The organism is Enterobacter cloacae complex sp. 2024EL-00227 (genome assembly GCF_043945315.1).
In the GTDB taxonomy this organism is placed as follows: Bacteria; Pseudomonadota; Gammaproteobacteria; order Enterobacterales; family Enterobacteriaceae; genus Enterobacter; species Enterobacter roggenkampii.
The window spans coordinates 1-57,671 of sequence record NZ_JBIMQP010000013.1; the positions used below are offsets into that span (position 1 = coordinate 1).

Annotated in this window: 51 protein-coding genes and 1 rRNA gene (1 of these 52 running past the window's edge); 38 read left to right on the forward strand and 14 right to left on the reverse strand. The window is 56.0% G+C overall.

Translation table 11 applies throughout. From position 1 onward, the window contains the following. The first annotated feature begins 6 nt into the window (after nucleotides 1-6). From rrf to aceK, 5 genes are all read left to right on the forward strand, one after another. Nucleotides 7-122: ribosomal RNA gene (gene rrf / locus ACHH0Z_RS19680) — 5S ribosomal RNA — on the forward strand. A 181-nt stretch (nucleotides 123-303) separates the two neighbouring features. Continuing rightward, nucleotides 304-1,233 (forward strand): homoserine O-succinyltransferase, encoded by a 930-nt coding sequence (gene metA, locus ACHH0Z_RS19685; protein ID WP_008503405.1) that lies wholly within the window; start codon nucleotides 304-306, stop codon nucleotides 1,231-1,233. A 270-nt stretch (nucleotides 1,234-1,503) separates the two neighbouring features. Next, nucleotides 1,504-3,105, forward strand: coding sequence for a malate synthase A (aceB, locus tag ACHH0Z_RS19690; protein WP_021242714.1), 1,602 nt, complete (start codon nucleotides 1,504-1,506; stop codon nucleotides 3,103-3,105). A 31-nt stretch (nucleotides 3,106-3,136) separates the two neighbouring features. Continuing rightward, nucleotides 3,137-4,441: an isocitrate lyase gene (gene aceA, locus ACHH0Z_RS19695; RefSeq protein WP_008503407.1), complete on the forward strand. Its 1,305-nt coding sequence runs from the start codon at nucleotides 3,137-3,139 to the stop codon at nucleotides 4,439-4,441. 51 nt (nucleotides 4,442-4,492) lie between these two features. Further along, nucleotides 4,493-6,229 carry a bifunctional isocitrate dehydrogenase kinase/phosphatase gene (gene aceK, locus ACHH0Z_RS19700; protein ID WP_045407208.1) on the forward strand — a complete coding sequence of 579 codons (1,737 nt, stop codon included), beginning with the start codon at nucleotides 4,493-4,495 and terminating at the stop codon, nucleotides 6,227-6,229. A gap of 37 nt (nucleotides 6,230-6,266) precedes the next feature. Here aceK and iclR read toward each other — a convergent pair whose 3' ends face one another. After that, complete coding sequence (iclR, locus tag ACHH0Z_RS19705) at nucleotides 6,267-7,097, reverse strand: glyoxylate bypass operon transcriptional repressor IclR (RefSeq protein ID WP_023293555.1); 831 nt, start codon at nucleotides 7,095-7,097, stop codon at nucleotides 6,267-6,269. A 193-nt stretch (nucleotides 7,098-7,290) separates the two neighbouring features. Here iclR and metH point away from each other — a divergent pair, with 193 nt between their 5' ends. The 3 genes from metH to ACHH0Z_RS19720 all read left to right on the forward strand — a co-directional run bounded on the left by metH (nucleotide 7,291) and on the right by ACHH0Z_RS19720 (nucleotide 14,456). After that, nucleotides 7,291-10,974 (forward strand): methionine synthase, encoded by a 3,684-nt coding sequence (metH, locus tag ACHH0Z_RS19710; protein WP_045407210.1) that lies wholly within the window; start codon nucleotides 7,291-7,293, stop codon nucleotides 10,972-10,974. Nucleotides 10,975-11,191: 217 nt separating this feature from the next. Beyond that, nucleotides 11,192-12,823 carry a Na/Pi cotransporter family protein gene (locus ACHH0Z_RS19715; RefSeq protein ID WP_008503411.1) on the forward strand — a complete coding sequence of 544 codons (1,632 nt, stop codon included), beginning with the start codon at nucleotides 11,192-11,194 and terminating at the stop codon, nucleotides 12,821-12,823. Between the two features lie 157 nt (nucleotides 12,824-12,980). Then, the gene (locus tag ACHH0Z_RS19720) at nucleotides 12,981-14,456 is read left to right on the forward strand and encodes a DUF2971 domain-containing protein (protein WP_045407213.1); all 1,476 of its coding nucleotides are present in this window, start codon (nucleotides 12,981-12,983) and stop codon (nucleotides 14,454-14,456) included. On the opposite strand, the gene ACHH0Z_RS19725 is transcribed toward ACHH0Z_RS19720, so the two are convergent. Beyond that, complete coding sequence (locus ACHH0Z_RS19725) at nucleotides 14,457-14,627, reverse strand: hypothetical protein (protein ID WP_032654605.1); 171 nt, start codon at nucleotides 14,625-14,627, stop codon at nucleotides 14,457-14,459. It abuts the gene before it with no gap. Nucleotides 14,628-14,756: 129 nt separating this feature from the next. Between ACHH0Z_RS19725 and ACHH0Z_RS19730 the strand changes: the two genes are divergently transcribed. From ACHH0Z_RS19730 to rluF, 4 genes are all read left to right on the forward strand, one after another. Beyond that, a complete protein-coding gene (locus ACHH0Z_RS19730) occupies nucleotides 14,757-15,119 on the forward strand; it encodes a hypothetical protein (RefSeq protein WP_032654609.1) in 363 nt (120 codons plus the stop codon). A gap of 144 nt (nucleotides 15,120-15,263) precedes the next feature. Continuing rightward, entirely contained in the window at nucleotides 15,264-15,614 is a 351-nt protein-coding gene (locus ACHH0Z_RS19735) for a type II toxin-antitoxin system RelE/ParE family toxin (RefSeq protein WP_045407217.1), read from the forward strand. Nucleotides 15,615-15,616: 2 nt separating this feature from the next. Beyond that, on the forward strand, nucleotides 15,617-15,955 hold the full coding sequence (locus ACHH0Z_RS19740; protein WP_032655712.1) for a helix-turn-helix domain-containing protein: 339 nt from the start codon (nucleotides 15,617-15,619) through the stop codon (nucleotides 15,953-15,955). A gap of 53 nt (nucleotides 15,956-16,008) precedes the next feature. Next, nucleotides 16,009-16,881, forward strand: coding sequence for a 23S rRNA pseudouridine(2604) synthase RluF (rluF, locus tag ACHH0Z_RS19745; RefSeq protein WP_008503414.1), 873 nt, complete (start codon nucleotides 16,009-16,011; stop codon nucleotides 16,879-16,881). Here the strand turns inward: rluF and ACHH0Z_RS19750 are convergent, their stop codons facing one another. From ACHH0Z_RS19750 to rtcR, 3 genes are all read right to left on the reverse strand, one after another. Next, the gene (locus tag ACHH0Z_RS19750) at nucleotides 16,882-17,154 is read right to left on the reverse strand and encodes a DUF3811 domain-containing protein (RefSeq protein WP_014830263.1); all 273 of its coding nucleotides are present in this window, start codon (nucleotides 17,152-17,154) and stop codon (nucleotides 16,882-16,884) included. Nucleotides 17,155-17,204: 50 nt separating this feature from the next. Next, entirely contained in the window at nucleotides 17,205-18,149 is a 945-nt protein-coding gene (gene panS, locus ACHH0Z_RS19755; protein WP_023293551.1) for a ketopantoate/pantoate/pantothenate transporter PanS, read from the reverse strand. Nucleotides 18,150-18,254: 105 nt separating this feature from the next. After that, entirely contained in the window at nucleotides 18,255-19,829 is a 1,575-nt protein-coding gene (gene rtcR / locus ACHH0Z_RS19760) for an RNA repair transcriptional activator RtcR (protein WP_045407221.1), read from the reverse strand. A 441-nt stretch (nucleotides 19,830-20,270) separates the two neighbouring features. Here rtcR and ACHH0Z_RS19765 point away from each other — a divergent pair, with 441 nt between their 5' ends. From ACHH0Z_RS19765 to ACHH0Z_RS19775, 3 genes are read left to right on the forward strand one after another with little or no spacing between them, the layout of a single operon-like run. Beyond that, nucleotides 20,271-21,398 carry a slipin family protein gene (locus ACHH0Z_RS19765; protein WP_021242723.1) on the forward strand — a complete coding sequence of 376 codons (1,128 nt, stop codon included), beginning with the start codon at nucleotides 20,271-20,273 and terminating at the stop codon, nucleotides 21,396-21,398. A 4-nt stretch (nucleotides 21,399-21,402) separates the two neighbouring features. Then, nucleotides 21,403-22,629 (forward strand): RtcB family protein, encoded by a 1,227-nt coding sequence (locus tag ACHH0Z_RS19770; RefSeq protein WP_021242724.1) that lies wholly within the window; start codon nucleotides 21,403-21,405, stop codon nucleotides 22,627-22,629. Nucleotides 22,630-22,633: 4 nt separating this feature from the next. Then, a complete protein-coding gene (locus ACHH0Z_RS19775) occupies nucleotides 22,634-23,422 on the forward strand; it encodes a nucleotidyltransferase domain-containing protein (protein WP_045407225.1) in 789 nt (262 codons plus the stop codon). Between the two features lie 41 nt (nucleotides 23,423-23,463). Here ACHH0Z_RS19775 and lysC read toward each other — a convergent pair whose 3' ends face one another. Continuing rightward, a complete protein-coding gene (gene lysC, locus ACHH0Z_RS19780) occupies nucleotides 23,464-24,813 on the reverse strand; it encodes a lysine-sensitive aspartokinase 3 (protein WP_008503421.1) in 1,350 nt (449 codons plus the stop codon). A 374-nt stretch (nucleotides 24,814-25,187) separates the two neighbouring features. Between lysC and pgi the strand changes: the two genes are divergently transcribed. The 6 genes from pgi (at nucleotide 25,188) to psiE (ending at nucleotide 31,552) form a co-directional block, all read left to right on the forward strand. Continuing rightward, complete coding sequence (gene pgi, locus ACHH0Z_RS19785; protein WP_045407228.1) at nucleotides 25,188-26,837, forward strand: glucose-6-phosphate isomerase; 1,650 nt, start codon at nucleotides 25,188-25,190, stop codon at nucleotides 26,835-26,837. A 367-nt stretch (nucleotides 26,838-27,204) separates the two neighbouring features. Beyond that, a complete protein-coding gene (yjbE, locus tag ACHH0Z_RS19790) occupies nucleotides 27,205-27,447 on the forward strand; it encodes an exopolysaccharide production protein YjbE (protein WP_008503423.1) in 243 nt (80 codons plus the stop codon). A gap of 63 nt (nucleotides 27,448-27,510) precedes the next feature. Next, on the forward strand, nucleotides 27,511-28,149 hold the full coding sequence (locus ACHH0Z_RS19795) for a YjbF family lipoprotein (RefSeq protein WP_023345253.1): 639 nt from the start codon (nucleotides 27,511-27,513) through the stop codon (nucleotides 28,147-28,149). Continuing rightward, nucleotides 28,146-28,883, forward strand: coding sequence for a capsule biosynthesis GfcC D2 domain-containing protein (locus ACHH0Z_RS19800; RefSeq protein ID WP_023345254.1), 738 nt, complete (start codon nucleotides 28,146-28,148; stop codon nucleotides 28,881-28,883). Before ACHH0Z_RS19795 ends, ACHH0Z_RS19800 begins: the two co-directional genes overlap by 4 nt. Beyond that, the gene (locus ACHH0Z_RS19805) at nucleotides 28,883-30,979 is read left to right on the forward strand and encodes a YjbH domain-containing protein (protein ID WP_008503426.1); all 2,097 of its coding nucleotides are present in this window, start codon (nucleotides 28,883-28,885) and stop codon (nucleotides 30,977-30,979) included. The genes ACHH0Z_RS19800 and ACHH0Z_RS19805 overlap by 1 nt, the downstream gene beginning before the upstream one ends. A 162-nt stretch (nucleotides 30,980-31,141) precedes the next feature. After that, entirely contained in the window at nucleotides 31,142-31,552 is a 411-nt protein-coding gene (gene psiE, locus ACHH0Z_RS19810) for a phosphate-starvation-inducible protein PsiE (protein ID WP_021242727.1), read from the forward strand. Nucleotides 31,553-31,649: 97 nt separating this feature from the next. Here the strand turns inward: psiE and malG are convergent, their stop codons facing one another. From malG to malE, 3 genes are all read right to left on the reverse strand, one after another. Then, on the reverse strand, nucleotides 31,650-32,540 hold the full coding sequence (gene malG / locus ACHH0Z_RS19815) for a maltose ABC transporter permease MalG (RefSeq protein ID WP_008500077.1): 891 nt from the start codon (nucleotides 32,538-32,540) through the stop codon (nucleotides 31,650-31,652). 14 nt (nucleotides 32,541-32,554) lie between these two features. Further along, a complete protein-coding gene (malF, locus tag ACHH0Z_RS19820) occupies nucleotides 32,555-34,099 on the reverse strand; it encodes a maltose ABC transporter permease MalF (protein WP_045407231.1) in 1,545 nt (514 codons plus the stop codon). Between the two features lie 121 nt (nucleotides 34,100-34,220). Further along, nucleotides 34,221-35,411, reverse strand: coding sequence for a maltose/maltodextrin ABC transporter substrate-binding protein MalE (malE, locus tag ACHH0Z_RS19825; RefSeq protein ID WP_008500079.1), 1,191 nt, complete (start codon nucleotides 35,409-35,411; stop codon nucleotides 34,221-34,223). Nucleotides 35,412-35,781: 370 nt separating this feature from the next. Here malE and malK point away from each other — a divergent pair, with 370 nt between their 5' ends. The 5 genes from malK (at nucleotide 35,782) to ubiA (ending at nucleotide 40,914) form a co-directional block, all read left to right on the forward strand. After that, on the forward strand, nucleotides 35,782-36,891 hold the full coding sequence (gene malK / locus ACHH0Z_RS19830) for a maltose/maltodextrin ABC transporter ATP-binding protein MalK (protein ID WP_008500080.1): 1,110 nt from the start codon (nucleotides 35,782-35,784) through the stop codon (nucleotides 36,889-36,891). A 71-nt stretch (nucleotides 36,892-36,962) separates the two neighbouring features. Next, entirely contained in the window at nucleotides 36,963-38,288 is a 1,326-nt protein-coding gene (locus tag ACHH0Z_RS19835; protein ID WP_008500081.1) for a maltoporin, read from the forward strand. Between the two features lie 112 nt (nucleotides 38,289-38,400). Further along, on the forward strand, nucleotides 38,401-39,354 hold the full coding sequence (gene malM / locus ACHH0Z_RS19840) for a maltose operon protein MalM (protein ID WP_025912217.1): 954 nt from the start codon (nucleotides 38,401-38,403) through the stop codon (nucleotides 39,352-39,354). Between the two features lie 180 nt (nucleotides 39,355-39,534). Beyond that, entirely contained in the window at nucleotides 39,535-40,032 is a 498-nt protein-coding gene (gene ubiC, locus ACHH0Z_RS19845; RefSeq protein WP_021242729.1) for a chorismate lyase, read from the forward strand. A gap of 12 nt (nucleotides 40,033-40,044) precedes the next feature. Next, nucleotides 40,045-40,914, forward strand: a complete 870-nt coding sequence (gene ubiA / locus ACHH0Z_RS19850; RefSeq protein WP_045407236.1) for a 4-hydroxybenzoate octaprenyltransferase — start codon at nucleotides 40,045-40,047, stop codon at nucleotides 40,912-40,914. 89 nt (nucleotides 40,915-41,003) lie between these two features. On the opposite strand, the gene zntA is transcribed toward ubiA, so the two are convergent. Both zntA and ACHH0Z_RS19860 read right to left on the reverse strand, forming a co-directional pair. Next, nucleotides 41,004-43,175 carry a Zn(II)/Cd(II)/Pb(II) translocating P-type ATPase ZntA gene (gene zntA / locus ACHH0Z_RS19855; RefSeq protein WP_045407238.1) on the reverse strand — a complete coding sequence of 724 codons (2,172 nt, stop codon included), beginning with the start codon at nucleotides 43,173-43,175 and terminating at the stop codon, nucleotides 41,004-41,006. Nucleotides 43,176-43,251: 76 nt separating this feature from the next. After that, nucleotides 43,252-43,878, reverse strand: coding sequence for a lysoplasmalogenase (locus tag ACHH0Z_RS19860; RefSeq protein ID WP_008500086.1), 627 nt, complete (start codon nucleotides 43,876-43,878; stop codon nucleotides 43,252-43,254). A 129-nt stretch (nucleotides 43,879-44,007) separates the two neighbouring features. Here ACHH0Z_RS19860 and ACHH0Z_RS19865 point away from each other — a divergent pair, with 129 nt between their 5' ends. Next, a complete protein-coding gene (locus ACHH0Z_RS19865; RefSeq protein WP_008500087.1) occupies nucleotides 44,008-44,367 on the forward strand; it encodes a DUF2500 domain-containing protein in 360 nt (119 codons plus the stop codon). Between the two features lie 82 nt (nucleotides 44,368-44,449). Here ACHH0Z_RS19865 and ACHH0Z_RS19870 read toward each other — a convergent pair whose 3' ends face one another. Next, nucleotides 44,450-44,731 (reverse strand): DUF1145 family protein, encoded by a 282-nt coding sequence (locus tag ACHH0Z_RS19870; protein ID WP_008500088.1) that lies wholly within the window; start codon nucleotides 44,729-44,731, stop codon nucleotides 44,450-44,452. Beyond that, nucleotides 44,715-45,317: a 16S rRNA (guanine(966)-N(2))-methyltransferase gene (rsmD, locus tag ACHH0Z_RS19875; RefSeq protein WP_008500089.1), complete on the reverse strand. Its 603-nt coding sequence runs from the start codon at nucleotides 45,315-45,317 to the stop codon at nucleotides 44,715-44,717. Before rsmD ends, ACHH0Z_RS19870 begins: the two co-directional genes overlap by 17 nt. Nucleotides 45,318-45,444: 127 nt before the next feature. Here rsmD and ftsY point away from each other — a divergent pair, with 127 nt between their 5' ends. The 6 genes from ftsY to livJ all read left to right on the forward strand — a co-directional run bounded on the left by ftsY (nucleotide 45,445) and on the right by livJ (nucleotide 52,430). Further along, entirely contained in the window at nucleotides 45,445-46,905 is a 1,461-nt protein-coding gene (ftsY, locus tag ACHH0Z_RS19880) for a signal recognition particle-docking protein FtsY (RefSeq protein ID WP_039266986.1), read from the forward strand. A gap of 2 nt (nucleotides 46,906-46,907) precedes the next feature. Continuing rightward, on the forward strand, nucleotides 46,908-47,579 hold the full coding sequence (gene ftsE, locus ACHH0Z_RS19885; RefSeq protein WP_008500091.1) for a cell division ATP-binding protein FtsE: 672 nt from the start codon (nucleotides 46,908-46,910) through the stop codon (nucleotides 47,577-47,579). Next, entirely contained in the window at nucleotides 47,566-48,621 is a 1,056-nt protein-coding gene (ftsX, locus tag ACHH0Z_RS19890; RefSeq protein ID WP_023326488.1) for a permease-like cell division protein FtsX, read from the forward strand. The genes ftsE and ftsX overlap by 14 nt, the downstream gene beginning before the upstream one ends. Before the next feature lie 251 nt (nucleotides 48,622-48,872). Further along, complete coding sequence (gene rpoH / locus ACHH0Z_RS19895; protein WP_008500093.1) at nucleotides 48,873-49,730, forward strand: RNA polymerase sigma factor RpoH; 858 nt, start codon at nucleotides 48,873-48,875, stop codon at nucleotides 49,728-49,730. Between the two features lie 136 nt (nucleotides 49,731-49,866). After that, a complete protein-coding gene (locus ACHH0Z_RS19900; protein WP_023326489.1) occupies nucleotides 49,867-51,132 on the forward strand; it encodes a 4-aminobutyrate--2-oxoglutarate transaminase in 1,266 nt (421 codons plus the stop codon). 197 nt (nucleotides 51,133-51,329) lie between these two features. Further along, nucleotides 51,330-52,430 carry a branched chain amino acid ABC transporter substrate-binding protein LivJ gene (gene livJ, locus ACHH0Z_RS19905; protein ID WP_021242735.1) on the forward strand — a complete coding sequence of 367 codons (1,101 nt, stop codon included), beginning with the start codon at nucleotides 51,330-51,332 and terminating at the stop codon, nucleotides 52,428-52,430. A 177-nt stretch (nucleotides 52,431-52,607) separates the two neighbouring features. On the opposite strand, the gene panM is transcribed toward livJ, so the two are convergent. Next, on the reverse strand, nucleotides 52,608-52,991 hold the full coding sequence (gene panM, locus ACHH0Z_RS19910; protein WP_008500097.1) for an aspartate 1-decarboxylase autocleavage activator PanM: 384 nt from the start codon (nucleotides 52,989-52,991) through the stop codon (nucleotides 52,608-52,610). A 424-nt stretch (nucleotides 52,992-53,415) separates the two neighbouring features. Here panM and livK point away from each other — a divergent pair, with 424 nt between their 5' ends. The 5 genes in view from livK to livF are tightly spaced (at most 46 nt apart) and all read left to right on the forward strand, a layout consistent with a single transcriptional unit that may run on beyond the window. Next, nucleotides 53,416-54,525 (forward strand): high-affinity branched-chain amino acid ABC transporter substrate-binding protein LivK, encoded by a 1,110-nt coding sequence (gene livK / locus ACHH0Z_RS19915; RefSeq protein WP_008500098.1) that lies wholly within the window; start codon nucleotides 53,416-53,418, stop codon nucleotides 54,523-54,525. Between the two features lie 46 nt (nucleotides 54,526-54,571). Next, nucleotides 54,572-55,498 (forward strand): high-affinity branched-chain amino acid ABC transporter permease LivH, encoded by a 927-nt coding sequence (livH, locus tag ACHH0Z_RS19920; RefSeq protein ID WP_008500099.1) that lies wholly within the window; start codon nucleotides 54,572-54,574, stop codon nucleotides 55,496-55,498. Then, nucleotides 55,495-56,772: a branched chain amino acid ABC transporter permease LivM gene (livM, locus tag ACHH0Z_RS19925; protein ID WP_008500100.1), complete on the forward strand. Its 1,278-nt coding sequence runs from the start codon at nucleotides 55,495-55,497 to the stop codon at nucleotides 56,770-56,772. The genes livH and livM overlap by 4 nt, the downstream gene beginning before the upstream one ends. Continuing rightward, nucleotides 56,769-57,536, forward strand: coding sequence for a high-affinity branched-chain amino acid ABC transporter ATP-binding protein LivG (gene livG / locus ACHH0Z_RS19930; RefSeq protein WP_008500101.1), 768 nt, complete (start codon nucleotides 56,769-56,771; stop codon nucleotides 57,534-57,536). The genes livM and livG overlap by 4 nt, the downstream gene beginning before the upstream one ends. Before the next feature lies 1 nt (nucleotide 57,537). Next, nucleotides 57,538-57,671, forward strand: partial view of a high-affinity branched-chain amino acid ABC transporter ATP-binding protein LivF gene (gene livF, locus ACHH0Z_RS19935; RefSeq protein WP_008500102.1) — the 5' portion only. Its footprint extends 580 nt past the window's final position; only the first 134 of its 714 coding nucleotides appear in the window; its start codon is at nucleotides 57,538-57,540; its stop codon lies beyond the right edge, outside the window.

The following is a 57,671-nucleotide window of genomic DNA, read 5'->3' on the forward strand; positions in this document are numbered from 1 at the left end:
AATTTGCCTGGCGGCTTTAGCGCGGTGGTCCCACCTGACCCCATGCCGAACTCAGAAGTGAAACGCCGTAGCGCCGATGGTAGTGTGGGGTCTCCCCATGTGAGAGTAGGGAACTGCCAGGCATCAATTAGAAGAACCCCGTACCGAAAGGTGCGGGGTTTTTTGCTTTTGTTTTTCTTCCTCTCCCTCTCCCTGAAACTTTCTCACCTTCGTCTTGCAGACTCGACATTCCGATCATTTCTGGGTATCGTTAGCTGTCTGGATGTCTAAACGTTTATACGTATGTTGTGAGGATATAAAGCTATGCCGATTCGGGTGCAGGACGAGCTACCAGCCGTCAATTTCTTGCGTGAAGAAAATGTCTTTGTGATGACGACTTCACGTGCGACAGGTCAGGAAATTCGCCCGCTGAAGGTGCTTATTCTCAATCTGATGCCCAAAAAGATCGAAACAGAAAACCAGTTCCTGCGTCTGCTGTCGAACTCCCCGCTGCAGGTTGATATTCAGCTGCTGCGGATCGACGCCCGTGAGTCTCGCAATACGCCTTCTGAGCACCTGAACAATTTCTACTGCAACTTTGATGACATTCAGGGTGAAAACTTCGACGGATTGATTGTGACCGGCGCGCCGCTGGGCCTGGTGGAATTTAACGATGTCGCTTACTGGCCGCAGATCAAACAGGTGCTGGAATGGGCAAAAGATCACGTCACGTCCACGCTGTTTGTCTGTTGGGCGGTACAAGCCGCACTGAATATTTTGTATGGCATCCCCAAGCAAACCCGCACTGAAAAGCTCTCCGGCGTATACGAACACCATATTCTCCATCCCCATGCGTTGCTGACGCGCGGGTTTGATGATTCTTTCCTGGCTCCGCATTCCCGCTACGCCGATTTCCCGGCCCAGCTGATTCGTGATTACACCGATCTGGAGATCCTGGCCGAAACGGAAGATGGGGACGCTTACCTGTTTGCCAGTAAAGATAAGCGCATTGCATTCGTAACCGGGCATCCTGAGTACGATCCGCACACCCTGGCGTCAGAGTATTTCCGTGATGTTGAAGCGGGTCTTAACCCGGATGTCCCTTACAACTATTTCCCGAAAGATGACCCGCAAAACAAACCGAGAGCAACCTGGCGCAGTCACGGGAATTTGCTTTTTACCAACTGGCTCAACTATTACGTCTATCAGATAACGCCATACGATCTGCGTCACATGAATCCGACGCTGGAGTAATCTTCTGCACTAAACGATCCTAAAGCGTTTCAGCTATTCAAATCAGGCACCTTCGGGTGCCTTTTTTATTTCCGAAATGTCACTCAACATTCTTTGAAACTTTAATTTCAATAAAATCAATAAATTAATAGCAATCTATAATTAAAATGGAAATTGTTTTTGATTTTAGAAAAAATAGAGATAGTCTTAATTCTGCTGAGCGAAAACTACCCAACGATCTTTCGTTCGCATCGGGGGCGTGATTTTGGATCTTTGATGAGGAGCAGAGTAATGACTCAACAGGCAACGACGGTCGATGAACTGGCCTTCACCCAGCCGTATGGCGAGCAAGAACAGCAAGTATTAACGGCAGAAGCGGTAGAGTTTCTGACTGAACTGGTGACACGCTTTACGCCGCAGCGCAATAAGCTGCTCGCGGCACGCATTCATCAGCAGCAGGAAATTGATAACGGCAAGTTGCCTGGTTTTATTTCGGAAACTGCTTCCATTCGTCGTGGCGAGTGGAAAATCCGCGGCATCCCTGAAGATTTACAGGATCGTCGCGTTGAGATCACCGGTCCGGTAGAACGCAAAATGGTGATCAACGCCATGAACGCGAACGTTAAAGTCTTTATGGCCGATTTTGAAGACTCGCTGGCGCCGGACTGGCGTAAGGTCATCGAGGGGCAAATCAACCTGCGCGACGCCGTAAACGGCACCATCAGCTATACCAATGAAGCCGGCAAAATATACCAGCTCAAACCGAACCCGGCGGTGCTGATCTGTCGCGTGCGCGGCCTGCACCTGCCCGAAAAACATGTCACCTGGCGTGGAGAAGCCATTCCAGGAAGCCTGTTTGATTTTGCACTCTATTTCTTCCACAACTACAAAGCCCTGCTGGCGAAAGGCAGCGGCCCGTATTTCTACCTGCCTAAAACGCAGGCCTGGCAGGAAGCAGCCTGGTGGAGCGAGGTCTTCAGCTATGCGGAAGATCGTTTCAACCTGCCGCGCGGCACCATCAAAGCCACCCTGCTGATTGAAACGCTGCCCGCCGTATTCCAGATGCATGAAATCCTGCATGCGCTGCGCGACCACATTGTCGGTCTGAACTGTGGACGCTGGGACTATATTTTCAGCTATATCAAAACCCTGAAAAATTATCCCGATCGCGTGCTCCCCGATCGTCAGGTTGTCACCATGGACAAACCGTTCCTGAGCGCCTATTCGCGTCTGCTGATCAAAACCTGCCACAAGCGCGGTGCCTTTGCGATGGGCGGCATGGCAGCCTTTATCCCGAGCAAAGACGCAGAGCGCAACAATCAGGTGCTCAACAAGGTGAAAGCCGACAAAGAGCTTGAAGCACGTAACGGCCACGACGGGACGTGGATCGCCCATCCGGGTTTGGCCGATACGGCGATGGAGGTCTTTAACCGCGTGCTCGGCGACAACAAAAACCAGCTGTTTGTCACCCGTGAAGACGATGCACCAATCGCAGAAGAACAGCTGCTGGCGCCGTGCGCGGGCGAACGGACGGAAGAGGGGATGCGGGCCAACATTCGCGTCGCGGTGCAGTACATCGAAGCGTGGATCTCCGGCAACGGCTGCGTGCCGATCTACGGCCTGATGGAAGATGCTGCGACGGCGGAGATCTCACGTACCTCTATCTGGCAGTGGATCCACCATCAAAAAACGCTTAGCAACGGCAAACCGGTGACCAAGACCCTGTTCCGCCAGATGCTGGCCGAAGAGATGCGGGTGATCCAGGACGAGCTGGGCGAACACCGCTTCAGCAGCGGGCGTTTTGACGACGCTGCGCGCCTGATGGAGCAAATCACCACATCAGATGACTTAATCGACTTCCTGACCCTGCCGGGCTACCGCTTCCTGGCGTAACTCACCACATAACAATATGGAGCATCTGCACATGAAAACCCGTACCCAACAAATCGAAGAATTAAAGAAAGAGTGGACACAACCTCGCTGGGAAGGCATCCGCCGCCCGTACAGCGCGGAAGACGTGGTGAAATTACGCGGCTCGGTCAATCCGGAATGTACGCTGGCGCAAAATGGCGCGGCGAAAATGTGGAAGCTGCTGCACGGTGGCTCTAAAAAGGGCTACATCAACAGCCTCGGTGCGCTGACCGGCGGTCAGGCACTGCAGCAGGCGAAGGCCGGTATTGAGGCGATTTACCTCTCCGGCTGGCAGGTCGCGGCGGACGCCAACCTGGCCTCCAGCATGTACCCGGATCAGTCGCTCTATCCGGCTAACTCCGTGCCGTCGGTCGTGGATCGGATCAACAACACCTTCCGCCGTGCGGATCAGATCCAGTGGGCGGCGGGTATTGAGCCAAACGATCCGCGCTTTATTGACTACTTCCTGCCGATCGTTGCGGATGCGGAAGCGGGCTTCGGCGGCGTGCTGAATGCCTTTGAGCTGATGAAATCGATGATTGAAGCCGGTGCAGCGGCCGTTCACTTCGAAGATCAGCTGGCGTCAGTGAAGAAGTGCGGACACATGGGCGGTAAGGTGCTGGTTCCTACACAGGAAGCGGTGCAGAAGCTGGTTGCCGCGCGTCTGGCTGCTGACGTGCTCGGCGTGCCAACGCTGGTCATTGCCCGTACCGATGCGGACGCGGCTGACCTGATCACCTCTGACTGCGATCCGTACGACAGCGAGTTCATCACCGGCGAGCGCACCAGTGAAGGCTTCTATCGTACCCACGCGGGTATCGAGCAGGCTATCAGCCGTGGTCTGGCGTACGCGCCTTACGCGGATCTGGTCTGGTGTGAAACGTCCACGCCGGATCTGGCGCTGGCGAAACGCTTCGCTGATGCTATTCATGCGAAGTACCCGGGCAAACTGCTGGCCTACAACTGCTCGCCGTCCTTCAACTGGCAGAAAAAGTTGGATGACAAAACCATCGCCAGCTTCCAGCAGCAGCTGTCCGACATGGGCTACAAATACCAGTTCATTACCCTGGCCGGTATCCACAGCATGTGGTTCAACATGTTCGACCTGGCGCACGCCTACGCGCAGGGTGAGGGCATGAAGCACTACGTTGAGAAGGTGCAGCAGCCGGAGTTTGCCGCCGGTAAAGACGGTTACACCTTCGTGTCTCACCAGCAGGAGGTGGGAACCGGCTACTTTGACAATGTGACCACGATTATTCAGGGCGGCACCTCCTCCGTCACCGCCTTAACGGGTTCAACGGAAGAAGCACAGTTCTAATCTTTTCCCCCTCTCCCCTCTCGGGGAGAGGGTTGGGGTGAGGGGGAATATATGTCGCGTGGCCTGGAATTACTGATTGCCCAAACTATTTTGCAGGGCTTCGATGCCCAGTATGGTCGTTTTCTTGAAGTGACCTCCGGCGCCCAGCAGCGCTTTGAGCATGCAGACTGGCATGCGGTTCAGCAGGCCATGAAGCAGCGTATCCATCTTTATGACCACCACGTGGGTCTGGTGGTGGAGCAGCTGCGCTGTATTACCGACGGTAAAAGTCCGGACGCGGAATTTTTACTGCGCGTAAAAGAGCATTACACCCATCTGTTACCCGACTACCCGCGCTTCGAGATTGCGGAGAGCTTTTTCAACTCCGTCTATTGCCGGTTATTTGACCACCGCTCATTATCTCCTGAGCGGTTATTTATCTTCAGCTCCCAGCCTGAACGGCGCTTTCGTACCATTCCGCGTCCGCTGGCGAAAGATTTCTTTCCCGAGCACGGATGGGAAAAGCTCCTGCATCGCGTGCTGACGGATTTGCCGCTGCGTCTGCCCTGGGAGAATAAAGCCCGGGATATCGGGTATATCCACGCCCATCTCAAAGAAGCATTCGGCGCGGAGGTGCTCAGCCACAGCCATTTGCAGGTGGCCAACGAGCTTTTCTACCGCAATAAAGCCGCCTGGCTGGTGGGCAAACTGGTTACGCCGACGGCCATCGTGCCCTTTCTGCTGCCCATTCATCGTACCGACGACGGGGAACTGTTTGTTGATACCTGCCTGACTACCAGCGCCGAGGCCAGCATCGTGTTTGGCTTCGCCCGTTCCTATTTTATGGTGTACGCTCCGCTGCCCGCCGCGCTGGTGGAGTGGCTGCGCGAGATCCTGCCGGGTAAAACCACAGCCGAGCTGTATATGGCCATTGGCTGCCAGAAGCACGCTAAAACGGAAAGCTACCGGGAATACCTGCGCTATGTCACCACGGCCGATGAGCAGTTCATCGAAGCGCCCGGCATTCGCGGCATGGTGATGCTGGTGTTTACGCTGCCGGGCTTCGACCGGGTCTTTAAGGTGATTAAGGACAGATTCGCGCCGCAGAAAGAGATGACCGCCGCGCACGTCCGCGCCTGCTACCAGCTGGTTAAAGAGCACGACCGCGTTGGGCGCATGGCGGATACCCAGGAGTTCGAAAATTTTGTGCTGGATAAGCAGCAGATCGATCCGGCGCTCATGGCGCTTTTACTGCAGGAAGCACCCGCCAAAATCACCGATCTTGGCGACAAAATCGCGATCAGCCATCTCTACATTGAACGACGCATGGTGCCGCTGAATATCTGGCTGGAGCAGTCCGACGGTCAGGCTTTAAGAGATGCGATTGAAGAATACGGCAACGCGATTCGCCAGCTTGCCGCCGCCAATATCTTCCCGGGCGATATGCTGTTCAAAAACTTCGGCGTCACCCGTCACGGACGGGTAGTGTTCTACGATTACGACGAAATTTGCTACATGACCGAGGTGAACTTCCGCGATATCCCACCGGCCCGCTACCCGGAAGATGAGCTTTCCAGCGAGCCGTGGTACAGCGTTTCGCCGGGCGATGTGTTTCCCGAAGAGTTTCGCCACTGGCTGTGCGCCGATCCGCGCATCGGGCCGCTATTCGAAGAGATGCATGCCGATCTGTTCCGCGCCAGCTACTGGCGGGGACTGCAAACGCGGATCAAAAACGGGCACGTGGAAGATGTGTACGCTTACCGCCGTAAGCAGCGGTTTTGCATCCGGTTTTCAGAGGGCATCATGTAGGCCGGGTAAGGCGAAGCCGCCACCCGGCAATGCATGCTTAACGAATCCCACCGTACGCCAGCGTGACCTCTTTCGCCGCCTTAATCACCAGCGCACCCAACTCAGTGACCCGATCGTCGGTCATACGTGAAATCGGCCCGGAAATAGAGATGGCGGCAAACGGCTCGCGGTGCTCGTCAAAAATGCAGGCTGCGATACAGCGCAGGCCGAGGGCGTGCTCCTCGTCGTCAAACGAATAGCCGCGCTTGCGGGTCAGGGCCAGGTCTTCTTTCAGATGCACCGGCGAAACCAGCGTGGCGTGGGTATAGGCATGCAGTCCTTTACGGTGCAGCAGCCCCGTCACCTGCTCCTCGGTCAGCTGCGAGAGGAACGCTTTACCCGCCCCTGAGGCATGCATCGGCAGCTTGCCGCCAATCGGCGCGGACATGCGCATCAGCTGCGTGCATTGCACCTGGTCGATGATAATCGCCTGATGGTCGCTCTGGTCGAGCACGGCCAGATTCACGGTCTCGCCCGACTCTTCCATCAATTTGCGCAGAATCGGGTGCACAATCGCCAGCAGGTTACGGCTCTGCAGGAAGCTGCTGCCCACGATAAACGCATGCGCGCCCACCGCCCAGTGCCCCAGCTCGCCTACCTGGCGGACAAAGCCCAGCTGCTGCATGGTGGTCAGCAGGCGGTGCGTCGTGGAGTTCGGCAGGCCAGCCTGCTGGGCCAGCTCCGTCAGGGCCACGCTGCTGTGCGACTCGGCTATCCACTCCAGCAGCTTCAGACCGCGCGTGAGCGATTGAACCTGTCCACCCTGCTGTGCGGCAGCGGTGGTGGCAGCAGGTTTTCTGCCGCGTTTAGCGGGAACGGTCGCGACCATGACGATCTCCTTTTTCTGTATCGTGGAAATCATTTTCGTTTTATTTGGTGATTTTGCAACCGTTATCCTGACTGATCGGAGGAGTGATAGTGAACATGTCTCATGTTACCGCTGAGCGACTTTTCCACCCTGCGAGATTGTGCCAGTATGGAACGCAGCCTTTTGGCCTTGTTGAGCGTTGTCGGGAGCAAGTGTGAGCAGCAAAGTAGAGCAACTGCGTGCGCAGTTAAATGAACGAATTCTGGTGCTGGACGGCGGCATGGGCACCATGATCCAGGGTTATCGCCTGAGCGAAGACGATTTCCGCGGCGAACGCTTCGCCGACTGGCCCTGCGACCTGAAAGGGAACAACGACCTGCTGGTGCTCAGCAAGCCGTCCGTGATCAAGGATATTCACAACGCTTACTTCGAAGCGGGTGCGGATATCGTTGAAACCAACACCTTTAACTCGACAACCATCGCCATGGCGGATTACCAGATGGAATCCCTGTCGGCGGAGATCAACTTTGAAGCCGCAAAGCTTGCGCGCGCCTGCGCCGACGAGTGGACGGCCCGCACGCCGGACAAGCCGCGCTACGTTGCCGGGGTGCTTGGCCCGACGAACCGCACCGCGTCGATTTCACCGGACGTCAACGACCCGGCGTTTCGTAATATCACCTTTGACCAGCTGGTTGTTGCCTACCGTGAATCGACCAGAGCGCTGGTGGAAGGCGGTTCCGATCTGATCCTGATTGAAACGGTATTCGACACCCTCAACGCCAAGGCCGCGATTTACGCGGTGAAAGAGGAGTTCGAGGCGCTGGGCGTTGACCTGCCGATCATGATTTCCGGCACCATCACCGATGCCTCCGGCCGTACCCTGTCCGGCCAGACCACCGAAGCGTTTTATAACTCCCTGCGCCACGCCGACGCGCTCTCCTTCGGCCTGAACTGCGCGCTGGGTCCAGATGAACTGCGCCAGTACGTGCAGGAGCTGTCGCGCATTGCGGAATGCTACGTTACCGCGCACCCGAACGCCGGTCTGCCGAACGCCTTCGGTGAATACGATCTGGATGCCGACACCATGGCGGCACAAATCCGCGAGTGGGCCGAGTCTGGATTTCTCAACATCGTCGGCGGCTGCTGCGGCACCACGCCGGAGCACATCGCCGCCATGAGCAACGCCGTGGCCGGACTGCCGCCACGCAGGCTGCCCGAGCTGCCGGTTGCCTGTCGCCTCTCGGGCCTTGAGCCGTTAACCATCGGCGACGACAGCCTGTTTGTGAACGTGGGTGAGCGTACCAACGTCACCGGCTCCGCGAAGTTCAAACGCCTGATCAAAGAAGAGAAGTACAGCGAAGCGCTGGATGTTGCCCGCCAGCAGGTTGAGAGCGGCGCGCAGATTATCGATATCAACATGGATGAGGGGATGCTCGACGCCGAAGCGGCGATGGTGCGTTTCCTCAACCTGATTGCCGGTGAGCCGGACATCGCCCGCGTGCCGATCATGATCGACTCCTCCAAATGGGAGGTGATCGAGAAGGGGCTGAAGTGCATTCAGGGTAAAGGCATCGTCAACTCTATCTCGATGAAAGAGGGCGTGGATGTCTTCATCCACCACGCGAAGCAGGTCCGCCGCTACGGAGCCGCTGTGGTGGTGATGGCTTTTGATGAAGTGGGCCAGGCCGACACCCGCGCGCGTAAAATTGAGATTTGCCGCCGCGCGTACAAAATACTGACCGAAGAGGTAGGCTTCCCGCCGGAAGACATCATCTTTGACCCGAACATCTTCGCCGTGGCGACCGGCATCGAAGAGCACAACAACTACGCCCAGGACTTTATCGGCGCGTGCGAGGACATCAAGCGCGAGCTGCCGCATGCCCTCATCTCCGGCGGCGTGTCGAACGTCTCGTTCTCGTTCCGCGGCAACGACCCGGTGCGTGAAGCGATCCACGCCGTGTTCCTCTACTACGCCATCCGCAACGGGATGGACATGGGGATCGTCAACGCCGGCCAGCTGGCGATTTATGACGACCTGCCTGCGGAGCTACGCGACGCGGTAGAAGACGTGATCCTCAACCGCCGCGACGACGCCACGGAGCGGCTGCTTGACCTGGCAGAAAAATACCGCGGCAGCAAGTCGGATGACGCAGCCAACGTTCAGCAGGCCGAGTGGCGGGCCTGGGACGTGAAAAAACGCCTGGAATATTCGCTGGTAAAAGGCATCACCGAGTTTATCGAGCAGGACACCGAAGAGGCGCGTCAGCAGTCAGCCCGGCCGATTGAAGTGATCGAAGGGCCGCTGATGGACGGCATGAACGTGGTGGGCGATCTGTTCGGCGAGGGCAAAATGTTCCTGCCGCAGGTGGTGAAATCCGCGCGCGTGATGAAGCAGGCCGTGGCGTACCTGGAGCCGTTTATCGAAGCCAGCAAAGAGAAAGGCTCCAGCAACGGCAAAATGGTCATCGCCACCGTGAAGGGCGACGTGCACGACATCGGCAAGAACATCGTCGGCGTGGTGCTGCAGTGCAATAACTACGAGATTATCGACCTTGGCGTGATGGTCCCGGCGGATAAAATCCTCAAGACCGCGCGCGAAGTGAATGCCGACCTGATTGGCCTCTCCGGGCTGATCACCCCGTCGCTGGACGAGATGGTTAACGTGGCGAAGGAGATGGAGCGTCAGGGCTTCACCATTCCGCTGCTGATTGGCGGCGCGACCACCTCCAAGGCGCACACGGCGGTGAAAATCGAGCAGAACTACAGCGGGCCGACGGTCTACGTGCAGAACGCCTCGCGCACGGTGGGCGTGGTCTCCGCGCTGCTCTCTGACACCCAGCGCGACGAGTTTGTTGAGCGCACCCGCAAAGAGTACGAAACCGTTCGCATCCAGCACGGGCGCAAGAAACCGCGCACCCCGCCCGTTTCACTCCAGGCGGCGCGCGATAACGATCTGGCGTTTGACTGGTCGAGCTATACGCCGCCGGTCGCGCATCGCCTGGGCGTTCAGGAGGTCAGTGCCAGCATCGAAACGCTGCGTAACTACATCGACTGGACGCCGTTCTTTATGACCTGGTCGCTCGCGGGCAAATATCCGCGCATCCTGGAAGATGAGGTGGTGGGCGAGGAGGCGAAACGCCTGTTTAACGATGCCAACGACATGCTCGACAGGCTGAGCGCGGAGAAAACCCTCAACCCACGCGGCGTGGTGGGGCTGTTCCCGGCCAACCGCGTGGGTGACGACATCGAAATTTACCGCGATGAAACCCGTACTCACGTGCTGGCAGTCAGCCGCCATCTGCGCCAGCAAACCGAGAAAGTGGGCTTTGCCAACTACTGCCTGGCCGATTTTGTCGCGCCGAAGCTGAGCGGTAAAGCCGACTATATTGGCGCCTTTGCGGTAACCGGCGGTCTGGAAGAAGATGCGCTGGCGGACGCGTTCGAAGCGCAGCACGATGATTACAATAAAATCATGGTGAAAGCGATCGCCGACCGCCTGGCGGAAGCCTTCGCCGAGTACCTGCACGAGCGCGTGCGTAAGGTGCACTGGGGCTACGCGGCGAACGAAAACCTCAGCAACGAGGAGCTGATCCGCGAAAACTACCAGGGGATTCGTCCGGCGCCGGGCTATCCGGCCTGCCCGGAACACACCGAAAAGGGCACGATCTGGCAACTGCTGGACGTCGAAGCCCATACCGGGATGAAGCTCACCGAGTCGTACGCCATGTGGCCGGGCGCGTCCGTCTCCGGCTGGTACTTCAGCCACCCGGACAGCAAGTACTTTGCCGTGGCGCAGCTTCAGCGCGATCAGATTGAAGATTACGCCCTGCGCAAAGGCATGAGCGTGTCAGAAGTAGAGCGCTGGCTGGCACCGAATTTAGGCTACGACGCAGACTAACGTCACTTTTCCTTACAACAAACAGGGCACCTCAAGGGTGCCTTGTCTCTTTCTTACGCTTAACCCCTTATACTGAAATAAGGTTCTATCCCTGGCACCCGGTGGCGGTGCGCTTACCGGGCCTGTGCGTAGGTCGGATAAGGCGTCGCCGTCATCCGACATGGCAACGCGCAGGGAACCTCAGGAAAACCGATAAAGATAAGGAGGAAAACCATCCGTGCTGACCCTGTTACATCTGCTCTCTGCAGTCGCACTGCTCGTATGGGGCACCCATATCGTCCGTACCGGCGTGATGCGCGTATTTGGCGCCCGTTTACGTACCGTTCTCAGCAGCAGCGTTGAGAAGAAGCCGCTCGCCTTCTGCGCAGGCATTGGCGTAACGGCACTCGTTCAGAGCAGCAACGCCACAACCCTGCTTGTCACCTCCTTTGTGGCGCAGGATCTGGTGGCGCTGGCCCCGGCGCTGGTGATTGTGCTGGGGGCTGATGTGGGTACCGCGCTGATGGCGCGTATCCTGACCTTCGATCTCTCCTGGCTGTCGCCGCTGCTGATTTTTGTCGGCGTTATCTTCTTCCTCGGCCGCAAACAGACGCGGGCCGGGCAGCTTGGTCGCGTGGGGATTGGCCTGGGGCTGATTCTGCTGGCGCTGGAGCTGATTGTGCAGGCGGTCACCCCGATTACCGAGGCCAACGGCGTGCAGGTCATCTTCGCCTCCCTGACCGGTGACATCATGCTCGACGCGCTGATTGGCGCGGTGTTTGCCATCGTCAGCTACTCCAGCCTGGCCGCCGTGCTGCTGACGGCCACGCTCACCGCCGCCGGGGCGATCTCCTTCCCGGTGGCGCTGTGTCTGGTGATCGGTGCCAACCTCGGCTCTGGCCTGCTGGCGATGCTCAATAACAGCGCCGCCAACGCCGCCGCCCGCCGCGTGGCGCTCGGTAGCCTGCTGTTTAAGCTGGTGGGCAGCCTGATTATTCTGCCCTTTATCCATCCGCTGGCGAACCTGATGGATAACCTCCCGCTGCCGAAGGCGGAGCTGGTGATCTACTTCCACGTGTTCTACAACCTGGTGCGCTGCCTGGCGATGGTCCCTTTTGCCGGGTCGATGGCCCGCTTCTGCGAGCGACTCATTCAGGACGAACCGGAGCTGGACGCCCGCCTGAAGCCAAAGCATCTGGATACCTCCGCGCTGGACACCCCGGCGCTGGCGCTGGCGAATGCCGCGCGCGAGACGCTGCGCATGGGCGACGCCATGGAAACCATGCTCGAAGGGTTGCAAAAGGTGATGCACGGCGAGCCGCGAGAGGAGAAAGAGCTGCGCAGACTGGCGGACGATATCAACGTGCTCTATACCGCCATTAAGCTTTACCTGGCCCGCATGCCGCAGGACGAGCTGGCGGAGGAGGAGTCCCGCCGCTGGGCGGAAATCATTGAGATGTCGCTCAACCTTGAGCAGGCCTCCGATATTGTTGAGCGCATGGGCAGCGAGATTGCCGATAAGTCGCTGGCCGCCCGCCGGGCGTTCTCCGTTGAAGGCTTAAAAGAGCTTGAAGCGCTGCACGAACAGCTGGTCAGCAACCTCAAGCTGGCGATGCTGGTCTTCTTCTCCAGCGACGTGCCGAGCGCGCGCCGCCTGCGCCGCAACAAGCATCGCTTCCGCATTCTTAACCGCCGCTACTCGCACGCCCACGTTGAGCGTCTGCATCAGCAGAACGTGCAGAGTATCGAAACCAGCTCACTTCACCTGGGGCTGCTGGGGGATATGAAGCGCCTTAACTCGTTGTTCTGTGCGGTGGCCTACAGCGTGATGGAACAGCCGGATGAAGATGACCAGCGGGATGAGTATTAATTTCGGGGGGGGACCGCTAATCCCAAGCCCAGCGCTTACATAACCGCTAATATTGTTTTAAGCGTTGGGTTAATAATTTCATAAAATCTGTTATTTTCTTGTAGTTTTATGTTCTTTAATATAAGCAAGAGTGATTTCTATTTAAGGAGCCCTTGGTATGGAGTTTTACAGATTTAGGAAAATCTCAAGTTTGCTGGGTGAGTTTCAAGAGCTTGAAAACAATGAGATATACTTTGCCTCCCCCGAAGAACTCAATGACCCGATGGAAGGTTATAGAGATATTTATTGGGAGGGTGATTTCATTGCGTGGAAAAATCTCTTTAGGCACTATCTTTTATGTCTCGAATGGATGTGCTCTGGCTATTTAATAGGTGGTGAGAAATGGCAGTTTTCAGAGAAAGATATACCAGTTCATCTTGGTTTTGACTTATATCCAACAGATAAATACAGAAGTCTCGTTTCTGATATTATTAATGATTTCTTTTCTGATTCTGATTTATTAAGCTTGATTAATGATATATGTAAGAGAACAACCAAGATTCGCAGGGATGAGTTATCATTTTATCTATCAAGAGTACATTTTTATGCGTTGAAGGTTATTTTTAACAACTATATTAAAAATGGAATGTACGATAAAAATAAAGCTGAATGGATTGACGATGGTCGAGGTCTTAATCTGGACGGAAATTTTATTGAATTACTAGAACAGATGATTGAGAGACATGAAGATAACGCTGATAGAATAACTTCTATATTCTTCTCATCGACTATGAGGAGTCATCAGCAGTTGAATTTAATACAAGTGCTTAACGCTGAGGAATTAAGGGGGAATAATATTTTCATCTTATTTGATTTTTATAATAAATATATTAACAACTTAAGCAAGTTAATGTATTCGGATTGGTTTACAGCATGTTTTATGAGGCAGAATACAAATTCTTCGGTCTGGGGAAATTATGGAGATAATCATACAGGCGTGTGTATGATTTTTGAAGCAATCGAAGAGGACGGTTCTTTTAAACTTCCATTTCACTGCAAAACCGGATGTTCATCATCAGGTGCTATTTGGGGGGATGTTAAAATGACGCTGCATAAGATCAATTACGAAAATGGGCTGGAGTCAACTGATTTTTTTAGAAATCAAGGTGTACTGCCGATACCTAAACTTAATGAGATGTGGTATTCGGATGATGGAGAGATGAGCTTATGTGCACAAGAAATGAACCTGGATATCGATGCATGGAGGAAAAAATATTGGGATGTCTATATTCGAGATATCACGGTAAAATCATTGGACTGGGAATATGAAAATGAATATAGGGTCATATTGCAAAGTTTTCTTCATGATTATAGCTCTAAAAATGAGAGGGCATTAAAATATGATTTTTCATGCTTAAAAGGAATTATTTTTGGTATTAAAACAAGTCTCGAGCATAAAGTGGAAATAATTAAAATTATTAGGAAGAAATGCCTAGATTCAGGAAGGGATGCATTTGATTTCTATCAGGCTTATTATTCACCTAATGAAAGAAAAATTCTCCATTACAAGCTAGGTCTTTTAAAATTCAGCCATCACACAGATTCTGATGGTGCTGAAACGGATGGTCATGCTCAGGAAACCGGTAGTCAGTAACTAGAGTATTTTCTTATTGTTCAATTCTTTTCTGATCACTCTTTTGATCCAAGCAGAAACAGAAGCGTCTCCGTCAGCGCTAACTGCCTTGAGAATAGCAACTTCCAGCTCTGGCTCAACGCGAAGAGCGATTTGTTTGTTACCTTTCTTTTTGATCTCGATTGTTGACATGTGTCTGACACCTGGGATACATTAAAAGTCACATGTAGTGTAAACCACATGTCTTACATACTCAACGAAACCCGGCAGTGCGGCAACACATACCGGGCTTCTGACCACAACATTATACGAGGTAATGCTATGGCTAATGCTGATAGTACCACTAACGCCACTTTATCGCCTTACAAACTCCCACCAGAGGCTGTATTCAATATCCCGCTTGCTGATGCAATTCGCCATCTTGATTGTGATCATCTTACATTGGAAGAAACATTGGCTCTTTCCTTTGGGTGCGAGGATAGCCTTGCAGGCTTGTATAGCACGTTGAATTTTATGGGGAACGCTCTGGTTTCGCTATCTTCAGAAAAACCAGTACAGTTTTCACCAGAGAGTATTCATCAGTTGGGCAAAAGCCTCGTTTGCTTTAGCGAGTTAATCCCTGCTCTGGTTCAGTTGGAAGCGAAAGCCGATCAGCAACTTTTTGCTTCTGAAAATATTACTTAATCCCTGAAAGCGCCTCGCAGATCCTCTCCATGAGGCGTGACCAAACTCTACTGAAAACGTAACGTCACTCCACAGGTCATAAGCAGACCTGTGGCGTGAGACAATGTAATCTTTTATGTATAAAATTTTATACAGGGATGTGGTATGCTTTCAGAAAAACCAGCAATGAGACCCATTGCATGGATGGGGAGTGCCTTCGATGATTTGCTCGGCTTCCCGGAGGAAATCCGGCGGGATGCAGGGTATCAGCTACATCGATTACAGGCTGGATTAGAGGCGGCAGACTGGAAGCCGATCTCAGAGATTGGCAAAGGCGTTGCAGAGATACGGCTACGCGGTGACACGGGCGCATACCGAATCATCTATTTGGCTCGTTATGAGGATGCTGTTTACGTACTGCATTGCTTTAAGAAGAAAACGCAGCGGACATCAGGCCATGATAAATACATAGCAAAGGCACGTTTTCAGGCGGTGCTTGATGCTCGGGGAGGGTAAAAATGGGAAGACGCGTTGATACAAAAATTCGGCATGTGACAGCTTCAGAAACGAACATTTTTGCTGAGCTGGGTTTTGAAGAAAGTGAAGCTAAACAGTTGCACGAAAGTGCCGAAAAAGAGGTTGAGCAGTTGCTTGCCATCAAGCGGCAACTGATGCAGGAAATTTCCTCGTGGATTGCGGAGAATAAACTGCGTCAGACCGACGCTGCCGCCAGGCTAAACGTCTCTCGTCCCCGCGTGTCTGATGTCGTGAACCTCAAAACAAGTAAGTTCACCCTTGATACGCTGATCATGATGTTATGTAAACTTGGAAAACCCGTCTCAGTTACCGTCGGCTAATCTTTTTTTCCAGCCCATACCTAAGGTATATTTCGCCCTTCACAGGAGAAACTATGCTGCCAACTCAATCAACCCGATTAAACAAATACATTAGCGAGAGCGGGATCTGCTCACGTCGCGAGGCGGACCGTTACATTGAACAAGGTAATGTGTTCCTCAACGGCAAGCGCGCCACGATTGGTGACCAGGTGATGCCTGGCGACGTGGTTAAAGTGAATGGTCAGCTCATCGAACCGCGTGATGCCGAAGACCTGGTGTTTATCGCGTTGAACAAACCGGTTGGGATTGTCAGCACCACGGAAGACGGTGAGCGGGACAACATCGTTGATTTCGTGAACCACAGCAGCCGTATCTTCCCGATTGGCCGTCTGGATAAAGACTCTCAGGGGCTGATTTTCCTCACCAACCACGGCGATCTGGTCAACAAGATCCTGCGTGCCGGTAACGATCACGAAAAAGAGTACATTGTTACGGTGAATAAGCCGGTCACGGACGACTTTATTCGCGGTATGGGCGCCGGTGTGCCGATCCTCGGTACCGTTACGAAAAAGTGTAAGGTGAAGAAAGAAGCGCCGTTCGCGTTCCGCATTACCCTGGTGCAGGGCTTAAACCGCCAGATCCGCCGCATGTGCGAGTACTTCGGTTATGAAGTGACGAAGCTGGAGCGCACGCGCATCATGAACGTCAGCCTGTCCGGCATTCCGCTGGGCGAATGGCGCGACTTGACGGATGACGAACTGATTGAGCTGTTCAAGCTTATCGAGAATTCCTCGTCCGAAGCGAAGCCGAAGGCCAAAGCCAAACCGAAAACCCAGGCGATTAAACGTCCGGTCGTGAAGGCGCCGCAGGCGGAAGAGAAAGGACGCGGCAAACCGGGTAACGGGAAGCGATTTACCCAGCCGGGCCGTAAAAAGAAAGGGCGCTAGCTAGCGCCTTCCACGAGTAGAGGTATTGGCCGACCAGGAAAAGGTCGTTTCAGTATCCGGCTTATAAGCCTGCTGCTTTTTCAGCTTGCGGGCTTTTTTCGCCTCGGCGTCACGCTGCGCCATCAGTTTGTCTATGTACTCTTTTTTCACCTGATTGGTTTCGGCGTTGGTCAGCGTACGGCCATGCGCGATGCGGGCGCGGTCGAGAAGCGTTTTCAGTTCGCGCTGCTCGGCTTCCGTCATGTCTTTCTGGGTCAAACGTGGTGTCGCCATTGCTGAAGCCTCCTGAGAGAGAGGCTTCAGTGTAAAGCAAGCTGAGTCAATTAACCCTGTTTCACCGCATCTTTTTTCGTTTGTTCCTCAATCGGTTTGCCGGACCAGTAGCCCGCCAGCAGCGAGCCGGAGAGGTTGTGCCAGACAGAGAACAGCGCACCCGGTAGGGCCGCCAGCGGCGAGAAGTAGATTTTGCCGAGCGCCGCCGCCAGGCCGGAGTTCTGCATCCCTACCTCGATTGCCAGCGTGCGGCAGGTCGATTCGTCGAAGCCAAACAGTTTCCCGCCCCAGTAGCCGCCCAGCAGGCCAATGGTGTTATGCAGCACCACCGCAACGATCACCACAAAGCCCACGGAAGCTATGTGCGAGGCGGAACCCGCCACCACTGCGCTGATGATCGCCAGAATACAGACCATCGAAAACGCGGGCAGGTACGGCTCAACGGCCTTCACCACGCGCGGGAACAGGTGGTGAATGACCAGCCCCAGCGCGATAGGAATTACTACAATCTGCAGAATGCTCAGCAGCATCCCCATCACGTCCACCTGAATATGCGCATCCACGTACAGGCGGGTTAACAGCGGCGTGGCAATCACGCCAACCAGCGTGGAGACGGACGAGATAGTGACGGAGAGCGCCACGTCGCCTTTCGCCAGATAGATCATGACGTTGGATGCCGTGCCGCTGGCGACGCTGCCCACCAGCACCATCCCGGCGGAGAGGTCGGGCGGCATCTTAAAGACCATCGCCAGCAGCCACGCTGCAAGCGGCATCACCAGGTAGTGGAGGAATATTCCTGCCGCGACGGGCGCAGGGCGAGACAGCACGCGCTTAAAATCGTCTACTTTCAGATGCACACCCATACCGAACATGATCAGCATCAGCAGCGTGGCGACCCACGGACCAATACCGGTGAACGTGGTGGGCGTGTAATACGCGAGTACGGAGAGCAGCAGCGCCCATAACGGGAACAGCCGCGTAATAGCGGATAACATAATGATTTCCTTGCGATGAATGTTGCGTGTGTTTGTTATAAAAAGCCGGGATCGAGCCCGGCTATAGTTATTGTTTATCGCGTAAGGAAGTAATATTCAAATGAATTATGACCGGATGCTTTCCCAGCTCAGACTAAAGCGAGCCAGATATTTGCGCAGTCGGTCGGCGTCGTTAGGATTGGCTTTTTTGAGCCGTGAAACGGCAAACAGCTCACGTCCGGCTTCAGACAACGATGCGCTGCGGCGACATACCTCCAGCACCGTTTCAAGTTGCCGCTGGTCAAAGAGGTCAATCGCCATGTCAGTTGCAGGCTGCGTCACGTCAGTTTGCCAGTCGGTCTGAAGACGTGAGATCTCCTCCAGCACCAGATCCTGAGTAATACGCCCTCGTTCCGCCAGCGTCGCCATGCGTGCGACGCTGGCGCTCAGTTCGCGAAAGTTGCCCCGCCACAGCGCTCTGCTGGAACAGGCAAAGGCCAGATAGCCTTCGCGTGCCTCTTTATCGAAGCGGATTTGCGTCTGGCTTTCGCGAGAGAAACGTTGAAGTTCGTAGTCAACATTCGGCGTGATGTCTTCTTTCCGTTGGGCAAGGCCGGGTAAGGCAAAGCTCCACATATTAATACGGGCATAGAGATCTTCACGAAAACGTCCTTCTGCCACCCACTGGCGCATATCACGGTGGGTTCCGGCGATAAGTTGAAAATCGCTGTGAACTTCTTTATCGGAGCCAAACGGGAAAAAAGTTTTTTCTTCAATGGCTTTGAGCAGCATCGCCTGTTCATCCAGGCCTAGTTCGGCAATCTCGTCGAGGAAAAGGACGCCGCCATCGGCTTCACGCAGCAGGCCGCTGCGCGCCGACAGTGCGCCGGTAAAGGCTCCTTTCACATGGCCGAACAGCGTGGACATGGCGTTATCACCGCGCAGGGTCGCGCAGTTGACGGAAACCAGTTTGCCGGAAACCTGATGGCGTGACTGCTTAAGCTGATAAATGCGGTTCGCGAGGAACGACTTGCCCGCGCCGGTGGGGCCGGTCAGCAGGATCGGGGCTGTAGAACGTAGCGCCACGCGTTCAATCTTGTCGATCAGACTGTTAAAGGTGGCGTTTCGCGTCTCAATGCCCGCTTTCAGAAATGAGATTGACTGCTGCTGCTCGCGCTGAAAACGGTTGGTAAGGGTCGTGTAGCGGCTTAAATCCAGGTCGATAATTGAGTAAGTTCCGGCTGCAGTCTCCTCAGCAGAGGCTTCTTTTCTGGCAGGGCCAGTCTGCAAAAGACTGGCGGGAAGATAGCGGGCTTCCGTCAGCAGGAACCAGCAGATCTGCGCCACATGCGTGCCGGTGGTGATGTGGACGAAATACTCTTCGCGATCGGTATCAAAAGTGTACTGGGTGGCGAAATCGAGAAACGCTGCATAAACCTCTTCGAAATCCCACGGGTCTTCAATGATTACCGTGCTGGGACGCACCTCGGTGTGGGGGGAAACCAGCACAATATCTTCCGCCAGTTGCTGAGCCATGCCGAGATCTCGCGGTTGATGTAGCAGCTCCAGCCTGTCGACCGGGAAATCCGGCTGTTGGCACAGCCCGACGGTCGGTCGCCATTTGCGAAAGCGATTAGTCCGCTTTCCCCGTTTATCCATCACGGTGCCAAGCACCCCGATCACCACCTTCCGCTTCTTCATGTTTATCCATAAAGATAATTGTCGATATAGCAGGATAAGAAATGTTGAGCCGAACGGCAATGCATGAAAAGCGTGATAAATAAAAATCATTAATTATCAATAAAATAAAAAAATAAAACGGCGATTTTTGTTTTTGGCACGCTTCTGGCAATACAGATAACGTCACGACGTTGAGCACACTGGGGGTTAAGGCCCCGTCGGCGCACCAGGAACGGCAAGGCTGTTTTCCGGGGGCGTTCCGTCAACCAATGACAGACAGAAGGGTTCGATTCCCGATTCATTCTCCCAATGAAAACTGGTTGTAAACATCAAAGTAAAAACGGGGATTGCGCAGTCAGCAATCCCAATGAAGGTCGCCGGTAATGGCGCCGGATCGCAGGCGAAAAGGCATTCCCCTGTGATTTCGTGCCTGCACCCGCGCCTGACTTTAAGGAATATAAAATGGCTAAAAAAATCACGATAAAAAAAGGTCAGTTAGGACTGGTAGCAAAAGCTGGCGATTATTACCGGGTACTGGAGGCGGGTGAACACCGTCTGGGTTGGTTCAATACTGACGACGTGCTGGTGGTGAGCCAGGATGGCAGCGAGGTGCCGGGTGCGCTGGCGGATTATCTGCGCCGCTTTCAGCCTGACTGGGTGGTACGTTACTGCCTGGCGGTCGACCTTACTGCGGATGAAATCGGGGTGTTATCGAACAACGGCGTATTGCAGGAAATTGTGCCGCCTTCGACTCGTCGTCTGTACTGGCAGCAGGATGCGGCGTTGACCCTGCAAAGAATCGATACCCGCGACGTGCGGGTGCCGGTGGACGTGATGAATGCTGCTCTGCAACCGCGTCGCAATGGCGCGCTAAAGGGGCGCGACGCGATGCTGGTCGTACAGGTACCTGCCTGGCACGTCGGGGTGGTGAAAATCGACGGAGAAATTCAGGCACTGTTACCGCCGGGACTGACGGCTTACTGGAAAATTAACCATCTGGTTGAGGCAGAGATAGTGGATACGCGCCTTCAGGTGGTGGAAGTGAGCGGGCAGGAGATCCTGACGAAGGACAAAGTTAACCTGCGCCTGAACCTGGCGGCTAACTGGCGTTACAGCGACGTGCTGCAGGCCTGCGGACAGCTTACGAAACCGCTGGAACATTTGTACCGCGAACTCCAGTTCGCACTGCGTGAGGCGGTCGGCACCCGCACGCTCGATGAGTTACTGGAAGATAAGCAGATCATTGACGAGGTGGTCAGCAAACAGGTGCAAGGCCGCCTGTCATCCTTTGGAATGGAAATTGCGTCGCTTGGGGTAAAAGATATTGTTTTACCTGGTGATATGAAAACGATTTTATCCCGTCTGGTAGAGGCCGAAAAATCGGCCCAGGCGAATGTTATTCGCCGACGTGAAGAAACGGCGGCGACACGATCGCTGTTAAACACCGCAAAGGTGATGGAGAACAACCCGGTGGCGCTGCGTTTAAAAGAGCTGGAAACCCTGGAAAGGGTCGCGGAGCGTATCGACAAAATTTCAGTATTTGGTGGCCTGGACCAGGTATTACACGGCCTTGTTAACCTGAAAGGATAACGCAATGCAACAGAATGATTTTGAATTACTGACGGCGTCAAACGGCGCCCCGATCAAAATGTGGACTCACGGCGTTCCCGTGGAGCCAGAGGCACAGGCGCAGTTACTGAATACTGCAAAGATGCCGTTTATTTTCAAACACCTTGCGGTGATGCCCGACGTTCATCTCGGTAAAGGCTCAACCATCGGCAGCGTGATTCCGACCAAAGGGGCAATCATTCCTGCGGCGGTTGGCGTGGATATTGGCTGCGGGATGATTGCCGTTCGCACGTCGCTGGTGGCCGGTGATTTGCCGGATAATCTCAGCGGTTTACGTAGCGCCATTGAACAGGCAGTACCGCATGGGAGAACCAATACCCGTTCTCGACGGGATAAAGGCGCGTGGGAAACGCCACCGAAAGAAGTGGACGATCGCTGGTGGGTGCTGGCCCCACGTTTTAAACAACTCACGGATAAATACCCACAGTTGCTGAAAACCAACAACTACCAGCATCTGGGCACGCTGGGTACCGGAAACCACTTTATTGAAATTTGCCTCGATGAGCAGCAGCGCGTCTGGGTGATGTTGCACAGCGGCTCGCGCGGCGTAGGAAACGCCATCGGTAATGTGTTTATCGCCCTGGCACAGCAGGATATGCAGCATCACCTGGGACATCTGCCGGATAAAAATCTGGCCTATTTTCAGGAGGGGAGTCGTCACTATGAGGACTACATCGAGGCGGTGGAGTGGGCGCAGGATTTTGCCCGCCACAATCGGGAAGTGATGATGTCGCGCGTGCTGGCGGCGCTCTCTCGCGAAGTGACAAAGCCCTTTATTACGCAGCAGGAGGCGGTTAACTGCCATCATAACTATGTGCAGAAAGAGCATCACTTTGGGGAAGAGGTACTGATCACGCGCAAAGGTGCGGTGTCGGCGCAGAAAGGGCAGATGGGGATTATTCCGGGCTCAATGGGCGCAAAGAGCTTCATCGTGCGTGGCCTCGGCAACGAGCAAAGCTTCTGTTCCTGCAGCCACGGCGCCGGGCGAGTGATGAGCCGAACGGCGGCAAAAAAACGCTATACCCTTAGCGACCATATTCAGGCGACCTCTCACGTAGAGTGTCGCAAAGACAATGAGGTGATCGATGAAACGCCGATGGCCTATAAAGACATTGATGCCGTGATGGCCGCGCAATCGTCGCTGGTGGAGATCGTTCACACCCTGCGTCAGGTAGTGTGTGTAAAAGGATAAAAAAATGAGCAACAACGATGTTGATAGCGCGATGCGCGCACGTGTCTGCGCGCAACTTCGCGATATAGAGCAGCGCTATAACGTGCGCGTGCTCTACGCCTGTGAATCGGGCAGCCGGGGATGGGGATTTGCCTCACCGGATAGCGATTATGATGTGCGGTTTTTGTACGTTCACCGCCCAGAATGGTATCTGCGCGTCGAATCCCAGCGGGATGTGATCGAGCTGCCGATAGATGATGAACTGGACGTTTGTGGCTGGGAATGGCGCAAGGTACTGGGCCTGCTGAAGGGGGCAAACCCGACGCTTATCGAGTGGCTGGATTCCCCTGTTGTTTATCAGGAGGATGAGACGGTAGTGGCCGAGTTGCGCGCGCTAATACCTGCGTGGTTTTCGCCATTGCGTGCCCGCTGGCATTACTACTCGATGGCCCGAAAAAACTTCCGTGGATATTTACAGGGGGAAACGGTTCGGCTGAAAAAGTACTTTTATGTTCTGCGACCTTTGCTGGCGGCGCGGTGGGTAGAAGCGGGGAAAGGCGTTCCACCGATGCGTTTTGCCGAACTGCTTGCCGGGAGCGAACTGTGTGCGCCGTTACGTGCGGAAATCGATACATTACTGGAAATAAAACAGCGCGCAGGTGAAGCGGAATATGGTCCTAAACGGCCCTTACTCCACGCTTTTTTGCAAAGTGAGCTGGTGAGAGGAGAAGTGCCGCCGGTACTACCCGACAGCAGAGAAGGAAATTTAAAAGATCTGGATTCGCTGCTGATGAGAACAGTAATGAAAAGCTAAAGAATGGCCCGGTAGTGAAAACGCCCGGGCCATTCTTGCGCTTATTCAAACAAATTCTGATGAAGTTTCTGCACCACCTGCTCAGCCTGATCGGCTGGCACCAGGAAGCAGAGGTTATAGCTGGACGCACCGTAGCAAATCATGCGGATGTTGAACGGGTCGAGCACGCCAAACACCTCTTTGCCCACGCCGCAGGCGCGCGACAGCTTGTTGCCGATGATAGCAACCAGCGCCAGGTCTTCTTCGACTTCCACGCGGCACAGCTCGGACAGCTCAATCAGCAGCGACTGCGTCAGCAGGGTATCGCCGGTTGATGTGGAGCCGGTGGTGTCCAGCGTCAGCGCAATGCTCACTTCAGAGGTGGTGATCAGATCCACGGAGATGTTGTGGCGCGCCAGAATGCCAAACACTTCCGCCAGGAAACCGCGAGAGTGCAGCATATTGTGGCTGTGGAGCGTCACCAGCGTCTGGCGACGGCGCAGGGCCAGGGCGCGGAACAGCGGCGGGTTTTCCGTTTTCTTGCAGACCAGCGTGCCGCCCGCTTTTGGATCTTTACTCGAGCCGACGAAGACCGGGATATCGCTGCGTACGGCAGGCAGCAGCGTGGCCGGATGCAGCACTTTCGCGCCGAAGGTGGCCATTTCCGCCGCTTCTTCAAACGCGATCACATCAATACGTTTCGCCGCGGAAACAACGCGCGGGTCGGTGGTGTAAATGCCCGGAACGTCAGTCCAGATATCGACGCGCGTAGCATGCAGGGCCTCGCCCAGCAGCGCGGCGGTATAGTCGCTGCCGCCACGGCCAAGCGTGGTCGTGCGGCCTTTCGCTTCACTGCCGATAAAGCCCTGAGTGATCACGATGCCGTCTGCCAGGCGCGGGGCCAGCTGCTGATTGGTCAGCTCGGCCAGCGCTTCAACGTCCGGCTCGGCGCGGCCAAAGCGGTCGCTGGTACGCATGATTTTGCGTACGTCAAACCACTGCGCCTGAACGTTACGCTCGCGCATGATTTCCACAAATAGCAGGGTGGACATCAGCTCACCGTGGCTGACCAGCTCATCGGTCAGGGCGGTGGAGGTGGCCAGAGAGGCCGCTTCTGCCAGCGTGGTGATGTTTTCCAGCAGGCGTTCCACTTCCTCGCGGATGACGTTCGGGTTCTGCAGACGCTCAAGGATGTCGAACTGAATTTTGCGCAGTGCATCCAGCTTCACGAAACGTTCTGTCGCTTCCAGTCCTTCAGACAGAGAAACCAGCAGGTTCGTCACGCCGGCGGATGCAGAGAGCACCACCAGGCGGGTATTCGGATCGGCCAGCACCACATCGGCGCTGCGGTTCATGGCATCGTAATCGGCCACACTGGTGCCGCCAAACTTGGCGACCACAAAACTCGTCATAACAACCTCGTGTCAGGGAATGAATAAGCGACCATGGCACAAGAATGAAACGAAAACAGGTGCAGGCGCAAAATACGGCCCTATAAATAAAATGTGGGGGAGGTCCTGTCAATGCTGGGATTATGCGGATTTTTTATGGGGGGGTACCCCTGAGAAACAGGACTTATAACAGGGCCAGATTTTATGCTTCGTTTTAGGGCATTTTGACCGACATTTCTCCGCTCCAGGAGGGCGCTTCAGCAGCTATACTTTTCGGGTCTTTTCACCTGTGTTTGATGCAGGCCAGGGCAATGGCATAAAAACCATCACAATTTTTATTTGCAGGCGCTACAATCGACCGCAGTCACAATTCTCAAATCAGAAGAGTATTGCTAATGAAAAACATCAACCCAACGCAGACCGCTGCCTGGCAGGCACTCCAGAAACATTTTGATGAAATGAAAGATGTCACCATCGCGGACCTGTTCGCGAAAGATGCCGATCGTTTCAACAAGTTCTCCGCGACCTTCGACGACCTGATGCTGGTGGATTTCTCTAAAAACCGCATTACCGAAGAGACGCTGGCAAAACTGCAGGATCTGGCGAAAGAGACCGAGCTGGCGGACGCCATCAAATCCATGTTCTCCGGTGAGAAGATCAACCGCACCGAAGACCGTGCCGTGCTGCACGTAGCCCTGCGTAACCGTAGCAATACCCCAATCATCGTTGACGGCAAAGACGTCATGCCGGAAGTGAACGCGGTGCTGGAAAAGATGAAAACCTTCTCCGAAGCGATCATCTCCGGAAGCTGGAAAGGCTACACCGGCAAAGCGATCACCGACGTGGTAAACATCGGTATCGGCGGTTCTGACCTCGGTCCGTTCATGGTGACCGAAGCGCTGCGTCCTTACAAAAACCACCTCAATATGCACTTTGTGTCTAACGTCGATGGTACCCACATCGCCGAAGTGCTGAAGAACGTGAACCCGGAAACCACCCTGTTCCTGGTTGCGTCGAAAACCTTTACCACTCAGGAAACCATGACCAACGCCCACAGCGCGCGCGACTGGTTCCTGAAAACCGCGGGCGACAACAAGCACGTGGCGAAACACTTCGCGGCGCTGTCTACCAACGGTAAAGCCGTCAGCGAGTTCGGTATCGACACCGCGAACATGTTCGAGTTCTGGGACTGGGTCGGTGGCCGCTACTCTCTGTGGTCTGCAATCGGTCTGTCTATCATCCTGTCCGTGGGCTTCGACAACTTCGTTGAGCTGCTCTCCGGCGCGCACGCGATGGACAAACACTTCTCCAGCACCGCGCCTGAGAAAAACCTGCCGGTGCTGCTGGCGCTGATCGGTATCTGGTACAACAACTTCTTTGGCGCTGAAACCGAAGCGATCCTGCCGTATGACCAGTACATGCACCGCTTTGCGGCTTACTTCCAGCAGGGCAACATGGAATCCAACGGTAAATACGTGGACCGTAACGGCAACGCGGTGGATTACCAGACTGGCCCAATCATCTGGGGTGAGCCGGGCACTAACGGTCAGCACGCGTTCTATCAGCTGATTCACCAGGGCACCAAAATGGTACCTTGCGATTTCATCGCCCCGGCTATCACCCATAATCCGCTGTCCGACCACCATCCGAAGCTGCTGTCCAACTTCTTCGCCCAGACCGAAGCGCTGGCGTTCGGTAAATCCCGCGAGGTGGTTGAGCAGGAATACCGCGACCAGGGTAAAGATCCGGCAACGCTGGAGCACGTGGTGCCGTTCAAAGTGTTCGAAGGCAACCGTCCAACCAACTCCATCCTGCTGCGCGAAATCACGCCGTTCAGCCTTGGCGCGCTGATTGCCCTGTACGAGCACAAAATCTTCACGCAGGGCGCGATCCTGAACATCTTCACCTTTGACCAGTGGGGCGTTGAGCTGGGTAAACAGCTGGCAAACCGTATTCTGCCAGAGCTGGGTGACGATAACGCGATTACCAGCCATGACAGCTCGACCAATGGGTTGATCAACCGCTATAAAGCATGGCGTGCGTAATGAAAACGCCATGAAAACGTGCCGGCTTAATGCCGGCATTTTTTTATCAGATAATTCCTGATGTCTGTTAGTTAACGCAAATTCTGGTTCTGAGTTTAATCTGAAAAAGACGTTTAACCCGTTAATTGCTGCGGTTTATTTTAAGAAAATACGCAGAAGGAACTTAATATATAAATATTATAAGTTATTGTTTTATAGTTATTTAATATTTTCCCTCTTTGTCTTTCATTTCGATTTTATCCATTAGTCTGAAAACCCACCCTCTATTTCCCCTTACGGCAAACCCACGGCATGAGTTGTGTATACTCGATTCCGCCTGAAATTCTTTTCGGGCAAATCTCCATTCATTCATTGAAGGGAAATTGTTATGAAGAAAGTACTGTATGGCATTTTTGCCATATCTGCGCTTGCGGCGACATCTGTTTATGCAGCTCCGGTTCAGGTCGGGGAAGCGGCAGGTTCGGCTGCGACGTCTGCGTCTGCGGGGAGTTCTACCGCAGCCAGCGCCAGCACCGTAAGTTCAGCCGTGGGTGTCGCGCTGGCGGCAACCGGTGGCGGTGATGGCTCCAACACCGGAACCACGACCACCACGACAACCAGCACCCAGTAATAGCGGGTGTTTTAATCATAACCACACTTCGGTGTGGTTATTTCGCCCCTTCGGAGAAGAGTCGTGAAGCGACCAGCAATCATTCTGATTTGCCTGCTGCTGCAGGCATGCTCGGCCACCACTAAAGGGCTGGGAAACTCACTGTGGGAAAGCCTGTTCGGCACACCGGGCGTGCATCTGACCGATGACGAGCTTCAGAACATGCCTTATGCCAGTCAGTACATGCAGCTTAACGATGGCCCGCAACTGTTTGTGGTGCTCGCTTTCGATGAAAACGGGCAGCAGAAATGGGTGACGCAGGATCAGGCCACCATCGTGACGCAGCATGGTCGTATCGTGAAAACCCTCTTGGGCGGCGATAACCTGCTGGAGGTGAATAATCTCGCTGACGACCCGCTGATCAAGCCGAACCAGATCGCCAACGGCGCGGGCTGGACGCGCACGATGGGCTGGACCGAACACAAGCAGGTGCGTTACGCCACGGCACGCTCGACCTTCCGCTGGGACGGTACCGACAGCGTGAAGGTCGGCAGCGACGAAACGCAGGTTCGCGTGCTGGATGAAGAGGTCACCACCGACCAGGCCACCTGGCACAACCGCTTCTGGATCGACGAGGAAGGGCAGATCCGCCAGTCCTTACAGTATCTCGGTGCCGGATTCTTCCCGGTCAAAACCACCCTGATCAAGGCGGCGAAATCATGAAAACGCTCATTCACGCTGCGCTTATCGCCAGTTTTGCCGCGCCGCTGGCATGGTCCGCGGGAACGGTAAAGGTCTACACGCCGGACAGTGAAAAACCTAAAACCTTAACCCACGCCGAACATCTGCTCGATCTCGTCGGACAGCCAAGGCTTGCCAACAGCTGGTGGCCAGGCGCGGTCATCGCTGAACGGCAGAAGACCGTGGAAGCGGAACAGCAGCACAAGGCGCTTCTTGCCAGGCTAACGGGACTCGCGGAACAGGAAGACGGCGACGACGCGGCGGCCATTAACAGCGTCCGTCAGCAGCTGCAGGCGCTGAAGGTGACGGGCCGACAGAACGTCAATCTTGACCCGGATGAGGTGCGCGTCACGGAAAACGGCAACCCGACGCTAGAAGGGGACTATACGCTCTGGCTTCCGGCGAAGCCGACGACGGTGACCGTGATGGGGCTGATCGGCAGCCCGGGTAACAAGCCCTTTACTCCCGGCCGCGACGTGGCGAGCTACCTCGACGAGCAGAGTCTGCTGAGCGGTGCGGATAACAGCTACGCCTGGGTGGTTTACCCTGACGGCCACACGCAAAAAGCGCCCGTTGCTTACTGGAATAAACGCCATATCGAACCCATGCCGGGCAGCATTATTTTTGTCGGTTTTGCCGACCATTTCTGGACGAAGGCGTATGACGGGCTTAACGCCGATATCCTTCACTCCCTGATTCAGCGGATACCGGAATAATGAAAAGAACCTATCTCTACAGCATGCTGGCGCTCTGCGTGAGTGCCGCCTGCCATGCAGAAACGTATCCGGCACCCATTGGCCCGTCTCAGTCAGACTTCGGCGGCGTCGGTTTACTGCAAACGCCCACCGCGCGTATGGCGCGCGAAGGGGAAATTAGCCTTAACTACCGTGATAACGACCAGTATCGTTACTACTCGGCGTCGGTGCAGTTGTTCCCGTGGCTTGAAACCACGCTGCGCTATACCGACGTCCGTACGAAACAATACAGCAGCGTCGAGGCGTTCTCAGGCGATCAGACCTACAAAGATAAAGCCTTCGACGTCAAGCTGCGCCTGTGGGAAGAGAGCTACTGGATGCCGCAGGTCTCCGTGGGCGCCAAAGATATTGGCGGTACCGGCCTGTTTGATGCGGAATACATCGTGGCCAGCAAGGCCTGGGGGCCGTTCGACTTCTCGCTCGGTCTGGGATGGGGCTATCTCGGCACCAGCGGCAACGTGAAAAACCCGTTTTGCTCCTACAGCGATAAATACTGCTACCGCGATAACAGCTATCAGAAAGCGGGCTCCATCAACGGCGACCAGATGTTCCACGGCCCGGCATCGCTGTTTGGCGGCGTGGAGTATCAGACGCCCTGGCAGCCACTGCGCCTGAAGCTGGAGTACGAGGGGAATGACTACTCGCAGGACTTCGCCGGGAAGATTGAGCAGAAGAGCAAGTTTAACGTCGGCGCCATTTATCGCGTCACCGATTGGGCCGACGTTAACCTCAGCTACGAGCGCGGCAATACGGTGATGTTTGGCTTTACGCTGCGCACCAACTTCAACGACATGCGGCCGCACTACAACGACAACGCGCGGCCTGCATACCAGCCGGAGCCGCAGGATGCGATTCTGCAGCACTCCGTGGTGGCAAACCAGCTGACGCTGCTGAAATACAATGCCGGCCTGGCGGATCCAAAAATTCAGGTGAAAGGCGATACGCTTTACGTCACCGGCGAGCAGGTGAAATACCGCGACTCGCGGGAGGGGATCGAGCGCGCCAACCGGATCGTCATGAACGATCTCCCGGACGGGATCCGTACGATCCGCGTGACGGAGAACCGTCTCAACCTGCCGCAGGTGACGACGGAAACGGACGTTGCCAGCCTGAAGCGCCATCTGGAAGGCGAACCGCTCGGACATGAAACCGAGCTGGTGCAAAAACGCGTTGAGCCGATCGTGCCGGAGACCACCGAGCAGGGCTGGTATATCGACAAGTCGCGCTTCGATTTCCATATCGATCCGGTGTTGAACCAGTCCGTCGGCGGGCCGGAAAACTTCTACATGTATCAGCTGGGCGTCATGGCGACGGCGGATCTGTGGCTGACCGACCACCTGCTGACCACCGGCAGCCTGTTCGGCAACATCGCCAACAACTACGACAAGTTCAACTACACCAACCCGCCAAAAGACTCGACGCTGCCGCGCGTGCGTACCCGCGTGCGTGAGTACGTACAGAACGATGCCTACGTGAACAACCTGCAGGCCAACTACTTCCAGTACTTCGGTAACGGCTTCTACGGTCAGGTGTACGGCGGGTATCTGGAAACCATGTACGGCGGTGCGGGGGCAGAAGTGCTTTATCGTCCTGTCGACAGCAACTGGGCGTTTGGGATTGATGCCAACTACGTCAAACAGCGTGACTGGCGCAGCGCCCAGGACATGATGAAGTTCACCGACTACAGCGTTAAAACCGGTCACCTGACCGCCTACTGGACGCCGTCGTTCGCGCCTGACGTGCTGGTGAAAGCCAGCGTAGGCCAGTACCTGGCGGGCGATAAGGGCGGCACGCTGGATATCTCCAAACACTTCGACAGCGGCGTCGTGGTGGGCGGCTACGCCACCATTACCAACGTCTCGCCGGACGAATATGGGGAAGGGGACTTCACCAAAGGGGTTTACGTGTCGATTCCGCTGGATCTGTTCTCATCCGGTCCAACCCGTAGCCGCGCGGCCATCGGCTGGACGCCGCTGACGCGTGACGGCGGTCAGCAGCTTGGACGTAAGTTCCAGCTGTACGACATGACCAGCGATAAGAACATTAACTTCCGCTGATGCTTCACGCCGGGCGGCACTGCGTTTGCCCGGCCTACGGTTTTTGTAGGCCCGGTAAGCGCAGCGCCACCGGGCGAATGCGCCAAACATAAACAAAAAATATAGATCCCCGTCACATTTTTGCGTTATACAGAAACCTCGCCCTGGAGAATGAGGTGCTGTATGACATCCCTGACTCGCCCGCGCGTTGAGTTTATCTCAACTGTCCTCCAGACCGTGCTGAACCTCGGTCTGCTGAGCCTTGGCCTGATCCTGGTCGTCTTTTTGGGTAAGGAGACGGTGCATCTGGCGGATGTGCTGTTCGCCCCTGAACAAACCAGCAAATATGCGCTGGTGGAAGGCCTGGTGGTCTACTTTCTCTACTTTGAATTTATCGCCCTGATTGTGAAGTATTTTCAGTCCGGCTTTCACTTCCCGCTGCGTTATTTTGTCTACATTGGGATCACCGCGATTGTGCGGCTGATCATCGTCGACCATAAATCCCCGCTCGATGTGCTGATCTACTCGGCGGCGATCCTGCTGCTGGTGATCACCCTCTGGCTGTGTAATTCGAAGCGGCTGAAACGCGAATAAAAAAATGGCGGCCCGGAGGCCGCCTAACAACAGTCACAAGTTGGGTCAATACAATACGTCTAAAGTTGAGGGTTGCAGTGGCATAACAAAATGAAACTTAACCTTTCACACCGCCCGCCGTCAGGCCGTTCACCAGCCAGCGCTGCGCCAGCAGGAACACCACGGTAATCGGGATGGCAGAGAGTACGGCCGCCGCGGCAAAGTCGCCCCACAGGTAGTTTTGCGGGTTGAGGTATTGCTGCATCCCTACGGCCAGGGTGTAGCTGTTCACATCACGCAGTAACAGTGAGGCAACCGGTACTTCGGTGATCGCAGCGATAAACGACAGGATAAACACTACCGCCAGAATCGGCACCGACAGCGGCAGCAGCACCAGGCGGAACGCCTGCCACGGGGTCGCGCCATCCAGCGCAGCCGCTTCTTCCAGCGAGCCGTCGATGGTTTCGAAATAGCCTTTAATGGTCCACACATGCAGTGCGATACCGCCAAGGTAGGCGAAGATCACGCCGCCGTGGGTGTTCAGACCGATAAACGGAATGTACTGGCCCAGGCGGTCAAACAGGGCATACAGCGCCACCAGCGACAGCACCGCCGGGAACATCTGGAAAATTAGCATCCCTTTCAGCAGCGTCGCTTTGCCCGGGAAACGCATACGGGCAAAGGCGTAAGCGCAGGTGGTGGACAGCGCCACGATACCAATGGCGGTAATACCTGCGATTTTCACCGAGTTCCACAGCCACAGCAGCACCGGGAACGGCGGCGGCGTGACGCGGCCATCCGCGTGTTCCACGCTGAAGCCCAGCGCGAGCTTCCAGTGCTCCCAGGAGATTTCGTCCGGGATCAGGCTCCCGGTGGCGAAGTTACCCGAACGCAGGGAGATGGCGATAACCATCAGCAGCGGGAACATGATCGCCGCGATAAAAATCAGCAGGCCCAGGTGCGTCGCCAGGAGGCGCAGTTTCTGAGATTTGGGTTGTACCATAGCCATGTTCAGTGCCCTCCTTAGTCAAATTTCATACGTGTGGCTTTCAGGTTCACAATCGCCAGGGCGCCCACCAGCAGGAAGATCAGGGTGGCAATCGCTGCCGCCAGACCGAAGTCCTGACCGCCGCCGCCTTCGAAGGCGATACGGTAGGTGTAGCTCACGAGCAGGTCGGTATAGCCTGCCGGCGTGGTGGTGCCAAGACGGTCCGGGCCGCCGTTGGTCAATAGCTGAATCAGCACGAAGTTGTTAAAGTTAAAGGCGAAGCTGGCAATCATCAGCGGGGTGAGCGGCTTGATGAGCAGCGGCAGCGTAATCTTAAAGAAGTTCTGGAACGGACCCGCGCCGTCCATCGCCGAAGCTTCGTACAGGTCATCCGGGATGGCCTTCAGCAGCCCCATGCACAGGATCATCATGTACGGATAGCCCAGCCAGGTGTTCACGATGATGATCATCGAGCGGGCGGTGGTCGGGTCGCTGAACCAGGCCGGTTTGATGCCAAACAGCGCGCTCAGCATCATGTTGATTTCACCGAAGCTCTGGTTAAACAGCCCTTTGAAAATCAGAATCGAGATAAACGACGGTACGGCATACGGCAGAATCAGCAGCACGCGGTAAATCGCTTTGCCCTTCAGGGATTCCCACTGGACCAGACAGGCCAGCACCATACCCACGGCCACGGTCAGGATCACGGTCAGTACGGAGAAGACCACCGTCCAGACGAAGATGGCGAAGAACGGTTTCTGAATGCCTTCGTCGGTAAATACGCGGGTAAAGTTGTCCCAGCCGATGGTGACGGTATAGCCCGGGCTGAGTTTATCATCACCCCATTTGCCGTCGGCAGTAATGGACTGATAGAAACCAATGTCGTTATTCGGACGGTACTTCACGCCGCTCTGGTTGTTGGTCAGCGTGCCGTCATCCGCCAGGGTATAGAGCGGTTGGGTGCCGGAGAACTGGCGCAGCGAGCTCATGATCACTTTGCTGTCGTCTGGCAGCACGGCGGTGAGCTGGGTCAGCGCCTGACGGTTCTGGGTAATGACGCGCAGGTTGGCACGTTCACCTTCCGGCAGAGCCTCGGCCTCTTTTAAGGCCAGCTTCTGCTCGCCGCCAAATTTGAAGGCGTCAGAGACATAGTATTTCCCGCTTGCTTCGTCAGTAAGCGCTAACTTCCATTCGTTGCCTGCGGGATACAGGCCGAAGTTAAAGGTCTTGCCTGCCTGGTATGAGCGGTCCAGCAGGACCTGCTGCGCGCGTTCCTGCGCAAGCTGGTTGGTGCTGCTGTAGTTGGTAAACGCAATGGCGACGGTACAAATCAACGGGAACAGGACAAACAGCCCCATCCCGGCCACGCCCGGATAGACATAGCGCCAGGCATAGGCTTTACGGTTGGCGAAAATATACAGGCCAGCAGAGCTCAAAATCAGCGTCATGATGGCGAACAGATATTCCCCTTGTACGTACATTAAAACAACAAGGTAACCCACCAGCAGACACAGCAGACCGATCGCTGACCATTTCAGCGCGTCGCTTTGCCACCAGCGTTTCTTTTTAATGACATCCATGGGGTTCTTCCTCTACAACGGTGGAATCTTATCGTCAGGTGGCGCTGCGCTTACCTGACCTACGGATCGTGCCGTAGTCGTAGGGCGGGTAAGCGCACGCGCTACCCGCCGTTTTTCAGACTTACTTAGTTATACGACCCTGAGCATCTTTCAGTGCGGCATCGACAGTCTGACGACCGCTTGCAGCGTTGATAACCGCGGTACGGGTGGCGTACCAGAATGCGGCCATCTGTGGGATGTTCGGCATGATTTCGCCTTTCTGGGCGTTATCCATGGTGGCCGCGATACGTGGGTCTTTCGCCAGCTGATCCTGGAAGGATTTCAGCGCAACGGCACCCAGCGGTTTGTCCTTGTTCACTTCATCCAGACCCTGATCGGTCAGCAGGTAGTTTTCCAGGAACTCTTTCGCCAGCTCTTTGTTCGGGCTGGCGGCGTTAATGCCTGCGCTCAGCACGCCAACGAACGGTTTAGACGGCTTGCCTTTGAAGGTTGGCAGCAGCGTCACGCCGTAGTTGACTTTGCTCTTGTCGATGTTGGTCCAGGCCCACGGACCGTTGATGGTCATCGCGGTTTCGCCTTTGTTGAACGCCGCTTCCGCGATGGAGTAATCGGTATCCGCGTTCATGTGTTTGTTCTTGATCAGGTCGACTAGGAAGGTCAGGCCCGCTTTCGCGCCCGCGCTGTCGACGCCTACGTCTTTCACGTCGTATTTGCCGTTTTCAAACTTGAACGCGTAACCGCCGTCGGCAGCAATCAGCGGCCAGGTGAAGTACGGCTCTTGCAGGTTGAACATCAGGGCAGATTTACCTTTCGCCTTCAGCTCTTTATCCAGTTTCGGGATCTCTTCCCAGGTTTTCGGTGGGTTAGGGACCAGGTCTTTGTTGTAAATCAGAGACAGGGCTTCAACCGCGACAGGGTAAGCGATCAGCTTGCCGTTATAGCGAACGGCGTCCCAGGTGAACGGGAACAGTTTGTCCTGGAAAGCTTTGTCCGGGGTGACTTCAGCCAGCAGGCCAGACTGTGCGTAACCGCCAAAACGGTCATGCGCCCAGAAGATGATGTCCGGGCCGTCGCCGGTTGCCGCAACCTGCGGGAATTTCTCTTCCAGTTTGTCCGGGTGCTCTACGGTCACTTTGATGCCGGTGTCTTTCTCGAATTTTTTGCCCACTTCGGCCAGGCCGTTATAGCCCTTGTCGCCGTTAATCCAGATAACCAGCTTGCCTTCTTCAATTTTGGCGAGCGCCGGTGCGGAAATCATCATTGCTGCAAGGGCGGACAATGCGAAAACGCGTGCGCCAGTCTTGATATTCATATCTGCCATCCTTTTTGGTGATGTCTCGTGGTATGACTTCAGTGGTTCAACGTGACTCAGTCTCCTTATTTGACATCCTCTTTCCATCCTCCCAACCCCTACGCCCCACCCCCCGTTTGTGTGATCTCCGTTGCATAAATTTAAGTTATGAGTGCTGGCGCACATAAAAACGCACTGAATTTTGCAGGCGGCTTCACGAATTTTGCCTCAGCCCGCCCACGCCGGTCGCAGAGCCTGCTCTCTCATCCTCCCGCCTCCTCCCCCATAAAAAAGCCGGGGGGTGGAGGATTCGTGAAAGTAATGGATCCCCCATAGTCACCTTATCTTGAATGTTTCTGTCGGTGACAGGTTGTAACGAAGGGAGAAGGGCATGGCGAGCGTACAGCTGCGTAATGTAACGAAAGCCTGGGGTGACGTTGTGGTGTCGAAAGACATCAATCTGGACATCCACGAAGGTGAATTCGTGGTATTTGTCGGCCCATCAGGCTGCGGTAAATCAACCCTGCTGCGTATGATTGCCGGTCTTGAAACCATCACCAGCGGCGACCTGCTGATCGGTGATACCCGAATGAATGACATCCCGCCTGCCGAACGTGGCGTAGGCATGGTGTTCCAGTCTTATGCACTCTATCCCCATCTTTCCGTCGCCGAGAACATGTCCTTTGGTCTGAAGCTGGCCGGCGCGAAGAAAGAGGTGATTAACCAGCGCGTGACGCAGGTGGCGGAAGTATTACAGCTGGCGCACCTGCTGGAGCGTAAACCGAAAGCGCTTTCCGGCGGTCAGCGTCAGCGTGTGGCGATTGGCCGTACCCTGGTCGCCGAGCCGCGCGTCTTCCTGCTCGATGAACCGCTTTCCAACCTGGATGCCGCCCTGCGCGTCCAGATGCGTATCGAAATCTCCCGTCTGCACAAGCGTCTTGGCCGCACGATGATTTACGTCACCCACGATCAGGTCGAAGCGATGACCCTCGCCGACAAAATCGTGGTGCTGGATGCAGGTCGCGTGGCGCAGGTGGGCAAACCGCTGGAGCTGTATCACTACCCGGCAGACCGCTTTGTTGCGGGCTTCATTGGCTCGCCAAAGATGAACTTCCTGCCCGTCAAAGTGACCGCGACAGCCATTGAACAGGTACAGGTGGAGCTGCCAAACCGCCAGCAGGTCTGGCTGCCGGTCGACAGCGCCAACGTACAGGTGGGGGCAAACATGTCCCTCGGTATTCGTCCTGAGCATTTACTGCCGAGCCACATTGCCGATGTGACGCTGGAAGGTGAGGTTCAGGTCGTCGAACAGCTTGGTCACGAAACACAGATTCATATCCAGATCCCCGCCATCCGTCAGAACCTGGTCTACCGCCAGAATGACGTGGTGTTGGTAGAAGAGGGTGCCACATTCGCTATCGGCTTGCCGCCAGAGCGTTGCCATCTGTTCCGTGAGGATGGCACTGCATGTCGTCGGTTGCATAAAGAGCCAGGCGTTTAAGCAATCCCAAAAGAAGACACGAAACCGACAGGTGAAGTGTTCAAAGAAAAGCAATGATCTCAGGAGATAGAATGATGATTACTCTGCGCAAACTTCCTCTGGCAGTTGCCGTCGCAGCGGGCGTAATGTCTGCTCAGGCACTGGCCGTGGATTTCCATGGTTATGCTCGTTCCGGTATCGGCTGGACGGGTAGTGGCGGCGAACAGCAGTGCTTCCAGGCAACCGGTGCCCAAAGTAAATACCGTCTGGGTAACGAATGTGAAACCTATGCGGAACTGAAGCTGGGCCAGGAAGTGTGGAAAGAAGGCGACAAGAGCTTCTACTTCGACACCAACGTAGCGTACTCCGTGGCGCAACAGAACGACTGGGAAGCTACCGACCCGGCGTTCCGTGAAGCCAACGTGCAGGGTAAAAACCTGATTGAGTGGCTGCCAGGTTCCACCATCTGGGCCGGTAAGCGCTTCTATCAGCGTCATGACGTTCACATGATCGACTTCTACTACTGGGATATTTCAGGTCCTGGTGCCGGTATCGAAAACGTCGATCTGGGCTTCGGTAAACTGTCTCTGGCAGCGACCCGTTCTCAGGAAGCAGGCGGCTCATACATCTTCACCAGCAACGATATCTATCATGACTTCAAAGACACCGCTAACGACGTCTTCGATGTGCGCTTGGCGCAGATGGAAATCAACCCGGGCGGCACGCTGGAGTTGGGTGTTGACTATGGCCGAGCTAACAAAACTGACGGTTACAGCTTCGCTGACGGCGCATCTAAAGATGGCTGGATGTTCACCGCTGAACATACCCAGAGCATGCTGAAAGGCTACAACAAGTTTGTTGTCCAGTACGCTACCGATGCAATGACCACTCAGGGCAAAGGTATTCCGCAGGGTTCCTTCACCGGCAACAACTATGACAAAGACGCTGAAATTGGTGTTGTAAATAACAAGATTAACAACAACGGTTCCCTGGTTCGTATTCTCGACCACGGTGCGATCTCTCTGGGTGACAGCTGGGATCTGATGTACGTCGGTATGTATCAGGATATCGATCGTGACGACAACAACGGTACGACCTGGTACACCGTGGGTGTGCGCCCAATGTATAAATGGACGCCAATCATGAGCACCTTGCTTGAAGTTGGCTACGACAACGTTAAGTCGCAGAAAACTGACGATACCAACAACCAGTACAAAATTACCCTTGCACAGCAATGGCAGGCCGGTAACAGCATCTGGTCCCGTCCAGCGATCCGTGTCTTCGCAACTTACGCGAAGTGGGATGAGAAATGGGGTTATGACAACGGCATTGCAAAAAGCGATACTAAAGCCACAACCTACAGCCGTGGTGACAACGATGAGTGGTCCTTCGGCGCCCAGATGGAAATCTGGTGGTAATCCCGTCTTAATCTGACGTAATGACCAAACTGAGGGGCGCAAGCCCCTCAATCCTTGGGACGGCGCGCTATTGCCTGGCTACCGCTGACCTGTGCATTTTGAGGTGATAACAATGAAAATGAACAAAACTCTCCTTGCCCTTTGTTTATCCGCAGGGTTGCTGGCGAGCGCGCCTGCTGTAACGCTCGCTAATGTGAATTTCGTTCCGCAAAACACAACATCCGCGCCGGCCATTCCGGCAGCTGCGTTGCAACAGCTGGTCTGGACGCCTGTCGATCAATCTAAAGCCCAAACGACCCAGCTCTCGACGGGTGGGCAACCGCTTAATGTTCCGGGTATTAGTGGTCCAGTGGTCGCGTACAGCGTGCCCGCTAACATTGGCGAACTGACGTTAACGCTCTCCAGTGAAGTCAATAAACAGACCAGCGTCTTTGCGCCGAACGTGCTGATTCTTGACCAGAACATGACGCCTTCTGCGTTCTTCCCGAGCGAATATTTTACCTATCAGGAACCGGGTGTCATGAGCGCCGATCGCCTGGAAGGGGTAATGCGCCTGACGCCTGCGCTGGGTCAGCAGAAAATTTATGTACTCGTCTTCACCACGGAAAAAGATTTGCAGCAAACCACCACGCTGCTTGATCCTGCGAAGGCCTATGCCAAAGGCGTAGGTAACGCCGCACCGGATATCCCGGATCCGATTGCCCGCCATACCACTGACGGCCTTGTGAAGCTGAAAGTGTCGACCAGCAGTGCGTCCAGCGTCCTGGTCGGCCCGCTGTTTGGCTCCTCCGGTACCGGCCCTGTCACCGTGGGCAACACCGCTGCGCCTGCCTATACTGCGCCAGCTTCCACGGCAGCCGCACCGGTAGCGACCGCAGCGCCGGCCCCGGCGAAGAAAGCGGAGCCGGTACTGAACGACACCGAAGAATACTTCAACAATGCCATCAAGCAGGCGGTGAAGCGCGGCGATGTCGATAAAGCGCTGAAGCTGCTTGATGAAGCCGAACGTTTAGGTTCAACCACTGCCCGTTCCACCTTTATCAGCAGTGTAAAAGGCAAGGGGTAACCGTTTCCCCACAATGCTGATTTGTTAGTCGTTTGGTGCGCCTGAGTGGGCGCACTTTTTTTCGTCTCCGCCGGGCTGTTGCACTCTTGTTGCGATCGTGATCGTTAAATAACGTTTGGCCCCCCTCAATCCGCGTTTCTGCGATACAATGCCTGTACGTTATGTATCGGAGAGTCTGGCATGTCACACCCTGCGCTAACGCAACTGCGTGCGCTGCGCTATTTCGACCAAATACCTGCGCTTGATCCGCAGCAGCTGGACTGGCTGTTGCTGGAAGATTCCATGACAAAACGTTTTGAGCAGCAGGGAAAAACGGTCACGGTGACCCTGATTCAGGAAGGGTTTGTCTCTGGCGATGAGATCGCCAACGAGCTGCCGCTGCTGCCGCACGAGCCACGTTACTGGCTGCGTGAAATTTTACTCTGCGCTGACGGCGAGCCGTGGCTTGCCGGACGGACGGTGGTGCCCGAGTCCACCCTTTCCGGGCCCGAGCTGGCGCTGCAGCGTCTGGGGAAAACGCCGCTGGGGCGTTACCTCTTCACCTCGTCAGAACTTACCCGGGATTTTATTGAAATTGGTCGTGATGCCGAACTGTGGGGGCGTCGTTCCCGCCTTCGCCTGAGCGGTAAACCGTTAATTCTGACGGAGCTTTTTTTACCGGCATCACCGTTGTACTAAGAGGAAGAAAAAATGGAGTGGAGCCTGACGCAGAATAAGCTGTTGGCGTATCACCGCTTAATGCGTACCGATAAACCGATTGGCGCGTTACTGCTGCTGTGGCCGACCTTATGGGCGCTGTGGGTCGCCACGCCGGGCGTGCCGCCGCTGTGGATCCTCGGCGTGTTTGTTGCTGGCGTCTGGCTGATGCGCGCAGCGGGCTGCGTGGTCAATGATTATGCCGATCGTAAATTCGACGGCCATGTAAAGCGGACTGCCGGTCGTCCGTTACCCAGCGGGCAGGTGACCGGGAAAGAAGCCCGCGTGCTGTTTGCTGTTCTGGTGCTGCTCTCTTTCCTGCTGGTGTTAACCCTGAACACCATGACCATACTGCTTTCCGTTGCGGCGCTGGCACTGGCCTGGGTTTATCCCTTTATGAAGCGCTATACCCACCTGCCTCAGGTGGTGCTGGGCGCCGCGTTTGGCTGGTCGATTCCAATGGCGTTTGCGGCAGTTAGTGAGTCCTTACCGCTCAGCTGCTGGCTGATGTTCCTGGCGAACATACTTTGGGCCGTGGCTTACGACACGCAATACGCGATGGTTGACCGCGACGATGACCTGAAAATTGGCATCAAATCCACCGCCATCCTCTTTGGCCGTCAGGACAAGCTGATTATCGGGATTCTGCAGGTCGCCGTGCTGGCGCTGATGGTGGCGATTGGCCGCCTGAACGGGCTGAACTGGGCGTTTTACTGGTCCGTGCTGGTGGCGGGGCTGCTCTTTGCTTACCAGCAAAAGCTGATTGCGAAGCGCGAACGCGACGCCTGCTTCAAGGCGTTTATGAACAATAACTACGTCGGTCTGGTGCTGTTTTTAGGGATGGCGATGAGCTACTTCATATAAAAAAAGCCGGGTGGCGGCTTCGCCTTACCCGGCCTACGTTTTAGCAGGATATGTAGGCCCGGTAAGCGTCAGCGCCACCGGGCGTTTTTTTACCGGCGACGCAGCAGCCGCAGCGCGTTCGCCGTCACCAGCACCGTCGCGCCGGTATCCGCCAGCACCGCCAGCCACAGTCCGGTCATGCCGAGCAGGGTGGTCACCAGGAAAATCCCCTTCAGCCCCAGCGCGATGCCGATGTTCTGGCGGATGTTGGCACGCGTCGCCCGCGCAAGATCGATCATCTGCGCCAGTCCGGTCAGGCGGTTGTGGGTCAGCGCCGCGTCCGCCGTCTCTAGCGCCACGTCGGTGCCACTGCCCATCGCAATGCCGATGGTGGACGCCTTCATCGCCGGGGCATCGTTAATCCCGTCTCCGACCATCGCCAGCGGGGCGTGCGCGTTCAGCTCCGTTACCGCGCTGACCTTATCCGCCGGCAATAATCCGGCTTTAAACGCCAGCCCCAGCTCACCGGCAATCGCTGCCGCCGCGCGAGGGTTATCGCCGGTGAGAATCACGCCCTTCACGCCCAGCTGAAGCAGCGCCGCCACGGCTTCTTTTGCGTCATCGCGCAGGGTGTCGCGCAGCGCCAGCATCCCTTTTGCGACGCCGTCCTGCATAACGGTCACGACAGTTTGTCCGGTCTGTTCTAACGCCTCCACCTCTGGATGAGAAGACTTGCCCGCCGCGACAATCAGAACTTTTTTACCGTCAACGGTGGCCTCAATCCCGGAGCCTAACAGCGCCCGCTGAGCGGTTGCCGGTGGGATATTCAGCCCGCGCGACTGCGCTTCCCGCACTATCGCCTGCGCCAGCGGGTGAGTGGAGCCCTGCTCAACGGCGGCGGCCAGGGTCAGCAGTTCATCTTCACTGATGCCCTGCGAATACACGCCGGTCACCTGCGGCTTGCCGATGGTTAACGTACCGGTTTTATCGAAGGCGATATGCTGCACCTGACTCAGCTGCTCCAGCGCCGCGCCGCCCTTAATCAGCGCCCCGCGACGTGCCGCAGCCGCCAGCCCGGAGGTAATGGCCGCCGGGGTGGAGATGACCAGCGCGCACGGACAGCCGATCAGCAATAGCGTCAGCCCTTTATAAATCCAGCCCTCCCACGGCGCGCCAAAGAACAGCGGCGGGACGACGGTGACCAGCAGGGCAACCAGCATAATGGCGGGCGTGTAGATGCGGCTGAAGCGGTCGATAAAGCGTTCGACCGGCGCGCGGCGCTCTTCGGCCTCTTCAATCAGCTTCAGGATGCGGTCGATGGCGCTGTCACCCGGCTCGGAAAGCACGGTGAGCTGCACCAGACGGTCGACGCTGGTGGCGCCAGCAGGCACTTTTTCACCTGCGGCACGTTCAACCGGAATGGACTCACCGGTCAGGGCACTTTCATCAAAGCTCGCGGTGGCGGTAAGCAGCGCGCCGTCGGCAGGCAGGCGTCCGCCTGCCGCAACTTCTATCACGTCGCCCGGACGCAGGGTCGTGATGGCGACCGTTTCACGCGTGCCGTTTACTACGCGCGTGGCGGTTTCCGGCTTCAGCGCCATCAGCGCGCTGACCCCTTTACGCGCCCGGCTCGCCGCCCAGCCCTCAAGACGTTCACCGATTAAGAACAGCAGCAATACCATCGCCGCTTCTGCCGTCGCGCCAATAAACAGCGCGCCGATGGCCGCCACGCTCATCAGCGTTTCAATGGCGAACCAGCTGCCGCTTTTCATCAGACGCAGCGCCTGGCGGGCAATCGGAAACAGCCCGACCAGCGTGGTGGCGATAAACGCCAGGTTGCCGAACGGATGGTTGATCTGTTCCAGCCCCCAGCTCAGGGCCATCATGATGATCAGGGTAATGAGCGGCAGGTTTTCTTTCAGTGAAGAGGCTTTTTCCGCGGGCGCGGCTTCACTACGCAGGCTGTAACCCGCCTTGCTTACCGCGTCTTCAACCTGTTTGCTGACGTCGTTATCGGCGCTAACCAGCAGCTTTTCGGTGGCGAACAGCACCTGAACGTGGCTGACGCCCGGCACCTGTTTCACCGCATTTTCCACTTTGCGGGCGCAGGCGGCGCAGTCCATGCCGTTAACGACCCAGCTGTAGCGGTTGCCGCTTTCAGGAAGCGTTTGAGTTTGCGTTTCGCACGCGCCTTCGCAGCAGCAGTCGTCTTTCGACGGAACGGGACTGAGCTTAAGCGCCGAGAATTGAGGGACTTTTTTGGGTGTTTCTGGAGTCGACATGGCAGTCTCCGGCAATGATAATTTTCTCATTAACCGCAGCATACACTCTGGAGTCGACTCCAGAGTCAAGCGTTATTTAGATATAGAGCGAACGCACAATCAGGAAGTGCCCGGCAAAGTAACAGGCGGCGGCAATCGCGTTATCCGCCCGGAAACGGCGGCGATAGTGGCTGCCCAGCCACACGATATTCCCAATCAGCAGCAGCGCGGCCCCGAAGAACGCGGACATCGCCGGAGCGGTCGGACGGAAGAACCACAGTTCACCTGCCAGCCATACCATCACCAGCGTCATGGCGATAAACGTGCAGATCGGCAACCGCATCTCTTCCAGACGCGACCAGATCACCGCGATCAGCAGGGCACCAATCACCAGCAGGACCAGCGGCAGCGGCCAGAAGAAAGAGAGCGTCATCTGGCTGGCGAAGTAGATGGTATACAGCAGATGCGACAGGAAAAATGCCCCTACGGCATACAGCAGGCGCTGGCGCGGCAGCAGGGTTAAGGCATCGCCAATCAGAGAGGCGCACAGCCCGGCGAGGACCAGATAGCTGACGGCATTAAACATCGGTGCTTGCCAGGCCAGCAGCAGGAGCAGCAACAGCGTGACGGGTTTAAACAGCCAGCGCTGCCAGGTGGGACCACGGTACGACGCATCGACATAAAGCCATGCGGAAAAACAGACAGCGATAAATGACCAAAGCATATTAACTCCCTGTATCTGTTAAGTCTGAATAATCAGTTTCTGATCCAGTGTAGTGACGCGGGCGGGCGTTTGGCAATGCCGGGGAAGGCAGGGTATCCTGAATTCCGCATAATCTGATGGGATAGTTGAATGAGCAAGATGCCGCTGTTTTTCATTATCGTGGTGGCGATTATCGTCATTGCCGCCTCGTTCCGCTTCGTGCAGCAGCGCCGCGAGAAGGCGGATAACGATGCCGCGCCGCTGATGCAAAAGCGCGTGGTGGTGACGAACAAACGCGAAAAGCCGCTCAATGACCGCCGCTCGCGCCAGCAGCAGGTGACGCCTGCGGGCACAACAATGCGTTATGAAGCGAGCTTTAAGCCGGAAACGGGCGGCCTGGAGATGACCTTCCGCCTGGAGGCGCAGCAGTACCACCAGCTGACGGTGGGGGAAAAAGGAACGCTGAGTTACAAAGGATCGCGGTTTGAGGGGTTTGTTCCGGAGTTGTAACGCCGGGCGGCACTGCGTTTGCCCGGCCTACGTGGTTTCGTAGGCCCGGTAAGCGAAGCGCCACCGGGCGACTAAACGCACCTTACTTCTTCACCTGCGCCTTAAACTTCTTCATCCACACCAGCAGCTCAAACACGCCGAAAATAAACACGCGCAGCTGCTGCCAGCCCGTCATCTGCGGGCCGTCTTTCGGCAGACCGTTTTTCAGCATCACCATCTGCAGGGCGTGCATGAACGAGGTGAAAATCAGCGCCACGTTAACAAAAATGTTCATCGGACGCGGGAACGGGTGCACCAGGTTGAGCAGCAAAAACGCCCAGACGCCCAGCATCAGCAGACGTCCCAGATTAATCAGTACCGGCATCGGATCCTCCTTGTGCCTGACGGTGATACAGACGATAAGCAACCTGACCTGCCACTTTTTCACGGTGCAGATCCCAGTGAGCGGGAACCGGCGGCAAACCGTTTTCCACTTCGCTTTCCACGTAAATCAATGCGTCATCCGCCAGCCAGCCGTTTTGCTCCAGCAGGGATAACGTTTCTTCCAGCAGCCCCTTGCGGAACGGCGGGTCGACAAACACCACGGTGTGCGGCGTGCCCTTTTGCGCGAGGAAGCTCAGCGTGTTGGTGTTCACCACTTTCGCGTTGCTCGCTTTCAGCGTCGCCAGATTTTGCTGCAGCGTCTGCGCCACGCCGCGCTCCATCTCCAGCAGCGTGGCGCTGGCAGCATAGCGCGACAGCGCTTCCAGCCCGAGCGCGCCGCTACCGGCGAAGCAGTCCAGGCAGCGGGCGTCTACCATTGACGGGGCCAGCCAGTTAAACAGCGTCTCGCGCACGCGGTCGGTAGTAGGGCGTAAACCGGGGCTGTCCGGCACCGGTAATTTCCGGCCTCGCCACTGACCGCCGATAATACGAATTTGACCGGCCGGGGCGCGGTTGGGTTTCTTCATCTCAGGAAAGCTCTGTTAACAATTGGCCTGCGATTGCGGGCGGTGATGTCAATTAAGTAAAGTGTTAGACTATTTCATCATTTTTTTAGCTTCCATGTATATAGCGCCGCGAGGAGTGTAGTCGCAGATGGCAAAACAAAAAAAACGTGGCTTCTTTTCCTGGCTGGGCTTCGGTGAAAAAGAGCAAGAAACAGAACAGAAAACCGAAGAGCAACAAGCCGTTGAAGAGCCATCGCAGCCTGAAACGCCAGTAGAAACCGCCGCGGTTGTCGATGCGGAAGAAACGGCGCACAGCAAAGAAGAGGTTGAAACCTTTGCTGAAGAGGTGGTTGAGGTCACTGAACAGGTTCAGGAGAGCGAGAAGCCAGAACCGGTTGTCGTAGAAGCCGCTATCGAAGCGCCACAGGCTGCTATCGAACACGAAGAGCTTCCGCTGCCGGAAGAGGTCAAAGACGAAGCGGTGTCTGCCGAAGAGTGGCAGGCCGAAGCGGAAACCGTTGAAATCGTTGAGGCGGTGGAAGAAGAAGCGGCGCTCGAGCCGGAGCTGACCGACGAAGAGCTGGAAGCCCAGGCGCTGGCGGCGGAAGCGGCTGAAGAAGCGGTCATCGTTGTGCCCGTAGAAGAGCAGGCCGAAGAAGAGATCGTTCAGGAGCAGGAAAAACCGACCAAAGAGGGTTTCTTCGCGCGCCTGAAGCGCAGCCTGCTTAAAACCAAAGAAAACTTAGGTTCCGGATTTATCAGTCTGTTCCGCGGCAAGAAGATCGACGACGATCTGTTTGAAGAGCTGGAAGAGCAACTGCTGATTGCGGACGTTGGGGTGGAAACCACCCGTAAGATCATCACTAATCTGACCGAAGGGGCGAGCCGCAAGCAATTGCGTGACGCCGAAGCGCTGTACGGCCTGCTGAAAGACGAGATGGGTGAAATTCTCGCAAAAGTTGACGAACCGCTTAATATTGAAGGCAAAACGCCATTTGTTATTCTGATGGTCGGCGTGAACGGCGTGGGTAAAACCACCACCATCGGCAAGCTGGCGCGTCAGTTCGAGCAGCAGGGCAAATCGGTGATGCTGGCGGCGGGCGATACCTTCCGTGCGGCGGCGGTTGAGCAGCTGCAGGTCTGGGGCCAGCGCAACAACATCCCGGTGATTGCTCAGCATACCGGCGCAGATTCCGCATCCGTGATCTTTGACGCCATCCAGGCGGCGAAGGCGCGCAACGTGGACGTGCTGATTGCCGATACCGCAGGGCGTTTGCAGAACAAATCGCATCTGATGGAAGAGCTGAAGAAGATCGTTCGCGTCATGAAGAAGCTGGACGAAGACGCACCGCATGAAATTATGCTGACCATTGACGCCAGCACCGGACAGAACGCCATCAGCCAGGCGAAGCTGTTCCATGAAGCGGTAGGACTGACGGGGATCACGCTGACCAAACTGGACGGCACCGCGAAAGGCGGGGTGATCTTCTCCGTAGCCGACCAGTTCGGCATTCCTATCCGTTACATCGGTGTGGGCGAGCGTATTGAGGATTTACGTCCGTTTAAGGCGGACGACTTTATTGAGGCATTATTTGCCCGAGAGGACTAACAATGATTCGCTTTGAACACGTCAGCAAGGCCTATCTCGGTGGGAGACAAGCGCTGCAGGGGGTGACCTTCCACCTGCAGCCGGGCGAGATGGCATTCCTGACCGGCCATTCCGGCGCGGGGAAAAGTACCCTGCTCAAGCTTATCTGTGGGATCGAGCGGCCAAGCGCCGGAAAAATCTTTTTCAGCGGCCATGAGATCAGCCGTCTGAAAAACCGTGAGGTGCCGTTCCTGCGTCGTCAGATCGGCATGATTTTCCAGGATCACCACCTGCTGATGGATCGCACCGTTTTCGATAACGTGGCCATTCCGCTGATTATTGCCGGCGCCAGCTATGACGATATCCGCCGCCGCGTCTCTGCGGCGCTGGATAAGGTCGGGCTACTGGACAAAGCGAAGAACTTCCCGATCCAGCTCTCCGGCGGTGAACAGCAGCGCGTGGGTATCGCCCGCGCGGTGGTGAACAAGCCTGCTGTGCTGCTGGCGGATGAACCGACCGGTAACCTGGACGATGCCCTGTCAGAAGGGATTTTGCGTCTGTTTGAGGAGTTTAACCGCGTAGGGGTTACCGTATTGATGGCAACGCACGACATCGGGCTGATTTCCCGTCGTTCGTACCGCATGCTGACCCTGAGCGACGGGCATTTGCACGGAGGCCACGGTGAACAAGCGTGATGCAATAAACCAGATTCGGCAGTTCGGGAACCGGTTTGACCGTTTCCGTAAGCCGCAGGGCGGGGGTGACGGCAATCGTAATGCGCCGAAGCGCCAGAAGGCCGCGCCAAAACCGGCCTCCCGCAAAACTAACGTCTTTAACGAGCAGGTGCGCTACGCGTTCCACGGCGCGCTGCAGGACCTGAAAAGCAAACCGCTGGCGACGTTCCTGACGGTGATGGTAATCGCCATCTCCCTGACGCTGCCAAGCGTCTGCTACATGGTTTACAAGAACGTCAACCAGGCAGCGTCGCAGTATTATCCGTCTCCGCAGATCACGGTCTATCTGGATAAAGCGCTCGACGATAACGCGGCGGCGCAGGTGGTTGGGCAAATTCAGGCCGAGCAGGGCGTGGAGAAGGTCAACTATCTCTCACGTGAAGACGCGCTGGGCGAGTTCCGCAACTGGTCAGGCTTTGGCGGTGCGCTGGATATGCTTGAAGAGAACCCGCTGCCCGCCGTGGCGGTGGTGATCCCGAAGCTGGATTTCCAGGGGACCGATTCGCTTAACACCCTGCGCGATCGCATCACGCGCATTAAAGGCATTGATGAAGTGCGCATGGATGACAGCTGGTTTGCGCGTCTCGCTGCTTTGACCGGGCTGGTAGGCCGCGTCGCGGCGATGATTGGCGTGCTGATGGTGGCGGCTGTCTTCCTCGTCATTGGCAACAGCGTACGCCTGAGCATCTTCGCTCGTCGCGATACCATCAACGTGCAGAAACTGATTGGTGCGACGGATGGCTTCATCCTCCGACCGTTCCTTTACGGTGGCGCACTGCTCGGTTTTTCCGGCGCATTTCTTTCATTGATATTGTCAGAAATTTTGGTGATGCGGCTTTCCTCTGCCGTGACTGAAGTGGCGCAGGTTTTCGGAACCAAGTTTGATATCAGCGGCTTAGGGTTCGATGAGTGTCTCTTACTGCTGCTGGTGTGTTCGATGATTGGGTGGGTGGCAGCGTGGCTGGCAACCGTTCAACATTTACGTCACTTTACTCCCGACTAATAAAAGCGTGATATAATCTTTCCCTGCACCGAGATGTTCGCTCTGCAGGGAAAGCGTCCCTGTTGTCTCTTCCCCTGTTATCATCTCCATGTCACATTTTGTGCGTAATTTATTCACTGTTGCACCTGGAACTTGTGGATAAAATCACTGTCTGATAAAAGAGTGAATGCTAATCTCGTTGCTCAAACGCTTTGGCATGGTTGTTGCCTGACGGGGACAGCCTGGACCAGAAGAAACACTGAGAGGAATGAATGACCAAAGAAATGCAAACTTTAGCTTTAGCCCCTGTTGGTAACCTGGAATCTTACATCCGGGCTGCGAACACCTGGCCGATGTTAACGGCCGAGGAAGAAAAGGAGCTTGCTGAAAAGCTGCATTACCAGGGCGATCTGGAAGCAGCGAAAAAGCTGATCCTGTCTCACCTGCGCTTTGTTGTTCACATTGCTCGTAATTATGCGGGCTATGGCCTGCCGCAGGCGGACTTGATTCAGGAAGGTAACATCGGCCTGATGAAGGCTGTGCGTCGCTTTAACCCGGAAGTGGGTGTGCGACTGGTCTCCTTCGCCGTCCACTGGATCAAAGCAGAAATTCATGAATACGTGCTGCGCAACTGGCGTATCGTGAAAGTCGCCACGACAAAAGCGCAACGCAAACTGTTCTTCAACCTGCGTAAAACCAAGCAGCGTCTGGGCTGGTTCAATCAGGACGAAGTGGAAATGGTGGCGCGCGAGCTGGGTGTTTCCAGCAAAGACGTGCGTGAGATGGAATCCCGTATGGCCGCGCAGGACATGACCTTCGATATGTCCTCCGACGACGACGCATCTGACAGCCAGCCGATGGCACCGGTTCTGTATCTGCAGGATAAAACCTCTAACTTTGCCGACGGCATCGAAGAGGACAACTGGGAAGATCAGGCCGCGAACAAGCTGAGCTATGCGATGGAAGGCCTCGACGAACGTAGCCAGGATATTATCCGCGCCCGCTGGCTGGACGAAGACAACAAGTCCACGCTGCAGGAGCTGGCCGACCGCTACGGCGTCTCTGCGGAACGTGTCCGTCAGCTTGAAAAGAACGCCATGAAGAAACTTCGCGCCGCTATCGAAGCGTAATTAACGCGAAGTACACCGAGAACCCCTGGATGAGAGTCTGGGGGTTTTGTTTTTTTAGCGCCCGCTCTGGCGAATTCCCTCCCCCTGGCAAACACTTACTGATGCGCTAAGCAGGCGACTTTCTCAGGGGGACAGGGTGAAAAACAACGAACTGAACGACCGGCGGTTACAGGCGACGCCGCGCGGCATCGGCGTGATGTGTAACTTCTATGCCGATAAAGCCGAAAACGCCACGGTGTGGGACGTGGAAGGCAATGAGTACATCGACTTCGCCGCCGGGATCGCGGTGCTGAATACCGGCCATCGCCATCCTAAAGTCATTTCCGCCATCGAAAAACAACTCCACGCGTTTACCCACACGGCCTACCAGATTGTGCCGTACGAAGGCTACGTGGCGCTTGCCGAGCGCATCAACCAGCGCGTGCCGATTGACGGCCCGGCCAAAACCGCGTTCTTCTCGACGGGGGCTGAGGCGGTCGAAAACGCGGTGAAAATTGCCCGCGCCTTTACCAGACGCCCCGGCCTTATCACCTTCGGCGGCGCGTTCCACGGCCGCACCTTTATGACCATGGCGCTGACCGGCAAAGTTGCGCCGTACAAGCTCGGATTCGGACCCTTCCCCGGCTCGGTGTATCACGCCCAGTATCCGAATGAACTGCACGGCGTCAGCACGGCGGAAGCGTTGAAAAGCCTGGAACGCATCTTTAAAGCGGATATTGCCCCTGACCAGGTCGCGGCGATTATTCTCGAACCGGTTCAGGGAGAGGGCGGTTTCAACATCGCCCCGGCTGATTTTATGCAGGCGCTGCGCGCCCTGTGCGATACCCACGGCATTTTGCTGATTGCCGACGAGGTGCAAAGCGGTTTCGCCCGCACCGGCAAGCTGTTCTCGATGGAACACCACTGCGTGAAGCCCGATCTGATCACTATGGCGAAAAGCCTGGCGGGCGGGATGCCGCTCTCGGCGGTGTCGGGCCGTGCTGAAGTGATGGATGCGCCCGCGCCGGGTGGGCTGGGCGGTACCTACGCGGGTAACCCGCTGGCGATTGCGGCGGCGCACGCCGTGCTGGACGTGATTGATGAGGAAGATCTCTGCACGCGATCGGCGCATCTTGGCCATCACCTGGTGGAAGTGTTGAACAAGGCGAAGGAACACTGCCCGTATATCGCGGATATTCGCGCTCAGGGCTCGATGGTGGCGGTGGAGTTCAACGATCCGCAAACGGGTCAGCCTTCGCCGGAATTTACCCGCCAGGTGCAGGAGCGTGCATTGCAGGAAGGTCTGCTGCTTCTGAGCTGCGGCGTCTACGGCAACGTCATTCGTTTCCTCTATCCTCTGACGATTCCCGAAGTGCAGTTCCGTAAAGCGCTGGACATTATCTCCGCGTCGCTGACACGTTAAAGCCACATGCCCGGCGGAACTCTCTGCCGGGCTTATCATATATTCATTTCAAATTTGCTATTCCAAAATCATAAAAATGGGGTATGTTTTAGCAGAGTATGCTGAAAAAGCGCGAACAGCACACCTATAACTGAAATAAAGCGCTGCACAACAACATCACAACAATCGTAATAACCATAATAATGGGGAATCTCAGGATGAACATGAAGGGTAAAGCGTTACTGGCAGGATGTATCGCGTTGGCATTCAGCACCATGGCGCAGGCAGACATCAAAGTGGCTGTGGTTGGCGCCATGTCCGGTCCGGTAGCGCAGTACGGCGACCAGGAGTTTACTGGCGCAGAACAGGCGGTTGCAGACATTAACGCTAAGGGCGGTATCAAGGGCGAAAAACTGCAGATCGTAAAATATGATGATGCCTGTGATCCGAAACAGGCGGTCGCGGTCGCGAACAAAGTGGTGAACGACGGGATCAAATACGTTATCGGTCACCTGTGCTCTTCCTCTACTCAGCCCGCGTCTGACATCTACGAAGACGAAGGTATCCTGATGATCACCCCGGCGGCGACCGCACCAGAGCTGACCGCACGCGGTTACAAGCTGACCCTGCGCACCACCGGTCTGGACTCTGACCAGGGCCCGACCGCGGCGAAATACATCGTTGAAAAAGTGAAGCCGAAACGCATTGCCATTGTTCATGACAAGCAGCAGTACGGTGAAGGTCTGGCGCGTTCAGTGCAGGACAACCTCAAGAAAGCCAATGCCGACGTGGTGTTCTTCGACGGGATCACCGCCGGTGAGAAAGATTTCTCCACGCTGGTTGCACGTCTGAAGAAAGAGAATATCGACTTTGTTTACTACGGCGGCTACCACCCTGAAATGGGCCAGATCCTGCGCCAGGCGCGCGCGGCCGGTCTGAAAACCCAGTTCATGGGCCCGGAAGGGGTGGCGAACGTTTCTCTGTCTAACATCGCGGGTGAATCCGCCGAAGGCCTGCTGGTGACCAAACCGAAGAACTACGACCAGGTCCCTGCGAACAAACCTATCGTAGATGCCATCAAGGCGAAGAAACAGGATCCAAGCGGCGCGTTCGTCTGGACCACCTACGCGGCGCTGCAGTCGCTGCAGGCGGGCCTGAACCAGTCAGCCGATCCGGCTGAGATTGCCACCTGGCTGAAAGCGAACACCGTCGAAACCGTTATGGGGCCTCTCTCCTGGGACACGAAGGGCGACCTGAAGGGCTTCGAGTTCGGCGTGTTTGACTGGCATGCGAACGGCACGGCGACAGACGCCAAATAATTTTCCCGTCGCCTTTCGCGCCGCAGGTGCGTTGGCTGCGTTATTCAACCCCGGCCACTTACTTATGTAAGCTCCCGGGGATTTCATAACTTGCCGCCTTCCTGCAACACGAAATGCTTGGGAAAATGCGGTAGGAATTGTAGGCCGGGTAAGGCGCAGCCGCCACCCGGCTTTCTTTTAGCGCTTCTCCCACCCGCTCTCCTGCGCCGTAAACCCTAACGCCTGCATAAACGCCGCCATCACGCCGCGGTCTTCCACGCCCACGTCGGCCATCCACCATGAGGTCACGCCCGGGTTTTCGCGGAGCACTTCTTCAATTAAATACTGCCCCACGCCGCGACGGCGGGTCACGTCACGCACGCGCAGCGAGTCCAGCGCCCCTTCCGTGCCGCTCAGCGTTACGCGAACGGCGGCCAGAAGACGCTCGTTAAAGCGCGCGGCATAGATACGGTGATTTTCGTCGACGGCCAGCGACGAAGGGGAATATTCCGGCCAGATCTTGCCCAGGTCGATATGATCCTGGTCGCTAAAGGTCACCAGACGCACGATAGTCAGTTTCATTAGCTGCTTGTCCAAATCAAATTGAGTAGGGGCAGTGTACTCAATTTATTCGCTCAGCGGCTTCCTCTTTTTATCGCCGTTTGCCAGGTGATTAGTTTTTTGGCAGCGCGTTGGGCAGTTTGAAAACACATGGATCGAAAAATAAGCAGAATTTTAACCTGAAAGGCAGTGTTTTATTCGGCGCTTTGTACCGTTATTTTATGCTGCAAACTGCACTTTTATTTGTTTATCTCTGCCTGATTTCAGAATATTATCTTTGCTTAATCGCCTGAAAAATAGAGATTTTAGTCTGGTTTTTGACAAAAACCTGCGCTAAACCATTAAAGGCACTGGTAAAAATAGCGTTGTTCATTAAAAGTACAGAATGCTTTTTAACCATAATAAAACAAAATATAAACACGACATCACGAATGGGGATTCAGAGATGAAAAGGAACGCGAAGACGTTAATCGCGGGGATGGTCGCACTGTCGATCTCGCATGCCGCCATGGCGGAAGACATAAAAGTTGCGGTAGTGGGTGCGATGTCCGGCCCTGTTGCCCAGTGGGGTGACATGGAGTTCAACGGTGCGCGCCAGGCCATCAAAGACATCAACGCTAAGGGCGGCATCAAAGGCGACAAGCTGGTGGGCGTGGAATATGACGACGCCTGCGATCCGAAACAGGCCGTCGCGGTCGCTAACAAAATCGTCAACGATGGCATCCAGTATGTGATCGGCCACCTGTGCTCATCGTCCACCCAGCCCGCGTCTGACATCTACGAAGACGAAGGCATTCTGATGATTACCCCTGGCGCCACTAACCCTGAGCTGACCCAGCGCGGCTACCAGCACATCATGCGCACCGCCGGTCTGGACTCCTCTCAGGGGCCTACCGCCGCCAAATACATCCTTGAAACCGTCAAGCCGCAGCGTATCGCCATTATTCATGACAAGCAGCAGTACGGCGAAGGCCTGGCGCGCTCCGTTCAGGACGGCCTGAAAAAAGGCGGCGCGAACATCGTCTTCTTCGACGGCATTACCGCCGGTGAGAAAGACTTCTCCGCGCTGATCGCCCGTCTGCAAAAAGAGAATATCGACTTTGTTTACTACGGCGGCTACTACCCGGAGATGGGGCAGATGCTGCGTCAGGCGCGGGCCACCGGTCTGAAAACTCAGTTTATGGGGCCAGAGGGTGTGGGCAATGCCTCCCTGTCCAACATCGCCGGGGATTCTGCCGAAGGCATGCTGGTGACGATGCCAAAACGCTATGACCAGGATCCGGCCAACAAGGCTATCGTGGATGCGCTCAAGGCGCAGAAGAAAGATCCGAGTGGTCCGTACGTCTGGATCACCTATGCCGCCGTACAGTCTCTGGCCACCGCGCTGGATCGTACCGGCAGCAAAGAACCGCTGGATCTGGTGAAAGATTTAAAAGCACACGGGGCGAACACCGTGATTGGGCCGCTGAACTGGGATGAGAAAGGCGATCTGAAGGGATTTGAGTTTGGTGTCTTTAAGTGGCACGCCGACGGTTCGTCTTCGGCCGCCAAATAATTATCCCACCGCCCGGCATGACGGGCGGGTATAAAAAGGTTTGCATATGTCCGAGCAGTTTCTCTATTTCCTGCAGCAGATGTTTAACGGCGTCACGCTGGGAAGCACCTACGCGCTGATCGCCATCGGCTATACGATGGTTTACGGCATTATCGGCATGATCAACTTCGCCCACGGCGAGGTCTACATGATCGGTAGCTATGTCTCCTTTATGATTATCGCCGCCCTGATGATGATGGGCATCGACAGCAGCTGGCTGCTGGTCGCCGCCGGGTTTGTCGGCGCGATTGTGATTGCCAGCGCCTACGGCTGGAGCATCGAGCGCGTGGCCTACCGGCCGGTGCGCAGCTCCAAGCGTCTGATTGCACTGATTTCCGCCATCGGGATGTCGATCTTCCTGCAAAACTACGTCAGCCTGACCGAAGGCTCGCGCGACGTGGCGCTGCCAAGCCTGTTTAACGGCCAGTGGATTGTGGGAGCCAGCGAAAACTTCGCGGCCTCTATCACCACCATGCAGCTGGTTATCTGGGTCGTGACCTTTATTGCGATGCTGGCCCTGACGCTGTTCATCCGCTACTCGCGGATGGGACGCGCCTGCCGCGCGTGCGCAGAAGACCTGAAGATGGCGAGCCTGCTCGGCATCAACACCGACCGCGTGATTGCCCTGACCTTCGTGATTGGCGCCGCGATGGCTGCCGTCGCAGGCGTGCTGCTCGGCCAGTTCTACGGCGTGATCAACCCGTACATCGGCTTTATGGCCGGGATGAAAGCTTTTACCGCGGCGGTGCTGGGCGGTATCGGCAGTATTCCGGGCGCGATGATTGGCGGCCTGATCCTGGGCGTGGCGGAAGCGCTCTCTTCGGCGTATCTGAGCACGGAATATAAAGACGTGGTGTCGTTTGCCCTGCTGATTCTGGTTCTGCTGGTCATGCCTACCGGTATTCTGGGCCGTCCGGAGGTAGAGAAAGTATGAAACCGATGCATTTTGCAATGGCGCTGCTCTCTGCCGCCATGTTCTTCGTGCTGGCGGGCGTCTTTATGGGCGTCCAGCTTGAGCTGAATGGCACCAAACTGGTGGTGGATACCGCGCCCGACATCCGCTGGCAGTGGGTGTTTATCGGTACCGCCGTGGTGTTCCTGTTCCAGCTGCTGCGTCCGCTGTTCCAGAAGTCGCTGAAAAACGTCTCCGGGCCGAAATTCGTCCTGCCGGCCATCGACGGGTCTACCGTTAAGCAGAAGCTGTTCCTCGTGGCGCTGCTGGTGGCTGCCGTGGCGTGGCCGTTCGTGGTGTCTCGTGGAACCGTGGATATCGCTACCCTGACCATGATCTACGTGATCCTCGGTCTCGGTCTGAACGTGGTGGTGGGGCTCTCAGGCCTGCTGGTGCTGGGCTACGGCGGCTTCTACGCCATCGGCGCCTACACCTTCGCGCTGCTGAACCACTATTACGGGCTCGGCTTCTGGACCTGCCTGCCGCTGGCAGGGCTGGTCTCTGCCGCCGCAGGCTTCCTGCTCGGTTTCCCGGTGCTGCGCCTGCGCGGTGACTACCTGGCGATTGTGACCTTAGGCTTCGGTGAAATCGTCCGTATCCTGCTGCTGAACAACACCGAAGTGACCGGCGGCCCGAACGGCATCAGCCAGATCCCGAAACCAACCTTCTTTGGCCTGGAGTTCAGCCGTACCGCCCGCGAAGGCGGCTGGGACACCTTCAGTAACTTCTTTGGCGTGAAGTATGACCCGTCCGACCGCGTCATCTGGCTCTATCTGGTGGCGCTGCTGCTGGTGGTCATCACCCTGTTCGTGATTAACCGCCTGCTGCGCATGCCGCTGGGCCGCGCGTGGGAAGCGCTGCGCGAAGATGAGATCGCCTGCCGCTCCCTGGGCCTGAACCCGACCCGCATCAAGCTGACCGCGTTCACCATCAGCGCCGCGTTTGCCGGTTTCGCCGGGACGCTGTTTGCCGCGCGTCAGGGCTTCGTCAGCCCGGAATCCTTCACCTTTGCCGAATCCGCTTTTGTGCTGGCGATTGTGGTACTCGGCGGGATGGGCTCGCAGTTCGCCGTTATCCTGGCGGCCATCCTGCTGGTGGTCTCGCGCGAGCTGATGCGCGACTTTAACGAATACAGCATGTTAATGCTGGGTGGTTTGATGGTGCTGATGATGATCTGGCGTCCGCAGGGCTTGCTGCCGATGACCCGTCCACAGCTGAAGCTGAAGAACGGGCAAGCGAAAGGAGAACAGGCATGAGTCAGCCATTATTATCCGTTAACGGTCTGATGATGCGTTTTGGCGGCCTGCTGGCGGTCAACAACGTGAATCTGGATCTGCACAAGAAAGAGATTGTCTCCCTGATTGGCCCGAACGGCGCGGGGAAAACCACGGTCTTTAACTGCCTGACCGGCTTCTACAAGCCGACGGGCGGCACCATCATGCTGCGCGATCAGCATCTTGAAGGGCTGCCGGGCCAGCAGATTGCCCGCATGGGCGTGGTGCGTACCTTCCAGCACGTGCGTCTGTTCCGCGAGATGACGGTGATTGAGAACCTGCTGGTGGCGCAGCATCAGCAGCTGAAAACCGGGCTGTTCTCCGGCCTGCTGAAAACCCCGGCCTTCCGCCGCGCCCAGGATGAAGCGCTCGATCGCGCCGCCACCTGGCTCGACCGAATTGGCCTGCTGCAGCACGCCAACCGTCAGGCGAGCAACCTGGCCTACGGCGATCAGCGTCGCCTGGAGATTGTGCGCTGCATGGTGACCCAGCCGGAGATCCTGATGCTCGACGAACCGGCGGCGGGCCTCAACCCGAAAGAGACCAAAGAGCTGGACGAGCTGATTGCCGAACTGCGCGATCACCACGACACCACCATTCTGCTGATTGAGCACGACATGAAGCTGGTGATGGGCATTTCCGACCGTATCTACGTGGTTAACCAGGGCACGCCGCTGGCAAATGGCACGCCGGAAGAGATCCGCAACAACCCGGACGTGATCCGCGCATACCTGGGTGAGGCATAAGATGGAAAAAGCGATGTTAACGTTCGACAAGGTCAATGCGCACTACGGCAAGATCCAGGCGCTGCACGACGTCAGCCTGCATATCAACCAGGGTGAAATCGTCACCCTGATTGGCGCCAACGGCGCGGGTAAGAC

Coding starts and splice junctions, on each gene's coding strand:
- malE (WP_008500079.1), bottom strand. CDS start 35,411: ATGAATATCAAGACTGGCGCACGCGTTTTCGCATTGTCCGCCCTTGCA.
- ubiC (WP_021242729.1), top strand. CDS start 39,535: ATGTCACACCCTGCGCTAACGCAACTGCGTGCGCTGCGCTATTTCGAC.
- ACHH0Z_RS19740 (WP_032655712.1), top strand. CDS start 15,617: ATGGGAAGACGCGTTGATACAAAAATTCGGCATGTGACAGCTTCAGAA.
- ftsE (WP_008500091.1), top strand. CDS start 46,908: ATGATTCGCTTTGAACACGTCAGCAAGGCCTATCTCGGTGGGAGACAA.
- ACHH0Z_RS19805 (WP_008503426.1), top strand. CDS start 28,883: ATGAAAAGAACCTATCTCTACAGCATGCTGGCGCTCTGCGTGAGTGCC.
- malK (WP_008500080.1), top strand. CDS start 35,782: ATGGCGAGCGTACAGCTGCGTAATGTAACGAAAGCCTGGGGTGACGTT.
- ACHH0Z_RS19730 (WP_032654609.1), top strand. CDS start 14,757: ATGGCTAATGCTGATAGTACCACTAACGCCACTTTATCGCCTTACAAA.
- rluF (WP_008503414.1), top strand. CDS start 16,009: ATGCTGCCAACTCAATCAACCCGATTAAACAAATACATTAGCGAGAGC.
- rtcR (WP_045407221.1), bottom strand. CDS start 19,829: ATGAAGAAGCGGAAGGTGGTGATCGGGGTGCTTGGCACCGTGATGGAT.
- ACHH0Z_RS19750 (WP_014830263.1), bottom strand. CDS start 17,154: ATGGCGACACCACGTTTGACCCAGAAAGACATGACGGAAGCCGAGCAG.
- ACHH0Z_RS19735 (WP_045407217.1), top strand. CDS start 15,264: ATGCTTTCAGAAAAACCAGCAATGAGACCCATTGCATGGATGGGGAGT.
- ACHH0Z_RS19860 (WP_008500086.1), bottom strand. CDS start 43,878: ATGCTTTGGTCATTTATCGCTGTCTGTTTTTCCGCATGGCTTTATGTC.
- ACHH0Z_RS19865 (WP_008500087.1), top strand. CDS start 44,008: ATGAGCAAGATGCCGCTGTTTTTCATTATCGTGGTGGCGATTATCGTC.
- ftsY (WP_039266986.1), top strand. CDS start 45,445: ATGGCAAAACAAAAAAAACGTGGCTTCTTTTCCTGGCTGGGCTTCGGT.
- panM (WP_008500097.1), bottom strand. CDS start 52,991: ATGAAACTGACTATCGTGCGTCTGGTGACCTTTAGCGACCAGGATCAT.
- ACHH0Z_RS19870 (WP_008500088.1), bottom strand. CDS start 44,731: ATGCCGGTACTGATTAATCTGGGACGTCTGCTGATGCTGGGCGTCTGG.
- malM (WP_025912217.1), top strand. CDS start 38,401: ATGAAAATGAACAAAACTCTCCTTGCCCTTTGTTTATCCGCAGGGTTG.
- rsmD (WP_008500089.1), bottom strand. CDS start 45,317: ATGAAGAAACCCAACCGCGCCCCGGCCGGTCAAATTCGTATTATCGGC.
- ACHH0Z_RS19775 (WP_045407225.1), top strand. CDS start 22,634: ATGAGCAACAACGATGTTGATAGCGCGATGCGCGCACGTGTCTGCGCG.
- panS (WP_023293551.1), bottom strand. CDS start 18,149: ATGTTATCCGCTATTACGCGGCTGTTCCCGTTATGGGCGCTGCTGCTC.
- ACHH0Z_RS19835 (WP_008500081.1), top strand. CDS start 36,963: ATGATGATTACTCTGCGCAAACTTCCTCTGGCAGTTGCCGTCGCAGCG.
- malG (WP_008500077.1), bottom strand. CDS start 32,540: ATGGCTATGGTACAACCCAAATCTCAGAAACTGCGCCTCCTGGCGACG.
- livH (WP_008500099.1), top strand. CDS start 54,572: ATGTCCGAGCAGTTTCTCTATTTCCTGCAGCAGATGTTTAACGGCGTC.
- lysC (WP_008503421.1), bottom strand. CDS start 24,813: ATGACGAGTTTTGTGGTCGCCAAGTTTGGCGGCACCAGTGTGGCCGAT.
- livJ (WP_021242735.1), top strand. CDS start 51,330: ATGAACATGAAGGGTAAAGCGTTACTGGCAGGATGTATCGCGTTGGCA.
- rpoH (WP_008500093.1), top strand. CDS start 48,873: ATGACCAAAGAAATGCAAACTTTAGCTTTAGCCCCTGTTGGTAACCTG.
- zntA (WP_045407238.1), bottom strand. CDS start 43,175: ATGTCGACTCCAGAAACACCCAAAAAAGTCCCTCAATTCTCGGCGCTT.
- livM (WP_008500100.1), top strand. CDS start 55,495: ATGAAACCGATGCATTTTGCAATGGCGCTGCTCTCTGCCGCCATGTTC.
- ACHH0Z_RS19720 (WP_045407213.1), top strand. CDS start 12,981: ATGGAGTTTTACAGATTTAGGAAAATCTCAAGTTTGCTGGGTGAGTTT.
- ACHH0Z_RS19800 (WP_023345254.1), top strand. CDS start 28,146: ATGAAAACGCTCATTCACGCTGCGCTTATCGCCAGTTTTGCCGCGCCG.
- ACHH0Z_RS19725 (WP_032654605.1), bottom strand. CDS start 14,627: ATGTCAACAATCGAGATCAAAAAGAAAGGTAACAAACAAATCGCTCTT.
- livG (WP_008500101.1), top strand. CDS start 56,769: ATGAGTCAGCCATTATTATCCGTTAACGGTCTGATGATGCGTTTTGGC.
- metA (WP_008503405.1), top strand. CDS start 304: ATGCCGATTCGGGTGCAGGACGAGCTACCAGCCGTCAATTTCTTGCGT.
- livK (WP_008500098.1), top strand. CDS start 53,416: ATGAAAAGGAACGCGAAGACGTTAATCGCGGGGATGGTCGCACTGTCG.
- ubiA (WP_045407236.1), top strand. CDS start 40,045: ATGGAGTGGAGCCTGACGCAGAATAAGCTGTTGGCGTATCACCGCTTA.
- pgi (WP_045407228.1), top strand. CDS start 25,188: ATGAAAAACATCAACCCAACGCAGACCGCTGCCTGGCAGGCACTCCAG.
- aceA (WP_008503407.1), top strand. CDS start 3,137: ATGAAAACCCGTACCCAACAAATCGAAGAATTAAAGAAAGAGTGGACA.
- ACHH0Z_RS19770 (WP_021242724.1), top strand. CDS start 21,403: ATGCAACAGAATGATTTTGAATTACTGACGGCGTCAAACGGCGCCCCG.
- psiE (WP_021242727.1), top strand. CDS start 31,142: ATGACATCCCTGACTCGCCCGCGCGTTGAGTTTATCTCAACTGTCCTC.
- aceB (WP_021242714.1), top strand. CDS start 1,504: ATGACTCAACAGGCAACGACGGTCGATGAACTGGCCTTCACCCAGCCG.
- yjbE (WP_008503423.1), top strand. CDS start 27,205: ATGAAGAAAGTACTGTATGGCATTTTTGCCATATCTGCGCTTGCGGCG.
- malF (WP_045407231.1), bottom strand. CDS start 34,099: ATGGATGTCATTAAAAAGAAACGCTGGTGGCAAAGCGACGCGCTGAAA.
- aceK (WP_045407208.1), top strand. CDS start 4,493: ATGTCGCGTGGCCTGGAATTACTGATTGCCCAAACTATTTTGCAGGGC.
- ACHH0Z_RS19765 (WP_021242723.1), top strand. CDS start 20,271: ATGGCTAAAAAAATCACGATAAAAAAAGGTCAGTTAGGACTGGTAGCA.
- iclR (WP_023293555.1), bottom strand. CDS start 7,097: ATGGTCGCGACCGTTCCCGCTAAACGCGGCAGAAAACCTGCTGCCACC.